This window comes from Celeribacter halophilus (assembly GCF_018860305.1).
In the GTDB taxonomy this organism is placed as follows: Bacteria; Pseudomonadota; Alphaproteobacteria; order Rhodobacterales; family Rhodobacteraceae; genus Celeribacter; species Celeribacter halophilus_A.
Genome location: NZ_JAHKPE010000031.1, coordinates 506,261 through 562,763, shown reverse-complemented (window position 1 = coordinate 562,763; position 56,503 = coordinate 506,261). Strand labels below are relative to the sequence as shown.

General features: G+C 60.4%; 54 protein-coding genes (2 of these 54 cut by a window edge). 22 read left to right on the top strand and 32 right to left on the bottom strand.

Annotated elements, in window-relative coordinates:
* The 3 genes from lipA to KO492_RS14585 all read left to right on the top strand — a co-directional run.
* Positions 1-628: the 3' portion of a lipoyl synthase gene (lipA, locus tag KO492_RS14595; RefSeq protein ID WP_216045618.1), read on the top strand. It extends 323 nt beyond the left edge of the window; only the last 628 of its 951 coding nucleotides appear in the window; its start codon lies off the left edge, out of view; its stop codon occupies positions 626-628.
* Positions 629-631: 3 nt separating this feature from the next.
* Positions 632-1,741 (top strand): THUMP domain-containing class I SAM-dependent RNA methyltransferase, encoded by a 1,110-nt coding sequence (locus tag KO492_RS14590; protein WP_216045617.1) that lies wholly within the window; start codon positions 632-634, stop codon positions 1,739-1,741.
* Between the two features lie 122 nt (positions 1,742-1,863).
* A complete protein-coding gene (locus KO492_RS14585; protein ID WP_216045616.1) occupies positions 1,864-2,745 on the top strand; it encodes a LysR family transcriptional regulator in 882 nt (293 codons plus the stop codon).
* Positions 2,746-2,760: 15 nt separating this feature from the next.
* Here KO492_RS14585 and KO492_RS14580 read toward each other — a convergent pair whose 3' ends face one another.
* Both KO492_RS14580 and hpt read right to left on the bottom strand, forming a co-directional pair.
* Positions 2,761-2,946, bottom strand: coding sequence for a hypothetical protein (locus KO492_RS14580; protein WP_066603817.1), 186 nt, complete (start codon positions 2,944-2,946; stop codon positions 2,761-2,763).
* Entirely contained in the window at positions 2,943-3,509 is a 567-nt protein-coding gene (gene hpt / locus KO492_RS14575) for a hypoxanthine phosphoribosyltransferase (protein ID WP_216045615.1), read from the bottom strand. Before hpt ends, KO492_RS14580 begins: the two co-directional genes overlap by 4 nt.
* Before the next feature lie 78 nt (positions 3,510-3,587).
* Between hpt and KO492_RS14570 the strand changes: the two genes are divergently transcribed.
* Positions 3,588-4,034: a type II toxin-antitoxin system RatA family toxin gene (locus KO492_RS14570; protein WP_216045614.1), complete on the top strand. Its 447-nt coding sequence runs from the start codon at positions 3,588-3,590 to the stop codon at positions 4,032-4,034.
* 12 nt (positions 4,035-4,046) lie between these two features.
* Here KO492_RS14570 and KO492_RS14565 read toward each other — a convergent pair whose 3' ends face one another.
* From KO492_RS14565 to KO492_RS14550, 4 genes are read right to left on the bottom strand one after another with little or no spacing between them, the layout of a single operon-like run.
* Positions 4,047-4,796 carry a sulfite exporter TauE/SafE family protein gene (locus tag KO492_RS14565; RefSeq protein ID WP_066603825.1) on the bottom strand — a complete coding sequence of 250 codons (750 nt, stop codon included), beginning with the start codon at positions 4,794-4,796 and terminating at the stop codon, positions 4,047-4,049.
* A 56-nt stretch (positions 4,797-4,852) separates the two neighbouring features.
* Entirely contained in the window at positions 4,853-5,347 is a 495-nt protein-coding gene (locus KO492_RS14560; RefSeq protein ID WP_303578318.1) for a CinA family protein, read from the bottom strand.
* Positions 5,344-5,841 carry a phosphatidylglycerophosphatase A family protein gene (locus KO492_RS14555; protein WP_216045613.1) on the bottom strand — a complete coding sequence of 166 codons (498 nt, stop codon included), beginning with the start codon at positions 5,839-5,841 and terminating at the stop codon, positions 5,344-5,346. Before KO492_RS14555 ends, KO492_RS14560 begins: the two co-directional genes overlap by 4 nt.
* An 11-nt stretch (positions 5,842-5,852) precedes the next feature.
* Positions 5,853-7,076: a bifunctional 2-C-methyl-D-erythritol 4-phosphate cytidylyltransferase/2-C-methyl-D-erythritol 2,4-cyclodiphosphate synthase gene (locus tag KO492_RS14550; protein WP_216045612.1), complete on the bottom strand. Its 1,224-nt coding sequence runs from the start codon at positions 7,074-7,076 to the stop codon at positions 5,853-5,855.
* 179 nt (positions 7,077-7,255) lie between these two features.
* Here KO492_RS14550 and dusB point away from each other — a divergent pair, with 179 nt between their 5' ends.
* The 10 genes from dusB to KO492_RS14500 all read left to right on the top strand — a co-directional run bounded on the left by dusB (position 7,256) and on the right by KO492_RS14500 (position 19,878).
* Positions 7,256-8,251, top strand: a complete 996-nt coding sequence (gene dusB, locus KO492_RS14545) for a tRNA dihydrouridine synthase DusB (RefSeq protein ID WP_436835702.1) — start codon at positions 7,256-7,258, stop codon at positions 8,249-8,251.
* Positions 8,252-8,256: 5 nt separating this feature from the next.
* Positions 8,257-9,345, top strand: a complete 1,089-nt coding sequence (locus tag KO492_RS14540) for a two-component system sensor histidine kinase NtrB (RefSeq protein ID WP_216045938.1) — start codon at positions 8,257-8,259, stop codon at positions 9,343-9,345.
* 98 nt (positions 9,346-9,443) lie between these two features.
* Positions 9,444-10,820: a response regulator gene (locus KO492_RS14535; protein WP_216045610.1), complete on the top strand. Its 1,377-nt coding sequence runs from the start codon at positions 9,444-9,446 to the stop codon at positions 10,818-10,820.
* Between the two features lie 195 nt (positions 10,821-11,015).
* Positions 11,016-13,238, top strand: a complete 2,223-nt coding sequence (locus KO492_RS14530) for a sensor histidine kinase NtrY-like (protein WP_216045937.1) — start codon at positions 11,016-11,018, stop codon at positions 13,236-13,238.
* A 21-nt stretch (positions 13,239-13,259) separates the two neighbouring features.
* Positions 13,260-14,663: a nitrogen assimilation response regulator NtrX gene (gene ntrX / locus KO492_RS14525; protein WP_216045609.1), complete on the top strand. Its 1,404-nt coding sequence runs from the start codon at positions 13,260-13,262 to the stop codon at positions 14,661-14,663.
* A gap of 94 nt (positions 14,664-14,757) precedes the next feature.
* Positions 14,758-16,134, top strand: a complete 1,377-nt coding sequence (trkA, locus tag KO492_RS14520; protein ID WP_216045608.1) for a Trk system potassium transporter TrkA — start codon at positions 14,758-14,760, stop codon at positions 16,132-16,134.
* Entirely contained in the window at positions 16,134-17,681 is a 1,548-nt protein-coding gene (locus KO492_RS14515; protein WP_216045607.1) for a TrkH family potassium uptake protein, read from the top strand. Before trkA ends, KO492_RS14515 begins: the two co-directional genes overlap by 1 nt.
* A 179-nt stretch (positions 17,682-17,860) precedes the next feature.
* Positions 17,861-18,097, top strand: a complete 237-nt coding sequence (gene hfq / locus KO492_RS14510) for an RNA chaperone Hfq (protein WP_066603845.1) — start codon at positions 17,861-17,863, stop codon at positions 18,095-18,097.
* A gap of 108 nt (positions 18,098-18,205) precedes the next feature.
* Entirely contained in the window at positions 18,206-19,504 is a 1,299-nt protein-coding gene (gene hflX / locus KO492_RS14505; protein ID WP_066603846.1) for a GTPase HflX, read from the top strand.
* A complete protein-coding gene (locus KO492_RS14500; RefSeq protein ID WP_216045606.1) occupies positions 19,501-19,878 on the top strand; it encodes a hypothetical protein in 378 nt (125 codons plus the stop codon). Before hflX ends, KO492_RS14500 begins: the two co-directional genes overlap by 4 nt.
* Positions 19,879-19,882: 4 nt before the next feature.
* Here KO492_RS14500 and KO492_RS14495 read toward each other — a convergent pair whose 3' ends face one another.
* Both KO492_RS14495 and KO492_RS14490 read right to left on the bottom strand, forming a co-directional pair.
* A complete protein-coding gene (locus KO492_RS14495) occupies positions 19,883-20,428 on the bottom strand; it encodes a sugar O-acetyltransferase (protein WP_216045605.1) in 546 nt (181 codons plus the stop codon).
* The gene (locus KO492_RS14490) at positions 20,425-22,881 is read right to left on the bottom strand and encodes a penicillin acylase family protein (RefSeq protein ID WP_216045604.1); all 2,457 of its coding nucleotides are present in this window, start codon (positions 22,879-22,881) and stop codon (positions 20,425-20,427) included. Before KO492_RS14490 ends, KO492_RS14495 begins: the two co-directional genes overlap by 4 nt.
* Positions 22,882-22,984: 103 nt before the next feature.
* On the opposite strand from KO492_RS14490, the gene KO492_RS14485 reads away from it, so the two are divergent.
* Complete coding sequence (locus KO492_RS14485; protein ID WP_216045603.1) at positions 22,985-23,857, top strand: NAD(P)-dependent oxidoreductase; 873 nt, start codon at positions 22,985-22,987, stop codon at positions 23,855-23,857.
* A gap of 98 nt (positions 23,858-23,955) precedes the next feature.
* Here the strand turns inward: KO492_RS14485 and KO492_RS14480 are convergent, their stop codons facing one another.
* Genes KO492_RS14480 through KO492_RS14445 form a run of 8 tightly spaced genes read right to left on the bottom strand, consistent with a single transcriptional unit; the run spans position 23,956 to position 32,802 of the window.
* On the bottom strand, positions 23,956-24,753 hold the full coding sequence (locus tag KO492_RS14480) for a hypothetical protein (RefSeq protein ID WP_216045602.1): 798 nt from the start codon (positions 24,751-24,753) through the stop codon (positions 23,956-23,958).
* Positions 24,750-26,102, bottom strand: a complete 1,353-nt coding sequence (locus KO492_RS14475; protein ID WP_216045601.1) for a DUF3131 domain-containing protein — start codon at positions 26,100-26,102, stop codon at positions 24,750-24,752. The genes KO492_RS14480 and KO492_RS14475 overlap by 4 nt, the downstream gene beginning before the upstream one ends.
* Complete coding sequence (locus KO492_RS14470) at positions 26,099-27,943, bottom strand: glycosyltransferase family 2 protein (protein WP_216045600.1); 1,845 nt, start codon at positions 27,941-27,943, stop codon at positions 26,099-26,101. Before KO492_RS14470 ends, KO492_RS14475 begins: the two co-directional genes overlap by 4 nt.
* Entirely contained in the window at positions 27,940-29,088 is a 1,149-nt protein-coding gene (locus KO492_RS14465; RefSeq protein ID WP_216045599.1) for an acyltransferase, read from the bottom strand. Before KO492_RS14465 ends, KO492_RS14470 begins: the two co-directional genes overlap by 4 nt.
* A 2-nt stretch (positions 29,089-29,090) precedes the next feature.
* Positions 29,091-30,812, bottom strand: coding sequence for a DUF3131 domain-containing protein (locus KO492_RS14460; protein WP_216045598.1), 1,722 nt, complete (start codon positions 30,810-30,812; stop codon positions 29,091-29,093).
* Positions 30,813-30,866: 54 nt separating this feature from the next.
* Positions 30,867-31,259 carry an ATP-binding protein gene (locus KO492_RS14455; RefSeq protein WP_216045597.1) on the bottom strand — a complete coding sequence of 131 codons (393 nt, stop codon included), beginning with the start codon at positions 31,257-31,259 and terminating at the stop codon, positions 30,867-30,869.
* A gap of 17 nt (positions 31,260-31,276) precedes the next feature.
* Complete coding sequence (locus KO492_RS14450) at positions 31,277-31,621, bottom strand: STAS domain-containing protein (protein ID WP_066603868.1); 345 nt, start codon at positions 31,619-31,621, stop codon at positions 31,277-31,279.
* The gene (locus KO492_RS14445; protein WP_216045596.1) at positions 31,618-32,802 is read right to left on the bottom strand and encodes a PP2C family protein-serine/threonine phosphatase; all 1,185 of its coding nucleotides are present in this window, start codon (positions 32,800-32,802) and stop codon (positions 31,618-31,620) included. Before KO492_RS14445 ends, KO492_RS14450 begins: the two co-directional genes overlap by 4 nt.
* A 436-nt stretch (positions 32,803-33,238) precedes the next feature.
* On the opposite strand from KO492_RS14445, the gene KO492_RS14440 reads away from it, so the two are divergent.
* Positions 33,239-33,781 carry a heme NO-binding domain-containing protein gene (locus KO492_RS14440; protein WP_216045595.1) on the top strand — a complete coding sequence of 181 codons (543 nt, stop codon included), beginning with the start codon at positions 33,239-33,241 and terminating at the stop codon, positions 33,779-33,781.
* A gap of 11 nt (positions 33,782-33,792) precedes the next feature.
* The gene (locus tag KO492_RS14435; protein ID WP_216045594.1) at positions 33,793-35,547 is read left to right on the top strand and encodes an ATP-binding protein; all 1,755 of its coding nucleotides are present in this window, start codon (positions 33,793-33,795) and stop codon (positions 35,545-35,547) included.
* A gap of 6 nt (positions 35,548-35,553) precedes the next feature.
* Here KO492_RS14435 and KO492_RS14430 read toward each other — a convergent pair whose 3' ends face one another.
* On the bottom strand, positions 35,554-37,071 hold the full coding sequence (locus KO492_RS14430; RefSeq protein ID WP_216045593.1) for a hypothetical protein: 1,518 nt from the start codon (positions 37,069-37,071) through the stop codon (positions 35,554-35,556).
* 406 nt (positions 37,072-37,477) lie between these two features.
* Here KO492_RS14430 and KO492_RS14425 point away from each other — a divergent pair, with 406 nt between their 5' ends.
* Both KO492_RS14425 and KO492_RS14420 read left to right on the top strand, forming a co-directional pair.
* Positions 37,478-38,512 (top strand): trans-3-hydroxy-L-proline dehydratase, encoded by a 1,035-nt coding sequence (locus tag KO492_RS14425; protein WP_216045592.1) that lies wholly within the window; start codon positions 37,478-37,480, stop codon positions 38,510-38,512.
* Positions 38,513-38,673: 161 nt separating this feature from the next.
* On the top strand, positions 38,674-39,018 hold the full coding sequence (locus tag KO492_RS14420) for a RidA family protein (protein ID WP_216045591.1): 345 nt from the start codon (positions 38,674-38,676) through the stop codon (positions 39,016-39,018).
* Positions 39,019-39,118: 100 nt separating this feature from the next.
* On the opposite strand, the gene KO492_RS14415 is transcribed toward KO492_RS14420, so the two are convergent.
* The 4 genes from KO492_RS14415 to lhpI all read right to left on the bottom strand — a co-directional run bounded on the left by KO492_RS14415 (position 39,119) and on the right by lhpI (position 44,020).
* A complete protein-coding gene (locus tag KO492_RS14415; protein WP_216045590.1) occupies positions 39,119-40,381 on the bottom strand; it encodes an NAD(P)/FAD-dependent oxidoreductase in 1,263 nt (420 codons plus the stop codon).
* Between the two features lie 79 nt (positions 40,382-40,460).
* Positions 40,461-41,375, bottom strand: a complete 915-nt coding sequence (locus KO492_RS14410) for a proline racemase family protein (protein WP_216045589.1) — start codon at positions 41,373-41,375, stop codon at positions 40,461-40,463.
* Positions 41,366-42,325 (bottom strand): dihydrodipicolinate synthase family protein, encoded by a 960-nt coding sequence (locus KO492_RS14405; RefSeq protein WP_066603898.1) that lies wholly within the window; start codon positions 42,323-42,325, stop codon positions 41,366-41,368. Before KO492_RS14405 ends, KO492_RS14410 begins: the two co-directional genes overlap by 10 nt.
* A 15-nt stretch (positions 42,326-42,340) precedes the next feature.
* A complete protein-coding gene (gene lhpI / locus KO492_RS14400; RefSeq protein WP_216045588.1) occupies positions 42,341-44,020 on the bottom strand; it encodes a cis-3-hydroxy-L-proline dehydratase in 1,680 nt (559 codons plus the stop codon).
* Between the two features lie 142 nt (positions 44,021-44,162).
* On the opposite strand from lhpI, the gene KO492_RS14395 reads away from it, so the two are divergent.
* Positions 44,163-44,798, top strand: a complete 636-nt coding sequence (locus tag KO492_RS14395) for a helix-turn-helix domain-containing protein (protein WP_216045587.1) — start codon at positions 44,163-44,165, stop codon at positions 44,796-44,798.
* Between the two features lie 39 nt (positions 44,799-44,837).
* Positions 44,838-45,863 (top strand): Ldh family oxidoreductase, encoded by a 1,026-nt coding sequence (locus KO492_RS14390; RefSeq protein WP_216045586.1) that lies wholly within the window; start codon positions 44,838-44,840, stop codon positions 45,861-45,863.
* A gap of 90 nt (positions 45,864-45,953) precedes the next feature.
* On the opposite strand, the gene KO492_RS14385 is transcribed toward KO492_RS14390, so the two are convergent.
* The 11 genes from KO492_RS14385 to bcp form a co-directional block, all read right to left on the bottom strand.
* Positions 45,954-46,676, bottom strand: coding sequence for an amino acid ABC transporter ATP-binding protein (locus KO492_RS14385; RefSeq protein ID WP_216045585.1), 723 nt, complete (start codon positions 46,674-46,676; stop codon positions 45,954-45,956).
* Positions 46,669-47,322, bottom strand: coding sequence for an amino acid ABC transporter permease (locus KO492_RS14380; RefSeq protein WP_216045584.1), 654 nt, complete (start codon positions 47,320-47,322; stop codon positions 46,669-46,671). The genes KO492_RS14385 and KO492_RS14380 overlap by 8 nt, the downstream gene beginning before the upstream one ends.
* A 12-nt stretch (positions 47,323-47,334) precedes the next feature.
* Complete coding sequence (locus KO492_RS14375) at positions 47,335-48,000, bottom strand: amino acid ABC transporter permease (RefSeq protein ID WP_066603915.1); 666 nt, start codon at positions 47,998-48,000, stop codon at positions 47,335-47,337.
* Positions 48,001-48,073: 73 nt separating this feature from the next.
* Complete coding sequence (locus KO492_RS14370) at positions 48,074-48,886, bottom strand: ABC transporter substrate-binding protein (protein ID WP_216045583.1); 813 nt, start codon at positions 48,884-48,886, stop codon at positions 48,074-48,076.
* A gap of 374 nt (positions 48,887-49,260) precedes the next feature.
* Entirely contained in the window at positions 49,261-49,986 is a 726-nt protein-coding gene (locus tag KO492_RS14365) for an SURF1 family protein (protein ID WP_216045582.1), read from the bottom strand.
* Positions 49,987-50,051: 65 nt separating this feature from the next.
* Positions 50,052-50,450, bottom strand: coding sequence for a cytochrome o ubiquinol oxidase subunit IV (gene cyoD / locus KO492_RS14360; protein ID WP_066603922.1), 399 nt, complete (start codon positions 50,448-50,450; stop codon positions 50,052-50,054).
* Positions 50,450-51,055 (bottom strand): cytochrome o ubiquinol oxidase subunit III, encoded by a 606-nt coding sequence (gene cyoC, locus KO492_RS14355; protein WP_216045581.1) that lies wholly within the window; start codon positions 51,053-51,055, stop codon positions 50,450-50,452. The genes cyoD and cyoC overlap by 1 nt, the downstream gene beginning before the upstream one ends.
* Positions 51,052-53,049, bottom strand: a complete 1,998-nt coding sequence (gene cyoB, locus KO492_RS14350; protein WP_216045580.1) for a cytochrome o ubiquinol oxidase subunit I — start codon at positions 53,047-53,049, stop codon at positions 51,052-51,054. Before cyoB ends, cyoC begins: the two co-directional genes overlap by 4 nt.
* Entirely contained in the window at positions 53,042-54,175 is a 1,134-nt protein-coding gene (gene cyoA, locus KO492_RS14345) for a ubiquinol oxidase subunit II (RefSeq protein WP_303578321.1), read from the bottom strand. The genes cyoB and cyoA overlap by 8 nt, the downstream gene beginning before the upstream one ends.
* A 267-nt stretch (positions 54,176-54,442) precedes the next feature.
* A complete protein-coding gene (locus tag KO492_RS14340) occupies positions 54,443-55,270 on the bottom strand; it encodes a ferritin-like domain-containing protein (RefSeq protein ID WP_216045578.1) in 828 nt (275 codons plus the stop codon).
* Positions 55,267-55,725, bottom strand: coding sequence for a thioredoxin-dependent thiol peroxidase (bcp, locus tag KO492_RS14335; protein ID WP_216045577.1), 459 nt, complete (start codon positions 55,723-55,725; stop codon positions 55,267-55,269). Before bcp ends, KO492_RS14340 begins: the two co-directional genes overlap by 4 nt.
* Positions 55,726-55,975: 250 nt before the next feature.
* Between bcp and KO492_RS14330 the strand changes: the two genes are divergently transcribed.
* Positions 55,976-56,503 carry the beginning of a DUF3971 domain-containing protein gene (locus KO492_RS14330; RefSeq protein ID WP_216045576.1) on the top strand. Its footprint extends 2,799 nt past the window's final position, so only the first 528 of its 3,327 coding nucleotides appear in the window; its start codon is at positions 55,976-55,978; its stop codon lies off the right edge, out of view.

The following is a 56,503-nucleotide window of genomic DNA, read 5'->3' as shown; positions in this document are numbered from 1 at the left end:
TGCGGTGAAAAAGCTGGGTCTCAAACACGTCGTGATCACTTCGGTGGATCGTGACGATCTCGAAGATGGCGGGGCGGAGCATTTCGCCATGACCATTCGGGCCGTGCGCAAGCGCAGCCCCGAGACCACCATCGAGATTTTGACACCGGATTTCCTGAAATGTGCGCCTTCCGCGCTGGAAACCGTGGTCGAGGCCAAGCCCGATGTGTTCAACCACAACCTTGAAACCGTGCCCGGCCTCTATCACGAGGTGCGCCCCGGTGCGCGCTATTTCCACTCCCTGCGTCTTTTGCAGCGGGTCAAGGAACTGGACCCGACGATGTTCACCAAATCCGGCATCATGGTGGGTCTGGGCGAGAAACGTGCGGAGGTTTTGCAGGTCATGGACGACATGCGCGCCGCCGACATCGATTTCATGACCATCGGGCAGTATTTGCAGCCGACTCCGAAACACCACGCGGTTGCGGAATTCGTGACGCCGGAGCAGTTCAAAAGCTATGAGAAAGCCGCGATCAACAAGGGCTTTCTGATGGTGTCTGCCACGCCGCTGACGCGGTCCTCCTATCATGCGGGCGATGACTTTGCCCGTCTGCGCGAGAACCGGCTGAAGAAACTCGGTCAGGCGTAAGATTTGAAAACCTTCGAGATTTTCCTTGGCACCCAGCCGGGGCTGGAGCCCTATCTTCTGGCCGAGGCTGTGGAGGCGGGCTTTCCCGCGCCGCAGGCCGTGGGCGGGGGTGTGACCTTTGAGGGCACATGGGAAGACGTGTGGCGCGCCAATATCTGTTTGCGCGGTGCCGCACGGGTTCTGGCCCGCATCGGCAATTTCCGTGCGCTGCATCTGGCCCAGCTCGACAAACGCTCGCGGAAGTTTCCGTGGGGCGAGGTGCTGCGCCCTGATGTGCCGTTTCGGGTCGAAGTGGCCACGGGCAAGCGCAACAAGATCTACCATGCGGGCGCGGCCCAAGAGCGGATCGAGCGTGCCATCACCGAAGAACTCGGCGCCCCTGTCGCAGCCGATGCGCCTGTGGTGCTCAAGGTGCGGATCGAGGATGACATGGTGATCCTCTCCGTCGATACCTCCGGCGAGGCGCTGCACAAGCGCGGGTTCAAGGCGGGTGTGGGCAAGGCCCCGATGCGCGAGACCATGGCGGCGTCTTTTCTGCGTGCCTGTGGTTATGAGGGCACCGAACCGGTGCTGGACCCGATGTGCGGTTCCGGCACCTTTGTGATCGAAGCTGCCGAAATGGCGCGCGGGTTGATGCCCGGTCGCGGGCGCAGCTTTGCCTTTGAGCATCTGGTGGGCTTTGACGCGGGTGCTGTGCAAAAAATCAAGGCGCTGGGCCGGTTGCGGAACACGGAGTTGCAGTTCTACGGATCGGACCGCAATGTGAATGTGATCGGCATGGCGGGCGACAATGCCACGCGGGCCGGTGTCGCGGATCTGTGCCACTTTACCCCCACGCCGATTTCGGCCCTTGAGCGCCCCGAGGGGCCAGCGGGTCTGGTGATCGTCAACCCGCCCTATGGGGCGCGGATCGGGAAAAAGCGTGATCTTTTCGCGCTTTACGGCTCATTCGGTGAGGTGATGAAGACGCGGTTTTCCGGCTGGCGTGTGGGCATGATCACCTCTGACCGGCAGTTGGCGCAGGCCACGGGGTTGCCGTGGTTGCCTGTGGCGGCTCCGGTGGCTCATGGCGGGCTGAAGGTTACGCTGTTCCAGACCGCGCCTTTGGGCTGAGCCGGAGCGGCGTTTCGCCATTTGAGGCAAACTGTGCAAAAATACGCGGCCATGTGATCTCCCTCAAAGTCGGGGCACGACCCTCATGTTATATTTGGAATATAGCAATTGAAGGGGGTCAAATGCAGCAGAAACCGAATTGGGATGACTACCGATTTGTGCTGGCCGTTGCGCGGTCGGGGTCCGTGTCAGGAGCTGCACGCGAGTTGGGTGTGAACCATGCCACAGTGCTGCGCCGTGTCGCGGCCATCGAGAAATATCTGAATGTGGAACTGTTCGAGAAATCCGTGCGTGGCTACGAGATTTCCCCCGAAAAGCTGCGCCTGATCGAAGCCGCCCGCGAGGTGGAGGCCGCCGTCGGTGCGGTGGAGCGCATGGCGCAGGCGGGAGAGGCCCCTCTGGCGGGGATCATCCGCGTGACCTCGACGCATACGTTTTGCCATTCGGTCCTGCCCGCCATTCTGTCGCGGCTCACCGCACAGGAGGAGGGGCTGTCCTTCGAGCTTTTGTCGGCCAACGGGTTGATGGACGCCTCGCGGCTTCATGCCGATGTGACCGTGCGCCCGACCTACAAGCTGCCTGATGATCTCCACGGCGATATGGCCGCGCAGATGGGGTTTGACTTCTATGCGCGCGGGGCGGATGTGCCGGAAGATCGCTGGCTCGGTCTGTCAGGGCCGATCGGACGGTCGCATCCGGGGCAGAAACTGCGCGAGGAGCTTGAGCGGCGGCATGTGCGTTTTATGGCGGCCTCGGACAGTTTTCTCACCCTGCGGGCCTTGGCCGAAGAGGGGATGGGGCGGGTGATGCTGCCGAAATTTCTGGGCAATGCCTCTGACAAGCTGGTGAGGGTGACGCCGGTGCTCGATGTGCCGCCCGTGCCGATCTATGTGGCCTCGCATGTCGATCTGGCCGATGCGCCAAGGCTCAGACAGGCCCGCGCGCGGATCGCGATGGCGTTGGAGGCCGAGGAGGCGATGCTCTTGGGTGGTGTGCTGTCGTAATTGGCGCGGGGGGCGTCAGTGCTGGATGCGGATTTTCGTCTGGCGCTCCACCTGCATCCAGTCGGGCAGGCCGATGGTCTTTTCCACCACGACCAAGGCAATGCAGGCGGCGATGATGGCAAAGACGAATTTCACCCGCTTGGCCGAAGGCGGGTTCTGCGCCCAGCGTTTGGCGCGTAGCAGCCAGCGCAACTGGTTCACGCCGCACCCTTTCCTGTCGCGTCTTCGTCGTCAAAGACCACAGAGCCGATGAAGGGCAGATTGCGGTTGGCCTGTGCAAAGTCGATACCGTAACCCACGACAAAGGCATCGGGGATTTCAAAACCGGTCCATGTTGCCTTGAGATCGACCTCGCGGCGCACCGGTTTGTCGAGAAGCGCGATGGTTTCGATCTTGCGCGGGTTGCGAGATTTGAGCAGCTTCATCACGGCGGACAGCGTGTGGCCCGTGTCCACGATATCCTCGACCACCAGAACATCGCGCCCTTCGATGGGGCCGCGCAGGTCCTTGAGGATTTTCACCTCGCGCGAGGATTCGGTGGAGTTGCCGTAGGAGGAGGCTTCCAGAAAATCGACCTCCACATTCATGTCCAGTTCGCGCACCAGATCGGCGATAAAGACGAAAGAGCCGCGCAACAGGCCGACAACCACGAGCTTGTCCGTGTCCTTGTAGGCGTGCCGGATGTCTTTGGCGAGGTCCTCGATCCGGGCGGCAATCGTCTTGGCCGAGATCATGACATCGATATGATAAGGTCTCTGCGTCATGCTGTCCCCTCTTTGCACCCTTGCATTTTCCGTCCTTGCCGTAGATGTATCAGCCCAAGCAAAGACAGACCAGAGATCATGCCGACGCATCAGGAAACAAAACACCTCCCGTTCAGTGCCGATCAAATGTACGCGTTGGTGGCGGATGTCGAGAATTATCCGAAATTCCTTCCGTGGAATGCCGCGGCACGGATTCGGTCGCGCACGGATATGGGCGATCACGAGTTGATGCTCGCCGATCTGGTGATCTCGTTTAAGGTCTTCCGCGAGAAATTCGGCTCAAGGGTCAAGCTCTATCCCGAAGAGCGGCGCATCGACACGGAATATCTCGACGGGCCGTTTCGCTATATGAAAAGCTGGTGGAAATTCACGCCGGCGGAGGATGGCGGCTGTGACATCGAGTTCTTTGTCGATTTCGAATTCAAGAACGCGATCCTGCAAGGTGTGATCGGCATGGTGTTCAACGACGCCATGCAACGCATCGTGCGCGCGTTCGAGCGCCGCGCGCAGGAGCTTTACGGGTAAGGGCGTGATCCCTCACAACAGGCGGATCACGAAAATCACCGTCATCACTACGCCCACGGCGACGATGAATAGTTTGAGCCTCTCGGTGTTTTTGATGCGGCGGGCGAAATGCGCGCCGAAAAGCCCGCCCGCGATCATGGCGAGGGCCAGCACGGCGGCAAAGCGCCAGTCGATGACGCCCGCGACGATATAGGTCACGGCGGAGACCAGAGACAGCAGCACGGAGAGCGCGTTTTTCAACCCGTTCATGGCGTGCAGGTCGGTGAACCCGATCAGCCCCAGAACCGCCAGCAGCATGATCCCCAGCCCGCCGTTGAAATATCCGCCATAGATCGAGACCAGAAGCAGCGCGAGTGCCGCCCCCATCGGACCGAGCATGGCGCGGGAGAACAGGCGTTTGATCAGGCGCGGCCCGCCCGCAAAGAGCAGCGTGGCCAGCGCCATGAGGGCCGGAACAGCGATCAGGAAGGTGTCGTTGGGCGTCACCAGAAGCAACAGTGCGCCCAGCACGCCGCCCAGAGCCGAGAGTGCGATCATCCGGCCTGCGGGCATGTTCTGCGTGGTGTGCAGGTCATGGCGATAGGCCCAGACACTGCCCAGATAGCCGGGCAGGGCGCTCAGTGTGGCGGTGGCATTGGCGGAGACCGCAGGCACGCCCACAAAAATCAGCGCAGGCAGGGTCAGAAACGTCCCGCCGCCTGCCACGGCATTGAGCGCGCCGCCCAGAAGTCCGGCGACGATCACAACGATCAAATCAAACATGGCTCTCCCCCCAGTTTGTGCGGCCTGCTCTCCTGGCGGCCTATGGTGTGTCCGGTTTACAGACCGGCAATTGCGTCCTGTATCATCTCCAGCGCGGTGGTGATGGTGACGCTGCGCACCTTGTCGCGGCCCAAGGCACCGAAGTCACAGGTTTTTACCGTGGTCTCCCGCCCCGTCAGCGCCAGCCCGAAACAGACGCGGCCCTCGGGCTTGTGCTCCGATCCTCCCGGACCTGCGATGCCTGTGACGGACACGGCCACGCCCGCCGCAGAGCGGGCCAGTGCACCCTCGGCCATTTCGCGGGCCACCTGTTCGGAGACCGCGCCGAATTCCGTGAGCGTGGCGGGCGAGACGCCCAGCATCTCGTGTTTGGCGGCGTTGGAATAGGTGATGAAGCCGCGATCCACCACATCGGAGGAACCGGCGACTTCGGTGAGGCTGCCGATGATCATGCCGCCGGTGCAGCTTTCGGCGGTGGCGATCAGGATGCCCTTGGCGCGTGCGGCGGCGAGGGTGGCTTCGGCCAGATCATAGGGGATGGCGGTGCTCACCGGATCACCCCGTGATACAGCCCCGCCATGACCACCACGACGAGCGCGGCAAAGACGCCTGCGATCACGTCGTCGAGCATCACGCCCAAAGCATCCCCGCGCCGGTCGGCCCAGCCGACAGGGCCGGGTTTCCAGATGTCGAAGAGGCGGAAGGCGAGAAAGGCGGTGGGCCATGCAGGCCACAAGGCGGTGGAGGGGGCCCCTGCCATCGCCGAGCCGATGGAGACCGGAATAAGCGCGATCCACATGCCGACCAGTTCGTCGATGACGATTTCGGACGGGTCGTGATTGTCGGAGCCGCGGGTCATTTCACCGGTGGCCCAAAGCCCCGCGATAAAGGCCACAACCGTGCCGACCAGCACACCGGCCACTCCGAGCGTTTCATGCAGAATCCAGAACAGAGGCACGGCGGCGGCAGAGCCCCATGTCCCCGGTCCGGGTTTCATATATCCGGTCCGCGCCATCGTCGCGATAATTTCGGCAAAGGGATTCATCTCTTCTCTCCTTATGGACGGATCAGGGCCGCCGTGGCCAGCGCGGCGATGCCCTCTTCGCGGCCTGTAAAGCCCAGACGTTCGGAGGTTGTGGCCTTGACCGACACTTTCTCTACATCAACGCCCATGATCTCCGCCAGTGCCGCGCGCATCGAGGTGGCATGTGGTCCCACCTTGGGCTGTTCGCAGACCAGAGTCACATCGCAATTCATCAGCGCGTAGCCCATTTCGCGGGCCAGAGTGATGGCGTGGCGCAAAAAGATATGGCTTTCGGCGCCTTTCCATTGCGGGTCGGAGGGGGGGAAATGCTGGCCGATGTCGCCACGCGCCAGAGCGCCGTAAATCGCATCGGTCAGAGCGTGCATCCCCACATCGGCGTCGGAATGGCCCTGAAGGCTGCGCCCGTGGGGGATTTTGACGCCGCAGAGCCAGACATGGTCGCCGGTGCCGAAACGGTGCACGTCGTAGCCGTTGCCCAAGCGTATATCCATCAATGTGTTCTCCTGTCCTTGAGGCGCTGCCGCCTCCGCCTGCCGGAGCCGCAAAAGCGTTTCTGCGCGGGCGAAATCCTCGGGGTGGGTGATTTTGAAATTCTCTTCGGACCCTTTGGTGATGCAGACCTTGAGACCTGCGGCGCGGGCCACTTCGACATCATCTGCCGCGTCCCCGTCAAAGCCACGGTGCGCGGTCAGTATCGCATCAAAGGCAAAGCCCTGCGGCGTCTGTGCGCGATAGAGACCGCTGCGGTCCTGTGTGCCGTGGACATAGGCGGGGGAGGCGGTGTCTTGCGTGGAGCCATTCTGCGCCGGACCACCACGCCAGAGCGCATCCGTGACGGGCAGGGCGGGGGCGGCGGCCTTGTGGCTGTCCAGCGCGTCCTGAACCGAGCGGATCACAGAGGCGGGCACCAGTGCACGCGCCGCGTCATGGATCAGAACCCTGTCGATCCCGCGCCCGTCGAGCGCCTCAAGCCCCGCACGGACCGAATCCGCCCGTGTCAGCCCGCCGGAGACAAGCGTCACATCTTCCAGCGTTTGCGCCAGCGCGAGGTCATCGGGGTGATGCACCACAACGATCTGCGCCACATGCGGGCGAAATGCCGCAATCGCATGGTCGATCACACGCAGGTGCCCCCCCGAAGCGCGTGCTCCGAGCGGGTGCCATTGCTTCGGCACAGGCCCGCCTGCGCGGGTGCCGCGACCTGCGGCGACGATGACGGCTGCAATCTGTGTCATGTCACTTGGGATAATCGGTGGGGCGCAGGCTTGCAATGCGCTGTTTTTCACCGGTCAAATGATGAAATTTTGTGCACAGGGTAGGTTTCGCCGCATTTTTGAACGAGAACATGGCTCCGCCCTTTGCGACTCGTTGCCATGAGGGCTACCTCTATTCGAAATGCTCAAGGATTAATCGCTTGCCCGTTCGTTTGGCGAAACTCGCACTGGACCCCCCCGTGTTTCTGGCCCCTATGGCGGGGATCACGGATTTACCCTTTCGTAATCTTGTGGCCTCTTTCGGGGCCGGTCTGGTTGTATCCGAGATGGTCGCCTCCCATGACATGCTCAACGCCCGCCCCGGATCGCGGGAGAAGGCGGAGCTGGGTTTCGGGGTGGAGAACACCGCCGTGCAACTGGCCGGACGCGAGGCGGAGCCGATGGCGCTGGCCGCGAAAATGGCCGAGGACAATGGCGCACAGATCATTGACATCAACATGGGCTGCCCCGCGAAAAAGGTGGTCTCCGGCTATTCCGGCTCGGCGCTGATGCGTGATCTGGACCATGCCCTGACGCTGATCGAGGCGGTGGTGGGCGCGGTCTCTGTGCCGGTGACGCTGAAAACGCGGCTGGGCTGGGATGATGCGCTTTTGAACGCGCCGGAGCTGGCCCGACGTGCCGAAGCGGCGGGCATCCGGATGATCACCATTCATGGCCGCACCCGTTGCCAGTTCTACAAGGGCAGCGCCGATTGGGCGGCGATCCGTGCGGTGAAAGACAGCGTGACGATCCCCGTGATTGCCAATGGCGACATCACCTCTGCGGATGCGGCGCGTCTGGCGCTGGCGCAGTCCGGCGCGGACGGGGTGATGATCGGACGCGGTGCGCAGGGCCGGCCGTGGATTTTGGCGGAAGTGGCGGCGAACCTGACCGGACAGCCCAAACCCGACCGTCCCGAAGGGCGCGCTTTTGCCGATATGGTCGGCGGGCATTACGAGGCGGGGCTGGGCTTTTACGGCAGCGATCTTGGCGGGCGCGTGATGCGCAAGCACCTCGGATGGTACATGGATGAAATCGGCACACCCGCAGAGTTGCGCCGTCGGGTTCTGACAGAGAAAACACCGCAAAAGGTGCTGTCCTTGCTGCCGGATGCCATGTCGGGAAATTTCACGGATACAGAGGGATATGCCGCATGACGGAGATGACGGATTCGCGTTTTGATATGCTTTGGCCCTCCTTGCCGATGCCCGCGATCATGGTGGACGCGGAGAATCTGATCAATGAGGTGAACTCTTCGGCAGAGCTGTTTCTCAACGCCTCCGCGCGCTCCCTTGCCGGCGCGCCCGTGTTTGACCGGCTGGCCATTGATGCCCCGCTGGAAGAGGCCTTCGGGCGGGTGCGGCGGGACAGTTCGCCGATGTTCATCAACAATGTCGATGTCTCCGGCGGTAATGCAGCCCCTGTGCAATGCAATATCCAGATCGCACCGCTGCAAGGCATGGAGGACTGGCTCATCCTGATGATGGAGCCGCGCCAGATTGCCGACCGGCTCGGGCGTTCACATCAGGTGAAGACCTCAGCGCGCTCGGCCATCGGCATGGCGGAAATGCTGGCCCACGAAATCAAGAACCCGCTGGCGGGGATCACGGGGGCGGCACAGCTTTTGTCGATGAACCTGTCGCCGGAAGATCTGGAACTGACCGATCTGATCGTGGCCGAAAGCCGCCGGATCGTGGCGTTGCTGGAGCAGGTCGAGCAATTCGGCAATCTGCGCCCGCCTGCGAAACGGGCGATCAACATTCACGACCTTCTGGACCGTGCCCGCAAATCCGCCGAACTGTCTTACGGCGCGAATATGAAATTCATCGAGGAATTCGACCCCTCGCTGCCACCGACCTTTGTCGATGGCGACCAGATTTTGCAGGTGTTTCTGAACCTGATCAAGAATGCCTCCGAAGCGGCGGGCAAAGAAGGCGGGGTGATCCGTCTGCGCACCTTCTACGACCTGTCGCTGCGGCTGCGGCGCAAGGACGGAACAGGTGCTGCGCTGCCCTTGCAGGTGGAGATTGTCGATGATGGTCCCGGCCTTCCGGCAGAGATTGCCGCGGATGTGTTCGAACCCTTCGTTTCGGGACGCGAGAACGGCACCGGACTGGGGCTGGCGCTGGTGTCCAAGATCATTTCGGATCACGAGGGCTGGATTTCGGTCGACTCGACGCCGGGTAAAACCGTGTTCCGCCTGTCGCTTCCGGTCGCACCTCGGGACGTTGTGGCGGCGGACGAGGGCTGATGCGTTATAAAACTGTAAAGAACCCCGAAGAAAAGGGGATGCGTGACAGGTTCGGGATGTTCCCTGATCCGGCGCGCAACTGACAAGGAGAGAAAGACATGGATGGCACGATCCTCGTCGCTGATGACGACCGCACGATCCGCACCGTTTTGACACAGGCGCTCACCCGCGCCGGATGTAAGGTGCACGCGACCTCGTCTCTGGTCACGCTGATGCGTTGGGTCGAAGAGGGGAAGGGCGATCTGGTCATTTCCGATGTGATGATGCCCGATGGGAACGGGTTGGAGGCTTTGCCGAAAATCGCGGAACTGCGTCCCGGCCTGCCGGTGATCGTGATCTCGGCGCAAAACACCATCATGACCGCCATTCAGGCCGCCGAAGCCGAGGCGTTCGACTATCTGCCGAAACCTTTCGATCTGCCCGATCTGATGAAACGCGCTGCCAAGGCTTTGGAGGTCAAGCGTCGCGCCAATCCGGCGCCGTCCAATGCCAAGGCCCCCTCGGAAGGCCCGAAAGAAGACCTGCCGCTGGTGGGGCGCACGCCCGCCATGCAGACGCTCTACCGTCTGGTCGCGCGTGTGATGAACACCGATCTTCCGGTGCTGATCACAGGCGAGAGCGGCACGGGCAAATCGCTGATCGCGCGGGCGATCCACGACTTTTCCGACCGGCGCAACCTGCCGTTCGTGGTGGTTTCGGCCTCCGATCTGGCGACGATGGAGGGGCCGGCTGCGGTGATTTCCAAGGCCAAGAACGGCTCGATCCTGTTTGACGAGGTGGGTGATCTCGACGAAGAGGCACAAGCACGGATCGTGCGGATGCTCGACAGTTTCACCGACAACGGCCCGCGCATCATGGCCAGTTCGCAGGCCAATCTGGCGGCGAAGATGGAGAGCGGGGCTTTCCGTCAGGATCTGTTCTACCGTCTGGGCGGGGTGACGATCTCTGTGCCGTCCCTGCGCGAACGTGTCGATGACATTCCGCTTCTGGCGGAGTTCTTTTTGTCGAAAGCCGAGCGCGACGGCCTGTCTGCACGCCGCTTTTCCAACGAGGCGATGGAGCTTGTGCGGGCTTACAGCTGGCCGGGCAATGTGCGGCAGCTGGAAAACACCATCCGCCGCCTGATCGTGACCTCTCCCGAAGAGGAAATCACCCGCGCCGAGGTGGAAATCGTCTTGGGCAACCAGCCCGCAATGGAGCCGCTGCAAGGCGGGTCGGAAGGCGAGAAGCTCTCCTCCTCCGTGGCCAAGCACCTGCGCCGGTATTTCGATCTGCACGGGGGTGTTTTGCCGCCGCCGGGTCTGTATCAGCGGATTTTGAAGGAGGTTGAGCAACCTCTGATTGAAATCGCGCTGGATGCGGTTGGCGGAAATCAGGCAAAATGTGCCGATTTGTTGGGGATCAACCGCAATACCTTGCGTAAAAAAATCAATGACCTCGATATTCAGGTGACACGCCGTCGTAAATTGATGTAAAAAAGCCACATCCGTGGTGATTTGGGCGCAGTGACGTGGAAAACACGCGCTTGCGACCTCTTTGCAACGGATGCCCCTGCGTCCCGGTTCACGAGCCCGCGCATGGGCTTGGGTGTGATCGAAACTGAGACGAGGCCCTTCGTGGCAGAAAAAGCCTTGGCACAACGGATTGGCAGGCAGAGCTGGAACCGGCTCATGCGTCTGCGGCGGCAGCGTCGCTTGCAGAATGCTGCGACCTTGGCCGTGTTCATTCTCGGGCCGCTTCTGGCTGTGCTCACCTTCCTTGTGTTCGGCCTGCTCGATCACGGCCCCGAATCGCGCATGTTGCGTTCGGTGCTTCTGGCCGATGTGGTCTATGTGCTTCTGGTCGCCGGTCTCGTTGCCCAGCGGATCGCGCGGGTGATTGCCGCGCGGCGTGCCCATTCCGAAGGCTCGCGTCTGCACCTGCGCCTTTCCGGCGCCTTTGTGATGCTGGCGCTGATCCCGACCGTGATGGTGGCGATCTTTGCCGTGGTGACGGTGAATTTCGGGCTTGAGGGCTGGTTCTCCGACCGCGTGCGCAATGTGGTGGGGTCTTCGCTGGAAGCGGCGAAAGCCTATGAGGACGAACACCATGACGGGCTGTCGGAAGACACCCGTGCGCTGGCCAGTTTCATCATCGACCGCCGCCGGCAGGTGACGATCCTGCCCGACGGGGCGCTTCGGCAGGTGCTCAACCAAGGGCAGGGGTTGATCCAGCGCGGCTTGCGCGAGGCCTATGTCATCAACCGTGCGGGCGAGATCAAGGCGCGCGGCGAACGCTCTTATCTGTTCGACTATGAAAAGCCCTCCGAAGCGGAACTGGCCCGCGCCGAGAGCGGGGAGCTGGTCCTGATCGACGACTGGGACCGCAACGAATCCCGCGCCTTGCAGCGTCTGGCGGGGTTCTCGGACCGTTATCTCTATGTCACCCGCGATGTGGATGGCAAAATTCTCAACCTTCTGGACGAGACGCAGGACAGTATCGCGCTTTACAACCAGTTGGAGAGTGACCGTGGGCGGCTCCTGTTCGAATTCGGCCTGCTCTATATCGGCTTTGCACTGATCCTCATTCTGGCGGCGACATGGCTTGGCCTGTGGTTCGCGGAACGTCTGGCGCGGCCCATCGGGCGGCTGGCAGGGGCGGCGCAGAAGGTGGGTGAGGGCGATCTGTCGGTGCGGGTGCCCGAAGAAGAAGGTCAGGACGAGATCGCCACGCTGGGGCGGGTTTTCAACCAGATGACCGGACAGGTGAAGCTGCAACATGACGAATTGATGGAGCGCAACGCCCAGATCGAAATGCGCCGCCGCCTGTTTGATTCTGTTTTGTCCTCTGTGACGGCAGGGGTGATGGGGCTGGATTCTGAGGGGCGCGTGACCCTGTCCAACCGTTCGGCGCAGGCGCTTTTGAGCCTTGGCGAGCGCGATGTGACGGGCGAACCGCTGGGCGTTGTCGTGCCGGAATTCTCCCCGTTGTTCGATCTGTTGCGCAAGCAACGCCGTGAAGTGGTGCAGGAAGAGTTGCGGCTCATCCGTTCCGGTGCGCAGGAGAGCCTCTTGGTGCGGATCGCGACGCGGCGGGATGTGAATGGCGCGCTGGAGGGCTATGTGGTTGTCTTCGACGATGTGACCGATCTGGTGAGTGCGCAGCGTCTGGCTGCATGGGGCGATGTGGCGCGCCGGATTGCCCATGAGATCAAGAACCCGCTGACCCCGATCCAGCTGTCCGCCGAGCGCATCCTGCGCAAATTCGGGCGCGGGCTGGATGAGGAAGCGCGGGAGGATTTGGAGCAATACACCTCCGTGATCGTGCGCCAGACCGGTGATCTGCGGCGCATTGTGGACGAGTTCTCGAAATTCGCCCGTATGCCAAGCCCCGAACGGCGCGAGCATGATCTGGCGGAACTGGTGAAGGGCGCGGTGTTGTTGCAGCAGAATGCCCTGCCGGATGTGAAAATCCGCACGCAGATCGAACTGGACACCGCATGGGCGGAGGTTGATGCCACGATGATGGGGCAGGCCTTTACCAATCTGATCAAGAACGCCGGAGAGGCCATCGAGTCGCTTATGGAGACCGGCCTGCCGGAGGGCTATGAGCCGAGTGTGCTTGTGACCATGACCCGCATGGGCAACGAGGCGGTGATCGGGATTACAGACAACGGGATCGGCCTGCCGGAGGATCGCTCGCGCCTGTTCGAACCCTATGTGACCACACGCGAAAAGGGCACGGGTCTGGGCCTGCCGATTGTGAAGAAAATTATCGAGGAACACGGTGGGACGCTGACGCTCACCGATGGGGAGCCGATTGATCCGTCCGGACGGATCGGCGCCTGTGCGACCATTCGCATAGCCTTGATCGAAGAGGTGAATGTCAATGAAAAGCAAGTGCTTGCAGTGTAATGATGAAGTCGGGAGTAAACCATGTCTGATATTCTGATCGTCGATGATGAACGCGATATACGCGAGTTGATCGGGGATATCTTGCAAGACGAGGGGTTCGACACCCGTCTGGCGGCAAATTCCGACGAATGTCTCAAGGAAATTGATGCGGCTGTGCCGGCGTTGATGATCCTCGACATCTGGCTCAAGGACAGCGAGATGGACGGGATCGACATTCTCAAACATGTCAAACGCGAGCATCCCGAAGTGCCGATCATCATCATTTCCGGTCACGGGAATATCGAGATCGCCGTGGCGGCCATCAAGCAGGGGGCTTATGATTTCATCGAGAAGCCCTTCAACATCGACCAGCTTATGGTGGTGATCGGGCGGGCGATGGAAACCTCGCGCCTGCGCCGCGAGAACGCCACGCTCAAACGCTCCGGCTCGGGCGAGGTGGAGATGATCGGCCTGTCCACCGCGTTCAAACAGCTCAAGATCAATCTGGAAAAAGTGACCAAGTCCAACGGTCGGGTGATGCTGACCGGTCCTGCCGGTGTGGGCAAGGAAATGGCCGCGCGGTTTATCCATGCCGGTTCCGACCGCAAGGACGGCCCCTTCATCACCGTGTCTTCCGCCACGATCGAACCGGACCGGATGGAGGAGGTGCTTTTCGGGCGCGAAGGGTCCGAGCGCGGGATCGAGAAAGGGCTTTTGGAAGAGGCCAACGGCGGGGTGATCTATTTCGACGAGGTGGCGGATATGCCGCCGGGCACCCAGTCGAAAATCCTGCGGGTTCTGGTGGACCAACGGTTCAACCGCGTGGGCGGATCGACCACTGTGTCGGTCGATCTGCGGGTGATTTCTTCTACCTCGCGCGACCTTGTGGCGGAAATTGCCGCGGGGAATTTCCGTGAGGAACTGTATCACCGGCTGAACGTGGTGCCGATCGAGGTGCCCGCGCTGGAGAAACGCCGCGAGGATATTCCCGAACTGGCGCAGTATTTCATCGAGAAGTTGAACCGCGAACAGGGGCTGCCGCTGCGCCCGCTGTCGGGTGATGCGGCGGCGATGTTGCAGACGATGAACTGGCCCGGCAATGTGCGCCAGCTCAAGAACGTGATCGAGCGGGTGTTGATCCTTGGCGATAGCACGGGGGAGATCGAGGTCTCCGAACTGCCCGCAGAAGACGGGGTGGACAGCGACGAAGGGCGTGCAGTGCTGTCTCCGGCGATTGCCACTCTGCCGTTGCGCGAGGCCCGCGAGATGTTCGAGCGCGAATATCTTCTGACGCAGATCAACCGCTTTGGCGGCAATATCTCGCGCACGGCGACCTTCGTGGGGATGGAACGCTCCGCGCTGCACCGCAAGTTGAAATCTCTGGGCGTGGTCACAGGCAACAAACAGGGCGGGCGCGTGGCCTATGTGGCCGGTGAGGCGGAGTGATCCGGCACTCTCCGGCAGGCGGTCGGCGCGAGAGCCGCGTTGACGCCTCCGCCGTTAAGTGCGAAGGCTGGTGCGAAGCAACGAAGGTGATGGGATGAAAGTCATCATTTGCGGCGCGGGCCAGGTCGGCTGGCAGATCGCCAAACAACTCTCCTCTGAAAAGAATGACGTGACGGTCGTGGACAACAACCCCGCGCTCGTCCGGCGTGCGACCGACACTTTGGACGTGCAAGGGATCGAGGGCTTTGCCTCCTATCCCGATGTGCTGGACAAGGCGGGTGCGCGGGATGCGGATATGATTATCGCCGCGACCTATTCCGACGAGGTGAACATGGTCACCTGTCAGGTGGCACATTCCGTGTTCAACGTGCGCCGCAAGATCGCGCGTCTGCGGTCGCAAAGCTATCTCACGGCGATCTATTCCGATCTCTACCGCCGCGACCACCTACCGATTGATGTGGTGATCTCGCCGGAAAAGGAAGTGGCCGAGGCGGCGCTGCGGCGTCTTGCGGCCCCTGCGGCCTTTGACACGCAGGCATTTCTGGACGGCAGGGTGCAGCTTTTGGGGATGCTTCTCGAAGAAGACTGTCCCGTTCTCAACACCTCCTTGCGGCAATTGTCCGATCTGTTCTCGACGCTGCGTGCGATTGTCGTGGGTGTGCGGCGCGAGGGGCGGCTTTTCGCCCCTGAGGCCGGAGACCAGTTGTTTGCGCGCGACGAGATTTACGTCTTTGCCCATTCCGACGACATCAGCCGCACGCTGGAGATTTTCGGCAAGACCAATGCGAAACAGGATCGTGTCGTGATTCTGGGCGGCGGCAATGTCGGGCTGGCGGTCGCACAGGCGCTGGAGACCCGCACGGAGCGGGTGCGTGCCAAGGTGATCGAAAAGAACCGCAAGGTGGCCGAGAAAGCCGCAGATGCGCTGGAACGGACCATTGTGCTCAATGGTGATGCGCTCGATCAGGAGCTTCTGGCCGAGGCGGGGATCACGCGGGCGGATGCGGTGCTTTGCGTCACCGATGATGACAAGGTCAATATGCTCGCCGCCGTGCGCGCCAAACAGCGCGGCGCGAAAATGGCGATCTGTCTGGTGAACGACCCGACGCTCGTGCCGATCCTCAATGCGCTCGACATCGACGCCTATATCAACCCGCGTGCCACCACCGTCTCCTCCATCCTGCGCCACATCCGTCATGGCCGTGTGCGCAATGTCTATTCGGTGGGCGATGGCGAGGCCGAGGTGATCGAGGCGCAGGTGCTCTCCACCTCACCGATCTCCGGCAAAAGCATCCGTGATATCGACTTCCCCGAGGGCGTGCTTGTCGGTGCGATCATGAAGGGCGGGCGCTATGTCAAACCGAACGGGGACACGCGCATTGACGAGGGCGACGTGGTCACCATCTTCTCGCTGGCCGATGATGTTCCAGAGGTCGAGCGCCTGTTGCAAGTGTCGATCGATTATTTCTGATGAACCGCTTTTCGCGCATGCCATTCTTTGTCCAGCTGATGCTGGTGAGCGGGGGTACGATGCTGATCCCCGCGCTCTATGCCTTGGTGCTGCGCGACTGGAATGATGCGCGGGCGTTTTTCTATGCGGCAACGCTGTTCACCTCGCTGGCGGGGTTCATCGCCATCGCGCGTTTCCGTCCCGAGGCCACCGAGGACCGCGACAGCCGCTTTGATCGTGATCGGGAGGGGCGAAACCAGCTTTTGACCCTTTTGGGGGCCTATACGGCCTTGCCGCTGATCCTTGCGGTGCCCTTTTCCGAGGCCACGCGCGACACCACCTTTTTCAATGCCTATTTCGAGATGGTCTCAGCGCTGACCACCACGGGGGCAACGCTGTTTGACGATCCGGCGCGGCTTTCAAAACCTGTGCATCTGTGGACGGCACTTGTCGGCTGGATGGGCGGGTTCTTTGCGTGGATCACCGCGGTGGCGGTGCTGGCCCCGATGAACCTTGGCGGGTTTGAGGTGATTTCCTCGCGTCAGGCAGGACAAAGCGATATCCGCGTCTCCCAGATTGCGCGTGTCGCAGCCGCGCCCGAGCGGATGGCACGGTTCACCGCCAAGCTCTTTCCGGTCTATTTCGGCCTGACACTGGCGCTGTGGTTCGCGCTCGCGATGGTCGGCTCACCGGCCTATGTGGCGTTGTGCCATGCCATGTCGGTCATGGCGACCTCCGGCATCTCTCCCGTGGGTGGTCTGACCAATGCGGGGACCGGATTTGTGGGGGAGCTTCTGGTCTTTGCCTTTCTGTTCCTTGCCCTGTCGCGCAAAACCTTCACTGCCGACCAGCCGCGACTGGATGCGCCGCCGCTGTGGCGTGATCCGGAAATGAAGATCGGCCTCTCGCTGATTGTCGTGATCCCGATCCTGCTGTTCCTGCGGCACTGGGTGGGCGTGCTGGAAGTCTCCGGTGACTGGACCTTCACCCGTGCGCTTTCGTCGCTCTGGGGCAGCACGTTTATGGTTTTGTCCTTCCTGACCACCGCAGGGTTCGAGAGCATGGGCTGGGAAGAAGCGCGGCTCTGGTCCGGGCTACAGGCGCCCGGTGTGTTGCTGATGGGGTTGACGATCTTCGGCGGTGGTGTGGCCACCACGGCAGGGGGGGTGAAACTGATCCGGCTCTATGCCCTTGTGCGCCACGGCGAACGCGAGATCGAAAAGCTGATCTCGCCCCATTCGGTTGGCGGTGCGGGGGCAAATGCGCGGCGTATCCGGCGCGAAGGGGCCTATGTGGCATGGGTCTATTTCATGGTCTTCGCTTTCACCATTGCCGCTGTGATGATGATCCTGTCGCTCTTTGGCCTGCATTTCGAGGCGGCGGCGGTCTTTACCATTTCCGCGCTGACCACCACCGGACCTCTGGTCAATGTGGTGGGGGATGTGCCTTTGAGCTATGCGCAGCTCGGGGATCCAGAAAAGCTGATTTTAGCGGCGACGATGGTGCTTGGGCGGCTGGAAATGCTTGCGATTATTGCGCTTTTGAATCCCGAATTCTGGCGGCGTTAGAGGGTGCGACAAAAAGCGTTAGCGCTGAACTGACGCAAATATGCGTCGGGCGTCCTTTAAGCCACGGAAAACTCTGTTGCTTATCTTGACATTCGGTTGAATCTGCGGCGAGGTGGCATCCAAGTGCTGTCGCCCGAGGGACAGCTCGCATCAAAAAGCGCAAAAAAAAGGCAAAGATTATGGCCGCCGATAAACAGAACCTTCAGGACGCCTTCCTTAACCACGTCCGCAAGACCAAAGTTCCTGTAACGATTTTTCTGATCAACGGGGTAAAACTTCAGGGTGTGATTACCTGGTTTGACAATTTCTGTGTTCTCCTGCGCCGCGACGGTCAATCGCAACTCGTGTATAAACACGCGATTTCGACCATCATGCCGGCACAACCGATCAATCTCTACGACGGGGAAGAGGCCTGATCCCAGCGCCCCTTGCATTCCGCACGCTAAGAGTTAAGTGACGAACACCTGCCGTAGTTAACGGCGGGTGTTTTCGTGCGTTGATCCGAAGCATTGAAGGAGCGGCATTTGGCCGAACTTTACGAACATGAGGTGAAGAAAACCCGCGCTTGGGTGCTTCATCCCGACATTACCTCCGACCGCGACCGCCGCGACCCGCAGGCGGGGCTGGAAGAGGCCGTGGCTCTGGCCGCTGCTTTGCCTGATCTCGAAGTGGTCGGTTCCGAGATCGTGCGCCTGCCGAAAATCCAGCCGGGCCATCTGTTCGGCTCCGGCAAGATCGAGGAACTGGCGCAGCGTCTGGAAGCCGAAGAGATCGAACTGGTTCTGGTGGACGGGCCGGTGACGCCGGTGCAGCAGCGCAATCTGGAGAAGGACTGGAAGGTGAAACTTCTGGACCGCACGGGCCTAATTCTCGAAATTTTCTCCGACCGTGCACGCACCCGCGAAGGTGTGTTGCAGGTGGAGATGGCCGCGCTGAGTTATCAGCGCACGCGGCTGGTGCGGGCGTGGACCCACCTTGAGCGCCAACGTGGCGGGCTTGGCTTTGTCGGCGGTCCCGGCGAGACCCAGATCGAGGCCGACCGTCGCGCCATTGACGAACATCTGACCCGTCTGCGGCGTCAGTTGGAGAAGGTCGTCAAGACCCGCGAATTGCACCGCGCCTCGCGCGCCAAGGTGCCGTTCCCGATTGTCGCGCTTGTGGGCTATACCAACGCGGGCAAATCCACATTCTTCAACACGGTGACCGGCGCAGAGGTCTTTGCCAAGGACATGCTCTTTGCCACGCTGGACCCGACCATGCGGCAGCTCAAGCTCAAGGATGCCCACGGGGGCGACCGCGAGATCATCCTGTCGGACACGGTGGGGTTCATCTCCAACCTGCCGACACAGCTTGTTGCGGCCTTCCGTGCAACGCTGGAAGAGGTGCTGGACGCCGATCTGATCCTTCATGTGCGTGACATCGCCAGCGAGGAGAGCGAGACGCAAAAAGAGGATGTTCTGAAAATCCTCAATGATCTGGGCATCAAGGATGACGCGCCCATGTTCGAGGTCTGGAACAAGATCGATCTTCTGGACCCCGAGGCCCATGCCGCGCGCATGGAACGCGCCGAGGCCGAAGAGGATGTCTTTGCCATCTCTGCGGTGACGGGCGAAGGGGTCGAGGCGCTTCTGGCCGCGATTTCCGCCTATTTCGAAGAGGACAAGATTGAACGCGATCTGCTTCTGCCCTATGCGCAAGGCAAGAAACGCGCGTGGCTCTTTGAAGAGGGTGTGGTTCTGAACGAAGAAATGGTCGAGGACGGCTATGCGCTCAAAGTGCTCTGGACGCCGCGACAGGAAAAGAAATTTCGGGAGATGACATGAGCGCCGAGAAAACCAAAACCCCCGCAAAGAAACCGCAGGCCAAGGCTGCGCCGACCAAGGGTGAGAAGGCGCCGCAAAAGCGTCTGTTCATGATGTTGTTCGAAGCCACAGCTGGCGCCAAGACCGGCCTGCGCATGGGCGCACGCCATGCCATTATGGTCTTTATGGTGGCCTCCGAGAAGAAATTCGCCATCGGCAAGGCGTTCAAAGGGCTGGAAGTCACCGGCTGGTCAGGCATGCAGCTCAAGAAGGGTGCGGATATCACCGGACAGAAGCGTTTCGAGGATAAGGCTTTGGATGCCTCCGCGCGCAAAGCCATGCAAAAAGGCGCGGCGTTTCTGGTCTATAAAGACGAGGTCAAAGGGCAGGCGTGAGGCGTTAGATCGCCCGCGCAGGATTGCCTGCGACCCGCGCTCCGGCGGCCACGTCTTTCGTGACAACCGCCCCTGCGCCGACAATCGCGCCATCGCCCACGGTCACGCCGGGCAAGAGGATTGCCCCGCCGCCGATCCAGACATCCGCCCCGATGGTGACGGGCAGGGCGCGTTCGATCAACTGGCCGCGCAGCTTGGGATCACGGTGGTGGTCGGCGCAGTAGATCTGTGTGCGCGGACCGATCATGCTACGCGCTCCGATCTCCACCCGTGCGCTGTCCAGCACCACACAGCCGACATTGAGAAACGCCTCCTCGCCCAGATGGAGGTTTTCGCCGTAGAGCAGGTGAAACTGCCCCTCTATCCGTGCGCTGTCCGGTGCGTTGCCCAGAAGCGCTCCGAGGGCCGGATGAATATTGCCGCGCTCTGTGGGCAGGGCGCTATTGTGCAGATGCACGGCGTCGAAGACCTTCATCCGCTGCGCGTCAATTTCGGGGTCGATGGAACAATACCAGTCTCCCGCACGCATTTTGTCCCGTTCCGATCTCATTGCGGCACCAGATGCGTGATGCCCACGCCCGCCGCACGCGCCAGTTCCGGATCAAGGCTCATCGGCACATATTCTCCGCGCCGCCACAGCTCTCCCAGATCGTCGTAATGGCGCGAAAGCGGGTGGCCGGACTGGCCTGTGGCGATGATAAAGACCGAACTGTCAGGGTCCGCGAAATCATAGACCCCGCGATAGGCGGCGCCGTGGACATTGACGAAAGGATCGTCGGGATCGCCGGAGGTCACGCCGCGCATCAGCGTGTTGTCGCCGCCGGAGGTGGACTGGTGGATGTTCACCACCCACTTGAGGAAGGGCACATTGCCCAGAACCGGATGGTCGTGATGGGCCATATGCGCATCCCCCCAGCGCAGCGATTCAAGGTTGCTCGAATAGTGCTCATCGATCCACAACAGCGCATCGTCGAGAGACAGACGTGCGATGTCGGTGCAGGTCTCTACCGGAGCGGACTGGATCACGTCACACCATGCGGAGGCGCCGTCGATGTCGCGGTAGACACGCTCGATGAACAGCGGATCGACATGGGTAAAGGCATGGGCCAGAGGGCCGATCTCGTCGCGGATGAGCCGGTCCTGAAGCGCGCGCATCCATGCGTAATAGATCAGAGGTTCCGGCAGGTGTTCGTTCATCTCGCCATTCCACTCGGCCAGAAGTTCCAGCGCGCGCTGGCGCTGGCGTTCGGGGGTGCCTTCGGGGGCGGCCTCACCGGTGAACCACAGATCGGCCCCGACCAGCGGCAAAAGCGTGCGGGCCGAGGGGGAGACCACATCGTTTTGCACTTCGATGAAACTGTCTCGGGTGTGGACCTCGCGCATTTGCATCAGACGTTGCCAGCGCTGCACCCGCTGCGTGTCCCCCCAATGGTAGGAGAGGTGGTCGGGGAAGGGGGCGTCCACCGTCTTGTTGTTGGTGTTGCCGATGATCCCGTCGCGCCCTGCGGTGAACAGGGGCAGATCGTTGAAATCGCGCCAGCCCTGCCAGCGGTTTGTCTCCAGCCATCCGGGGGAGGGAATACGACCCTTGGACTGGTGGCGTGCATCGCGCAGCGGCGCGCGGCCGATCACTTTCATCTGCACTCGGTCGGGATCGGCCATAGCAAGGTTGAGCGCAGGGGCAGCAAAGTCGCGGGCCGCCGCCATGGCTTCGCTCAGGGTGCGGGCATGGTTGAGCGCCACGGCAGAGGACATGGAGCGGTCATCGGACACTAAAGCGGTCCACGCCACGGAGACCAGATGGCCGGACGGTGTGATCGTGTCGACATCAAAGGCGGTGGCCGGCAGGATCGGCCCGTTCTCGGACCATTGCAGGGTCAGGGTCTGCGGCGGTGCGCCCTTGATCTGCACAATCGAGGGGCGGGTCTGAAGCGGTTTGTATCCTTCCGGTGTGAGCACCTCGTTTGGCGCGTCGGGATTCTGCTTTTCGATATAGAGATCGGCGTCATCGAGATAGGCCGCCGTGATGCCCCAGCCAAAGCGTTCGTGCCGTCCCGAGATGATGGCGGGAATGCCCGGCACAGAGGCCCCGATCACACCGCCGGTCGAAAGCTCCAACCGCGCCAGATACCATGCGCCGGGGGCGGAGAAATTCAGATGCGGGTCATTGGCCAGAAGCGTCGCGCCTGTGGCCGAGCGTTCGGGACCGGCGGCCCAGACATTCGACGCGCCTGCCAGCCCCGCTTCGGGAAAGGGCGACATGGCATATTGCGTGCCGGATGCGGGCTTGCCCGGCTGTGCTTCGGGAAACAGTTCGGCATAGGAGGGTAGAACGCCCAGACCTGTGCCCGGCGCGTCCGGCATGAGATCCTTGAGCCGGTCCTGCGGCAGGAGCAGGGAAGCCTGCGCGCGCAGCACCTCGTTGGGGATCTGGTCGGAAAGCTGCACCGCCACCAGTTTCAGGATCGCGATGGAATCGGCGGGCTGCCAATAGGCGATTTCGGAGGGGAAGAGAAAGAATTCCGGCGCGCCACGCCCTAATGCGCCTTCGTTCACCTCGGCAATCCATGCGTTGACGCCGCGGGCATAGGCCTCCAGCGCGGCGGTGGCCTCGGGGGTCTGGACCCGTGCGGAGGCTTTCGCCGCCTCGTAAAGCCCCAGCCTGCGCATCAGCTCGTCGGTCTTGAGCGTGCGCTCGCCGAATATCTCGGAGAGCCGCCCCTGTGCCGTCCGGCGCAGAAGCATCATCTGGAAGAGCCGGTCCTGCGCATGGGCAAAGCCCAGCCCGTAATAGACATCCTCGTCGCTCTCGCCGAAGATATGCGGCACATTGGCGTTGTCGCGGGCGATTTCCACCGGCGCGGCAATGCCATCGACCTCGTAATCGGCGTTGTAATCGGGCAGCGAGCGGGCGGCGAGCCAATAGGTCAGCCAGATCGCGAGGACGGTGAGCAGAACGAGACCTGAGACGATCTTGAGCAGCAACGAAAAGATGCGGGCCATATGGGGCGACCTGTAAGGCTTGTGCGTGAATAGCGGTTGACGGTGCAGCGCGAGCAGCTACCGTTTGCGTCGTTAAACCACATCGACGCGCGAGGGAAAAGCCATGGCGAAAACTGCATTCTTGGGTCTGGGGGTCATGGGCTATCCGATGGCCGGACATCTGGTGGCACAGGGACATGAGGTGACGGTCTATAACCGCACCATTGCCAAGGCGGAGAAATGGGCCGCGGAACATGACGGAGCCTTTGCTCCAACGCCGAAAGAGGCCGCAGAGGGCTGTGATTTCGTGATGTCCTGTGTCGGCAATGACGACGATTTGCGCTCGGTCTGTCTCGGGCCGGAGGGCGCTTTTGCCGGTATGAAGCCCGGCGCGGTGTTTGTCGATCACACAACTGTGTCCGCAAAAGTCACCCGCGAACTGGCCGCGATCGCCGCAGAGGTCGGAATCGGCTATGTCGATGCGCCCGTGTCAGGCGGTCAGGCGGGGGCCGAAAACGGCGTGCTGTCGGTGATGTGCGGCGGATCGGAGGCGGATTTCGCCAAGGCGGAGCCGGTGATGGCGGCCTATGGCAAGATCGTCAAACGTCTGGGCGAGGTCGGCATGGGCCAGACCGCCAAGATGTGCAACCAGATCTGCATCGCGGGACTGGTTCAAGGGCTGTCCGAGGCGCTTTTGCTGGCGGAGAACTCCGGCCTTGATGGCGAGGCGCTCGTCGATGTGATCTCCGGCGGTGCGGCGGGCAGCTGGCAGATGGTCAACCGCCACAAGACCATGCTGGCGGGCGAGTATGAACACGGGTTCGCCGTGGACTGGATGCGCAAGGATCTGGCGATCTGTCTGGAAGCGGGTGAGGAAACCGGCACGCCTTTGCCGGTCACGGCTCTGGTCGATCAGTTCTACAAGGATGTGCAGACCATGGGCGGCGGGCGTTGGGATACGTCGAGCCTGATGGCGCGGTTGAAAGCCTTTATGTGAGTATTTCCGGCACAAAGGAGCAGGCACGCCGCGTGGCGTGTCTGTGTTCTGTCTGCTGATCTGACGTGATCCCGTGGCTGACGGTTATTGTCAGGCGGTTATTGGCAGAGCAGGTTGTCGAGGGCGGTGATGGCCTCTGCCGTATCCATGTTGACGCTTTGCGCCCCGAAGAGGTTTTGCAGGGCTGTGCGGGTTCTGCGTCCGGGGATGCCGTCCAGCGGGCCGGGGTTTTCTCCGGCTTCAACGAGCAGCCGTTGCAGGGTGATGCCGGGAGGGCCTTCTGGGATCGCGGCGAGACCGCAGGGGGCGGTGTCCTTCGCGGGCACTGGCGCAACAGGCGTGGTTTCCTCGATGATTTGAGGGGTTGGTTCTGGCGCGACGGTGTCCGGAGTGGTGGAGTCTTCCGAGAGCGGGGCTTGCGGCGCAGGTGTCGGGCTTTCCGGCGGGTTGTCCTGCACCAAGGCGGGCACGGTGCCATCCGGTGGCGGGGCTGTGCCGTCCGGCTCTGCCGCCAGAAGCTGTTGAGCGGCATCGCCACCGAGGAGGCAGGCCTCCAGCAAGTCTGCCGTATCGAGCGCGGCCTGAGGCGCGGTGCCGGTGACGGATTTCTGGCATGTGCCCGCGTCACACAGGACAGTGATCTCCCAGTCGGAATTGGACGCACTCGGGCTGAGCGCGGCTTCGCCATTGGCATAGATGCGATAGAAGAAATTCCGCACCGTGCCTTCCTGCCATATGCCGGGGTAGGTCGGGCTGGGAATGTCTACATGGCGGGTTTCCACCGCTGTGGCACCGGGAAGCGGAATGTCGAACCCCGCGCCCACGCAGGTCTGTGCAAAGGCAGGTAGCACAGGCAGGGCGCAGGCGAGCAGGGAGGTGGTGAGCGCCTTTTTCATTGTGCGGCCCTGATCAGCGGCCCATGGGCGCGGAAGGCCAGAGCGGCGAGGACCACGGCATTGGTGTTGGTGGTCACGGAGCCGTTGGTGGAGCCGTCGGCCTCATAGAGACCTTCGGGCCAGCCGTGCTCCGGATCGCCAAGAGGCGCGAGTTCGGCCACAAGCTCTTTTGCGTAATCCGTGCCAAAGAGCGCATACCATGCGAAGGCGGTTTTGACGGTGACGGTGCGCTTGCTGTCGAGGCGTTCGCCGCGAAATGTCATTACAGCCCAAGGTGCGCCGCCGCCCCAGACGGAGGAATAGACGAAATAGGGGGCTTCATCGAGGTGGGATTCGCTCACTGCGGTCCAGACACCGGTCTCGCGGTAGCGGGCTTCCTGCGCCTTGTAGATGGCGGTGGCGAAACGGTGCGAACGGGCGTCGAAGCCGAATTCCAGCCCGTCGAACACATAGGGTTCGCTGACGGTGAAAGCGGGGGTGACATTGCGGTGCAGACGGTCATCGACGGGAATGGGCTGTCCCATAACCTCCTTGACCATCAGATGTGCCTCCGCGTCATAGGCGCGATACATGTCGAACCCCATGAGCATCATGGCTTTGGCCCCGTATTGACCATAGCCCACGCGGCCCTCCTGATCGCGGCGCAATTCGCCGTCGGCCATGTTGCCGCCGATCAACTGGCCGTCTTCGACCATTTGCGACAGGTCCCAATGCGCCAGCAACGCGCTGACCTGCGGGGCAAGATCGGGGTAGTGCAGGGTGATCTGGTCCAGTGTGCCAACCAGCCGTGCGATGTCCAGCGCCGACCAGCCCAAGCCGCGTTCGACGGGTTTGTTCGTGTAATCCACCAATTCGCCGGTTTCGACATTATAGGCCTTGTTCGGCAGGATGTCGTCAAACAGGCGCATGGCGGTGAGCGTGTCCAGTGCCAGAGAAATCCGTGCTTTCGCCTCGTCTTCGGAGATGATGTCCAGCAGATCGGCGGAGATCACGGCTACGAAATAGGATCCTGTTTCCCACATGGTGGTCGAGGGGTATTTGTCCGCTGAATTGACCAGACCTGTCTCGGGGTGGGTGTTATTCTCGAAATAGCGCCACGCGATTTGCGCATAGGCCAGATCCTCGTCGGAGCTTTCGCCCGCAACGGCCAGCGGCAGCGGCGTGACTTCGTCGAAGGCGGCCATGGGAGAGACGGCGGGGACTGTTTCGGCAGAAGTGTCGGCTTGGGCCACGTCTTGTTTCTCCGGCATAAGGTTTTCGAGACCTATGACGATTAGGAGGCCGCAGGCAAGGGCCACCAGAAAGATGATATGGCTGCGGGCCTTGATCAGGTTTTCACGGAAACTCATGCTGTTTTCGCCTCCTCAGATGCGCCGGAGCTTTCGGCGGGACGCCAGATCGCGGCGGCAATGATGCCCCACATGGCAATGCAATTGTTCAATCCCCATAGGATATTGGCCACCACGCCGCTCGGGGAGTGATCGGTGCCGCCAATGACGAGTGCGCCGATGGCCCAGATCGCGCCTGCAGCTGTGAGCACAAGCACGGAGATTTGCGGGCGGACAAGCGCGAGGAAATTGCCGGACTGGCGGGTTTTGGGGGTGACTTTGAAGGTGACTTTCTCGCCGCGCATGATGGTCCAGATTGCCTTGAGCCCCAGCGGGAAAAAGGCGAGGTAGCTGGCCTTGGCCGGATAGCCGTCGATGCCCCATGCCCCCACCATCATCGCCAGTTCCAGAGTCACCAGAAACGGGATCAGGTGCAGGAAGAATTCCGATGAATAGGACGAGACGGGCGAGATGCCGGTCAGAAGATAGAGGACCGGCGCGAACAGGAAGATGACGTTCCACAGCGGGGCGAGATAGGAATAGAAGGTCGTCGCATACATCAGCCGCTGCGGCAGGGTCAGACCTTTGCGGAACAGCGGGTTGTCATGCACGAGGATGTCGAGACTGCCGCCAGCATATTTGAAGCGCTGCACCGTCCATGTCAGAAGATCCTGCGGCGAGAGCATCTTGCTTTCGACAATCGGGTGCATCTTGGATTTCCAGCCACGCTCGCGGTCCGAATGGAGCACGATGGAGGTGTAGATGTCTTCGGAGACGTGGAATTTGTAAGGGGTAAGCACTTCAGTGGCGGCTGCTTCGGTCTTGATGGCCTGCATCAATTCGGGAGAGACCTCGCGCTCTTTACTCGATACGGTGACGGTTTCTTCCACCGCCCATGTCCGTTTCTCGACATTGGCCCCGAAACTGCGCAGCGCGGCTTCCATTACGGCCTCGCGGCGGTGGATCGAGCCCGCGCCACAGCAAAAGGACGCATTGGCCCAGTTCCGGCGACGCTGAATGATATCGTAGAACATCTTTGGATCGTTCACGAAGGGATCATGTCCGACCATCACCGGCCCGATCACTTTCTCTACGCGTTGACCGATTTTCTCGCCCTTTTCGCCGAACTTCTGTGCGAGCTTGTCGGGGAGAGGTTCGCCCTCTGGCAGGTCGTAGAACCATTGCGGGGTTTGCACCCATGCCATTTTGGGGTCTCGGAAATAGCCCAGCGTATGTTCCAGAAGCGTCGGGAATGGGCGTGTGTCCGCATCACAGATGACAAGAAAATCGCCGTGGGTTTCCTCCATCGCGTGACGCAGGTTGCCCGCTTTGAAGCCCTCGTTGGTGGTGCGGGAGATGTAGTTCGCGCCTTCCTCCTCGGTGACGCGCCGCATTTCGGGGCGGCGCCCGTCGTCGAGAATATGGATGCGTATGTCGATGGGATGCGGATAGGTCATGCGCTTGGCGTCCTGAATGCCGAGACGGACCAGTTCGGGGTCTTCGTCATAGGTGGCAAACATCACATCAACAGAAATAGGACGGTCATGTTCGGGATGATCCGGCGCGACATCTCTGAAAACGGCGGGCGGGGTCTCGATCCGGATCGGATCGTCTTTCCACAGGTTGAAGACGAAGAGCAGCATCCCGATATAGGCGCAGGTCTCCGCGATGGCCAAGGGCACGGCAAACCACATGGCGTCAGGGTTGAGTGAACCGGTCCAGCGCCACCAGATATACCAGCCGCCAATGACCAGCGCGAGAATAGCGAGGAATTGCCAGAGGCTCTCGCGTCTGGCGCTATAGGGCAGCGGCGGCGGCGGTGTCCGGTCCTCGAATTTCAGGAAATAGTCGTCCTTGATCATGCGCCGGCCCCTTTCGCCTTGCGAGCTTCCCACGGGGTCGGACCCAATCCGATGGTCCATGCCAGTGCGCCGACTTTCGACAGGCCCAGCGAGACGAGGAACGCGCCGGGCAGGGCAAGGGCAAAGCGGCACAGCACCAGCACCGTCGGGGACATGTGGCCGGAGATGCCGGTTTTGAACAGGGCAATGTCAATCAGGTCGATGACTGCCGGATGGACGAGATAGATGCCGAAGGAAAACTTCGCGAGTTTGGACCAGACCGGAGACCAGTCAAGGAATTGCCCGCCCATGAAGACAAGAAAGACGCAGATCGGCATGAGGAAGTGGCCGTAGAAATCCCATCCTGCGCGCACGCCCCACGCGCCGTTTTGCACCGCATAGGCAAAGAACGGGATGGTGGCGACATAGGCGAGGATGGCGAAATAAAAGCCGCCACGGCGCAACAGGCGGGATTCTCCGCGCGGGACGCCGTCTTTCCAGATGCCATAGAGCGCGAAGGCGGCCAGCCCGTAGCCGACATAGCCGAGGATTTTCAGGGCACGGATAAAATAGTCACGCAGCGCCGGATCGAGGTCGAGCCCCCAGACGAAGGCTTGGGTGTTGTTCATGATCCCCAAGGTGATGACCAGAGACAGCCCCAAGAGCGGATAGCGGGTTGCCCCGCGCATGAACGGATAGAACAGGAAAAGCGCAAAGAGCGTGGGCAGGAAGTGCATGTGATATTGCACCTTGCCCAAAAGGAAATATCCGGCCCAGTTTTTCACATCGGTGATCTGGTCCCACATATAGGGCGCATAGTTGAAGGCATCGGCCTTGATCAGCCGGAAAAAGGCGTAGAACACCACCCAGAAGACAAAGGGGATCAGCAGGCGCTTGGCCTGCATCCCGATGGCGCTGGAATAGCTGGGCAGTTTGCGGTCCACCCGCATTGCCATGAGAAACAGCGAGAACAGAAAGAACATCTCCGAGCCGGAAAACTCCCCCAGAGAGCGCAGAAGGACGGGAACGAGCCGTTCGGAGGGTTCAACACCGGCAAAGGGCTGGCCCGAAAAGTCGGTGGTGGAATGGATCAGCACAACACCGATCGCGGCAAAGACGCGATTGGCATCGAACCAGACAAGTCTCGGCTTCCCGCTGGCCGCCATTGTTATTCACTCCCCGGCTTGGGGCAGACATTGCCCAAAACCTTGCGCGGGGTCGGGGCGGGCAGGTTGTGTTCCTCGGGGCGGCAATCCGTGGCGGCGGTCTCGCCATTGGTCGGCACAGGGCGGCAATAGAGGAACTCGTCGAGCGGGATCACGGGATCAAGCTGCGTCGGGTTCTCGCAGGCACAACAGGGCACAACCTCTTCCATCATGCGCGGATGACATTTGTTGTCCCGCAGATCGGTGCCGGAATAGGCCGTTTCCCAGTATTGCGTGGCCTCGTTGACCTGTTGCAGGATCGGTCCCTCGACCTTGTAGAGCAGCGCGGCGAGGATGATGCCGTTGTTGTTGGAGGATTGCAGCGGAATAAAGCCGTTGCCGTTTTCATAGAGACCTTCGTAGAAACCGGCATCAGGATCGTAGAGATCGGCAACGCTTTCAAACAGGATGTCTGTGTAATCCGTCTCCCAAAGTGCCCAGAGCCCGATAGCGGCCTTGGCGGCGATGGCGGCACGGTCGGGCTGGTATTCCCCTGTCGGGTCCAGTGTGTTCCACGGGTAGCCGTCTGCGAAGATGCTGTCATAGACAAAATAGGGCTTGCCGTTGACCTGATGCTCGGAGCGCGCGGTGATGATTCCGGTTTGCTCGTAGCGGCGCTGTTGCACGAGGTAGATCCGGTTGGCAAACTCCGCCCGCCAGCCGTGGCTCGCCGTCATCCCGTCATGGGATTTGTCTGTTGGCAGGTCCCAGCCCATCTCAAGCCCGTCGAGGATATACCCCTCGGTCAGCACATAGTTCTGGTTCTTGAAAATCCGCGGGTCGCGCCCGTCATAGGGCACTTTTACGTCGTAAATCGTGGTGTATTTCAGCGGTTCGGGGGACATGGAGCGGTCCACGTCAAAGCCCCAGAGCGCAAAGCCCTTGGCGGCGTATTCCTCATAGCCGAGGCGGCCTTCCTGCACATATTGGGTGGAGCCGTCGCCGCGTTTGAACGCGCCGAACATCCGCCCGTCATCGCTGACGAGGTTACAGAAGTTCCAGCGCATCGGCACGTTGTCCACGCTGTTGGCCAGATAGGGGTAACGCTCCTTGAGGATACGCAGCCACACCAGCATCCGCCCGATATCAAGCGCGGACATGCCGACCTCGCCGGCCTCGTTGGCGTAGTTCACCTTTTCACCGGTTTCCGTGTTGTAAACCTTGTTGGGGGCCTCGCCCTGATACAGGTTCAGATTGCGCAGGGTGTTGAGAAGCTTGGTGGCGCGGGTGTCGAATGTGCGCTTGTCGATGAGGCACAATTCCCGCGCGGCGACCAGAGCGCTGATATAGGAGGCCGTGTCCCACAGGGTGGTCGAGGGGTAGGACCCCACGGCGTTTACTAGCCCCGTTTCCGGCTGGAAGCGTTTCTCGAAATAGGACCATGCGATCCGTGCCATCTTGTATTCGCGCTCGGACAACTCGCCGTTGCGCCCGAAATGGGGTTTGGACATGGTGTCGCTGTCATGTTCGCAACGCGCAGTGCTCATATCGTCAAATTCGATATGCAGCGGCGCCTCCGAGCGGATTGTCACGCTGTTATATTCGGTGCCATTGATGGAAATATTGTCGATGGTCATGCTACGGGGCAGGGTGCTGCCCTCTTCCTGCGCCAAGGCGGCCACTGGTGTGATTGCCACGAGACCCGAGACGATGCCCGCCCGTGCGGAATTCATAAAATTGCTCATGGTGCTTACTCGTTCAGGTGTTGGGACGCGAGGTCCGGTATCGTTTTGCATGGCCTATCCCCGCGCTTTAAAAGTCAGTTTCAAACGGTTTCCTTCCGGCGCAGGCCCGTAGTCGACCTGATCGGCACATTCGAGGATCAACCCGAGGCCGCGCCCGTTTTCCGCCAGCGCGTCGATCTCGTCGAGCGCGCGTGCCTTGTCCCGAATGTCAAAGGCCACAGCCCCTTTCGGGTCGAAAATCTCCGTGCTCAAGCTCTCGGCCTCGTGCCGGATTTTCACCGTGATCGGCGCGGATTTGTCTGTCGTTTCCGCATGTATTACCAGATTGGCCAGTGCCTCGCTCAGGCAGATGTCGAAACGGAACAGAGCCTCGCCGCTCAATGCGCCGTCGACATGCGACTTTAACGTCAAGACCATCGGATCAATGGCCTCGATCTGGTTTGGCATATGAAACGACATCTCCGTCACGAGGCTTCGTTCATCGCCTGCACGGCGGCTGCGGAGTCACTGTAACTTTTGAACACGCGGTCCATGCGGCAGATTTTAAACATTTGTTGCACGTCGTCATTCAGCCCGCAGACCACCAGATCCCCCCTGTGGCCGATCTTCTTCAAAAGGCCGGTCAGCGCGCCCAGACCCGAGGAGTCGAGAAAGGAGACATCCTTGAAGTCGATCACAAGCTGGCTTGCGCCTTCGGTGATCAGGGTGATGACCTCGTCCTTGAACGCCTTGGCATTGACGGCGGTTAGCCGTTCGACGCCGGGGCGGACAATAAGGATGTCTGTGTCTGTTGTGTCGGTGAATATCATTGGGTCTGTTTCCTTCTCAAAGCCAGCACTGTCAGATCGTCCTCAAGTGCATGGCCTTCGCGCCATGTGTGGAGCTGTTCCGCGATGATTTCGGGAATCTTGCAAATATCGGTGAGGTGGTTTTCGCCGACCAAGGCGTTCAGACGGTCCTTGCCAAAGGGCTCTCCCTGCGGGGTTTCCGCCTCGGTCGCGGCATCGGAACACAAGACGAGCAAATCGCCTTCGTCAAAGGTCATCGCGTCGTTGTCATAGGTGAAATGGTCAAACATCCCGACCGGAAACCCGCCTTCGCCAACAAGGCGCGCGGTTCCGTCCGAGGCGACATAGGTCGGGGACGGATAGCCCGCCTGACAATATTCCATATGGCCTGTGTCTGTATCGATCACGGCACAGAACATGGTGAAATAGTCGTCATTGTCGGCGGCGCTGAACCGTGTGTTGAGATTGGCGACAAGGGCTGCGGGATCGGGCGCACCGCTGGCGTCAAACGCCGTATTGGTGAAAAACTCCGGCGTGATGAGATGGCCGATGGCGACCGAGAGCAAAGAGGCATGGATGCCATGCCCCGACACATCGACCGCATAGACACCGAGCTTGTTCTCCGTCAGGGATAGGCAGCCGAACATGTCGCCGGACACGACCGCAGAGGGTTCGAACACCGATGCGATGGAGATGCCTTGCATGCTGCGGCGAATGTCGGGGAGAAGCTGGCGCTGGGCGTCTGCGGCGGCTTTCATATCCTTCTGGATGCGGTCATTGGCCTCTTTGAGGATGCGGTGCTGTTCGGCCTGATCCCATGCGTGGCGCGCCAGACGGGAAGCCACACGGATGCGGGCCTTCAGGCGGGTCGGGTCGTCGCCCTTTGTCATGAAATCGTCGACACCGGCCTCCAGCGCATCTTCGCTGGCTTTCTTGTGGCTGCCGCCGGTGAGCATGATGATATGAACATAGTGACCCAGTTCGGCCTCGCGCACGGCGCGGGTCAGTTCGATGCCGTTCATTTCCGGCATTTGCAAATCGGTGATGAGAATCTGGGCCTTGCTGGACTTGAGCAAATCCAGAGCGCCCTTTCCGTCTTCTGCGGGCAGGACGTTGTAGCCCAGATGCTTGAGCACTTGGGTCAAATAGGATCTCTGGATGAAATCGTCTTCGGCGATGACAATGTCCAACGGATCAATCATCCGGCCTCCCCCTCCTGTTCCACGGTCGACGAGAGGAACCCGTCCGGCTCGATATTGAGCGGGTGTGCAGTATGTCCGGACAGTCGGGCCAAGATCATATAGCGTCCTCTTTCCGTGTGTGGTATTAAACCATAGGTTGAGTATAAACGTGATTGTTCGCCAAAACCACTTATTCATGCCATCGCGGCAACAATAAGGCGGAGTGATGCTTTCTGAGCACGACGCGGAAACGCTGTGATTGTGATGTGAAAAGGGGGCGATTTCGGGAGGGCGAATGCCACCTTACCCCTGCGTAAAATGTCCCGAAACGCAGATTGTCCTTGTCTGTGCACATGAATTGGGCATGACTTACAGGCAGGGAATGTATGGTTTGACCCTGTGTTGACGCGCTGTGACCCCTTGAGCGTATAGCCGGTAGTATGGAGCGAGTAGCGCGATGAAAGGCACGATTTTTGTAGAACTGGTCAAGATGGCCGAAGGCGCCTTTGGCGAGGATGTCGTCGATGATGTGCTGGACAAGGCCGATCTAGACAATGGCGGGGCGTTCACCACGGTGGGCAATTATCCCTGTTCCGAACTGGTCAAGATTGTCGTCGCCTTTAGCGAACACTCCGGTCTGAGTCCCGATGTGCTGCAAAAGATGTTCGGGCACTGGATGCTTACGCATTTCGTCGAGAACTACCCCGAGTTTTTCAGCAGCAAGGCGGACGCTTTCTCCCTGCTCGAGTCAATCGAGGGCGAGATTCATGTGGAAGTCCGCAAGCTCTACCCCGAGGCGGAGCTTCCCACGTTCGAGACCGAGCGCAAGGACACCACGCATCTGAACATGACCTATGAATCGCCCCGACCTCTAAGTGCGTTTTGCCACGGTATGATCGAAGCGGCGCTTGAGCATTTCGACCAGACGGGCGAGATCACCAGTCAGGCCGATCCAGCCAATGCACAGGTCACAAATTTTGCAATCACCTTGGCTGAATAGGGGGTCGTAACATGACCACGCCCCCTGACGACCGCGTTTCCCGCCGCCGCTATGAGCGTGAACAGATTGCACGCGCCGAAGCGGAAAAGCTGCTCGAAGACAAAAGTCGCGAGCTTTTCGATGCCAATACGGCGCTGAGTGCCCAGTCGGCCAATCTTGAACGCGCCGTCAAGGAACGCACGGAAGAGCTTGAGCAGGCCCTGAAACGCGCCGAAGCGGCGTCTACCGCGCGCAGCCGTTTCATCGCCACCATGAGCCACGAAATCCGCACCCCTCTGGGCGGGCTTTTGGGGATGATCGACCTTCTGTCGATGGATGAAAAAGACGCGAGCAAGCTCGAACTGCTGAACTACGCCAAAGCGGCGGGCGAAGGCTTGAGCCGGATCGTCAATGACGTTCTCGATTTCTCCAAGATGGAGGCGGGCGTCTTTGTCTTCGAAGAAGAGGACGTGGATATTCGCGCGCTGGTCGAAAGCATCCGCATCCTCTACACCTCGCATGGCAAGGGCACAGGCCGGACGATTGTCACCAAGATCGACCGTTCCGTGCCAAAGCTCTTTCGCAGCGACGCCACGCGAATCCGCCAGATCATTTCCAACCTCATCAACAATGCGCTGCGCTATTCTGCCGACGGGCCGATCATTTTCCGCGCCAAGGCAGAAGCGCATGAAAAGGGCGTTTTGCTGCGCTGTGAGGTTGAGGATTTTGGTGTAGGTATTCCGCCGGAAAAATTCAAAGACCTGTTCAAGGATTTCGCACAGGTTGCCAATCCTCTGACTGTCGCGGCGCAAGGCACCGGTTTGGGGCTGGCCATTTGCAAACGTATCCTTGACGGGCTGGGCGGCAAGGTGGGTGTGGAAAGCAGCCTTGGCGAAGGCTCGACCTTCTGGTTCGAAGTGCCGGTCGAAGTGGTTTCCCGTCCGCAATCCACGCAAGATGACGATGCCGAGATGGCTTCAGGGGAACTGTCCCCTGCGCGCAGCATCGAGGGGCTGCGTGTGCTGATTGCCGAAGACAATATCATCAATCAGAAGATGCTTCTGGCCTATACCGACCGCATGAATCTCAAGGCCGATCTGGCGGAAAACGGACGCATCGCGGTCGAGAAGTTCGCCCCCGGAAAATACGACCTGATCCTGATGGATATTGCCATGCCGGAGATGGACGGGATCGAGGCCACGCGGCAGATCAAAACCAAATGGCCCGCCAAGGATGTCCCGCCGATCTTCGCTTTGACCGCCCATGTGGCCGATGCGATCGAGGAAGAGGCCAATATCGTCGGGATTGATCGGATTTTGTCCAAGCCGATCCCGTTCAACACGTTGAAAGCCCTCATCGAATCCTCTCTGAAGCTCTCGAAGGCAAAAGCCGGAGCCGGACCGAAGGTTGCGGAGACTTCGGTTGTGACCGCGTCGCAGAATGCCCCCGCCATTGTCGCGGAGTTGAAAGGCCGGATGGTGCCGGAGGTGGTCAACCATCTGCTTGAAATCTTTGACATGGACGGGCTGATTGATCTGGTGCAAAAATTTGTGGTGGATGCCTCCTTGCGGCTGGAGCAACTGATTGCCGCCGAGCGCAGTGGAGACAAGGACGCCGCGTCCAAACAGGCCCATTCGCTCAAGGGGGCCAGCCTTGCTCTGGGGTTCAAGGATATGTCTGACATGGCGCGGCATATGGAATTGCGCGACAGTGATGTGGATGTCGAGGGGCTCGCGGCAGAATTTATGTCGAAGATCAACGAGATACGGTCAATCTTATCCCTGTGATCCGGTTCAGAAACTGAACTTGTAGGTCAGGGACAGGTTGCCGCCGAGGATGCCCGGCCCTGGCGCATCGCCCTTGTTCCACGGCCATCTGTTGTTGCTGTAATTGCTATAGGACACCAGCACCTTGTCATTGACCTTATAACTCGCGGAATAACTGTAATCGGGGTCATATGTGTCTTGGGCATCGGGCGCATAGAGATAGGCCGTGCCTCCGACGCGGAGTTTGTCCGTGACCGCATAGCCGCAGGAAAGGTTGAAACTTTTCGCCACCGGATCGGGCAGGGCGACACTTGCCGAGCAGGGCAGGGATTTGTCGTTGGGCAAATGAATGGTCGGCAGTTTGTAGCTGGCCCGCAGCGTGCCGTCGAGCAGACCGTCCAGAAAATTCCCGTTCTCGCCACCGAATTGAGCCGAATAATTGCTATAGCCGAGATTGATCTTGTCGCTGACCTTGTAGTTGAACGCATAGGTGTAGTCCGGATCGGACGAAGCGCGGTCTTCGGGAAAGAGATAGCCGACCAGTGCGAAGCGGAAAGACAACCGGCGGGTCAGGTTGGTGCTACAGCCCAGACTGGCGCGCGGTTTCTCGAAACTCAGGGTCGGGTTGTCTGAACCGTCCTGAAGGCTGGTTGTCGCGGTCAGGGCGCAAGACAGTTTGATGCGTTCAAAGAAACTCTGGTCCGCCTCCGGCGCAGGCGCGGTGGGCGCTGCGCGAGTCTGTGCCGAGGTCTGTGAGGAAGACGGGGTGGCGGCCTGTGCGGCGGACTGTGCCGCGGGCTGTGTGCGCGGTGTGGCAATCAGTGGCGGGACCGTCACCGGTGCGAGGGTCTGGTGACATTCGTCCGGCAGGAAACCGGCCACTTCGGGACAGGCCTCGTCGAGATCACTCGGCGGCGGCATGGCCTCGCTTTGCTGTGCGGCGGCGGCAAGTTCGGCGTCGCTTTCGTTTTCAACGGCTTCTGCCTCTGCCGCTTCGGCAAGTGCGATCTGCTCCTCGTCCGTGAGAACGGGAGGCGCAGGTGTGCTGACCACGATGACCGGTTCCGGCTCTGGTTCCGGCACAGGCTCCGGTCCTGTGCCCGCCAGAATCCAGCGTGCGATATAGGTCGCCGCCGCTTTGGCATCCGGTGCCACGGGCGGGGCGGGGCGCGGCTCTCGGGTTGCGGGCACCGAGAATGCCTCTCCATCGCGCCCTGTGATTTCGCAGGACACAGCCAGCGTGCAGGTGAGAAAATACATGCGCTGTGCGACCGCGCCGCCGGACAGGATTTTCGCCGTGCCATCGGGATAGATCACATAGACCCATTCCCCGAGATACCCCCTCTGAAACCGCGTTGTGTGAAAGGCGCTGGGCAGATCAATGATGACCTCTTCGGCCTCCGGCGCAGCGGGGTCCGTGGTGTTCAGCACATCGCGGCTCTCATAGGGCGCTTGCGCCAGTCTCAAGACCTCATCCGCCGGCTGCGCGCACATAGGCGCGGCGAGCAGAAGGCCGGGGAGGACATGATGAAAGCGGCGGCTCATGGCGTGATATGCGTCCTCGGCAGGGGGCGGGCCCGTTCCACTCGGGCGATGCGGGGTCGGTCATTCGGCGTGATGGCAAGCGAGGCGCTTACTCTGCTGTTTCGATTATGAGCGGGATATTTGGTGACGCAAGAGACAGTTTTCTTTTGTTTCCGGATGTTGCCTCTTCTCCAAAGGGGCGAACTATCCGGCGTGTTTTCCGCTCTGTGCGGAGTGGCGATAACCTGCTGTGGGGGCGCGGGTTTCCATCTGTCGGACGGGGTGTTTCGTTGCCGGATGTCACTGATGGAACGGTGCCTTTCCAACCTTATGGAAAAACATAAATTATCATTTGAAAACAGAAAATAAGATGGATTACCTCATGCGGATATGGCAGGCTTCGTCAGGATAAAACGAGGGCCGGAATATGCGCAGCACGAAAGTCATTCATGTGGTCTCCTGTCACGCCGAAGGCGAGGTCGGGGATGTCATCGTGGGCGGTGTCACCCCGCCGCCGGGGGAGACGATCTGGGAGCAGCGCAAATGGATTGCCGAGGACGAGACCCTGCGCAACTTTATGCTGAACGAACCGCGCGGGGGTGTGTTCCGACATGTCAATCTTCTGGTGCCGCCCAAACATCCGAAGGCACAGGCAGCGTGGATTATCATGGAACCCGAAGACACGCCGCCCATGTCGGGGTCGAATTCGATCTGCGTCTCTACGGTCCTGCTCGACAGCGGGATTATCCCGATGCAGGAACCTGTCACGGAGATGGTGCTTGAGGCCCCTGGCGGCTTGGTCCATGTGCGCGCCGAATGTGCCAATGGCAAGGCGGAGCGGATTTTTGTGGAAAACCTGCCCTCTTTTGCCAGCCGTCTGGACGTGCCGCTCACGGTGCCCGGATTGGGCGAGATCACCGTGGACACGGCTTTTGGCGGCGACAGTTTTGTTGTGGTCGATCCGGTCGCTCTTGGCGTTGACCTGACACAAGAGAATGCCCGCGAGATTGCCGAACTTGGCATCCGCATCACCAATGCGGCCAATGCGCAATACCGGTTCGAGCATCCCGACAAGCCGGATTGGGCGCATCACTCCTTTTGCCTCTTTGCCGGTCCGATCACCCGCGAGGGCCACGAATTGCGCGCGCAATCTGTTGTCGCGATCCAGCCGGGGAAACTTGATCGCTCCCCGACGGGCACGGCGGTGTCGGCCCGTATGGCGATCTTGCATGCCCGTGGCGAGATGGGGCCGGATGACCGTTTCACCGGCGTGTCCATCATCGGTTCTGAGTTTCATGGCCGCATTCTCGGCACTGTGCCGCTTGGGGATCACACGGCGATCCGGCCGGAGATCAACGGGCGGGCGTGGATCACCGGCACGCATCAACATATGCTGGACCCGTCGGATCCGTGGCCGGGGGGCTATCGCCTCTCCGATACATGGCCGCGTATCACAGGATAGGTCTCATCCCTGCGCGGGCCTGAATCTTTTGCGTTTCGCGCCAAACCGGGCCGCAGGTTTTCGGGGATATCTGTGCAAATCATGAATGGAAACGGCCTTTCGTATCCGATGTATGAGACATACGCGGTGTGAGAGGCTTTAGAGAAAAGGAAAACATGACAATGACCATCAAACGTATCGAACCCGGCGCGCGGATGAGCCAAGCCGCGGTGCATAACGGAACCGTCTATCTGGCCGGTCAGGTCGGTCACGGTGCCGATGTGACAGAGCAGTCCAAGGATGCTTTGGCATCTGTGGAGCGTCTTCTGGCCGAGGTCGGGTCGGACAAGTCGAAAATCCTGTCCACCACGATCTGGCTGGCCACGATGGATGATTTCGCTGACATGAATGCGGTGTGGGATGCTTGGGTTGACCCGAAAGCGCCGCCGGCGCGGGCCTGTGGCGAAGCGCGTCTGGCGACTTCGGAGTATCTGGTGGAGTTCATGGTGGTGGCAGCGGTCGATTGATCGGAACCGGTTGATCGTGACTTGTTGAACACCGCTGACTGAGCGCGATCCTGCGCCGGAATAAAGCGCCCGCCGGAGATTTCTCTGGCGGGCGTTTGGCTTAGAACGGTGCGGCGAACCGTGCGGCGTCGAAAGGCGAGAGCGAAATCTCGGGTGTCTGGCCGCTGGCCAGAGCGCAGACAAGTTCCGCCGTTCCGGCCGATTGTGTCAGCCCGAGGTGGCCGTGGCCGAAGGCATAGATCACCCGTTCGGTTTTCGCGGAATGTTCGATCACCGGCAGGCTGTCGGGCATCGAGGGGCGAAAGCCCATCCATTCCGTGCCACCTTGCGGGTCGAACCCTTCCAGAAAGTTCTTGGCCTTTTCCACAAGGATTTTCGCGCGTTTGTAATTCGGCGGAAGGTCCAGACCGCCCAGTTCCACCGCCCCGCCAACGCGTAGCCCTTCTCCGATTTTGGAGATGACAAAGCCGTGGTCGGCAAAGGTGAGATGGGTTTTCAGATCGAAACCGGCCTGTGGAAAGGTGGTGTTATAGCCGCGCTCGGTCTCAAGCGGAATCCGTTCGCCCAAACTGCGCGCCAGATGATGCGACCATGCACCGGCGGCGACGACCACCTGTGCGGCGGTGATGGGGCCTGAGGCGGTCAGGATTTCCACCCCGTCTTCGAGAGGGGAGAGGGATTTGATTTCCGCGGTTTCGATCACCCCGCCCGCGTCGATAAAGCACTGTGCAAGATATTCGGTCCAGCGTGCCGGATCGACCGTGTTCATCCAGTCGGGCGTGTAGCCGGCATGGGTGAAGCGCGGGTGCAGTCCGGGTTGGATCTCCGCGATTTCATCGGGGCTTTTCAGAAGGTCGAAGGCAATCCCGTGCTGGCGGCGCAAGTCCCATGACGGGAGCGTGGCACGGAACTGTGCTTCGCCTTCATAGACCTGCAATTGCCCTTCGCGGCGCATCATGTCTTCGCCCTTTGTCTCGACAATCAGCCGCTCCAGTGCGGCGCGGGACAGGTGCATGAGGCTGGACTGGGCTGTGACGGCGGCCTCATAGCGGGATTTGGAGGTGGCGCGCCAGAAGTGATACATCCACGGCGCGATCTTGAGCGCATAGGCCGGACGCAGCGACAGCGGTCCTAGAGGATCAAGCAGCCATTTGGGGGCCTTGCGCATGATGCCGGGGGTCGCGAGCGGTTCGACATCGGTATAGGCAAAGGCGCCTTGATTGCCGCGCGAGGTTTCTGCGGCCACGCCTTTGCGGTCCAGCAGACGCACCTGTCGCCCTTGGCGTTGCAGGGCCAGAGCAGAGGTGACGCCGATAATGCCAGCGCCGATAACGATGATGTCGGAGGAACCGGTTGGGGACATGGTGCGCCTCGCAGTGCATATGAATGAAAATCCGTCCGGCACACAGGGGTCATGCGCCGGACGGGGGCGGGAAGACAGGCTAGCCTGTGATCCCGTGTCGGAAAGGGTCGGTCGGTTCGAAAATCAATGTGCTGTTGGCCATGATCCACGCCTGTCCGGTGATGGACGGGATCACCCCGCCATCCTTGCCCGCGCGCCAGGACAGGCGGTAGGAACTGCCGATCACGCTTTCTTGCAGGATTTCGTCGCCTTCCGCGAGTTGCCCGTCTGTGGCGAGACAGGCCAGACGCGCCGAACAGCCCGTGCCGCAAGGGGAGCGGTCATAGGCATCATCGGGGCAAAAGACGAAATTGCGGCTGTGCCCGTCTTCGGTGAGCGCAGGGCCGTAAAAGATCACATGATCGATATTCTCCCCAGCCGCCTGTAGCGCGCTGCGCACATCGGTGGCGGCGCGGGTCAGTTCGGGTATATGCGCCGGTGTGACCGGAACCGGAGAGGGATCGACGATATAGAACCAGTTGCCGCCATAGGCGATGTCGCCGGTCACAGTGCCCAGACCGTCCACCTCGACGGAGACCGCCGTTTGCGTGCGCCGGCTTTCGATATTGGTCACGGTCACCGTATTGGCGTCATGGACCTCGACATTGACCACGCCCACAGGGGTTTCGATCTTGTGATGGCCTTCGCCGATCAGCCCCAGATGCACAAGGGTGACGGCCAGTCCGATGGTTCCGTGCCCGCACATGCCAAGCACGGCTTCGGCGTCGAAATAGATGACGCCCGTCACACAGTCGGGATCGACCGGCTCGACCAGTAGCGCACAGACCATGGCGGTCTGGCCACGCGGTTCGAGAATGACGGACTGGTAGAAGGTTTTGTGCTCGGTCGCGAGACGTTCGGCGCGCTCGGCCAGAGGACCGGACCCAAGGTCCGGACCTCCGTTGAGGATCACCCGCGTCGGCTCTCCGCCCGTGTGACTGTCGATCACATGCATTCAGCGATCACTCCGCCTTGTTTCGACCAGTTGGCGAACCATGTGTTGAACTGGTGGAACTGCTTTTCGCAGAAGGTCGCTTGCGACGGGGACAGAGCGTCGGTCTCATAGATGTTCAAACGGTATTCGTCATGGCCTTTGAGCACCATGAGATGTTTGAAATAGAGCACCAGATCGACACCTTCATCGAATTTCGCCAGCACCGAGAAGGCCTCGGTCAATTCGCGGGCGCGCTGGTCGGCTTCGGGATCGCCTTGGGCGGCCTTTTTCGACAGGGCGGTGAGCAAAAGTGTCTCTTTCGGGTAGATCGTGCCGATGCCGGTGATCGTGCCCACAGCGCCGCATTTGACGATGCCGTGATAGACCTCTGTGTCGACGCCGACCATCAGGAGCACATCGTCATCCTGATTGGTGATGTGTTCTGCGGCATAGCTCAGATCGGACTTGCCGCCGAATTCCTTGAACCCGACGAGGTTCTTGTGCTCCGCGCGCAGGGCAAAGAACAGGTCGGCCTTGGTCGTGTAGCCGTAATAGGGGCTGTTGTAGATGATCGCAGGCACATCGGGGGCCGCGTCGAGAATGGCTTTGAAGTGGTTCTTTTGCGCCGCAACCGAGAGGCCGCGGGACAGAACGCGCGGGATCACCATGAGACCGGCCGCGCCGACTTTCTGGGCGTGGGCGGCATGGTCTACGGCGGATTTGGAGTTGATCGCACCGGTGCCGACAACGACGGGCACACCGGCTTTGGTCAGGCGCTCGACGCCTTCCATACGCTGCTCGTCGGTGAGCAGGGGCCAATCGCCGCAGGAGCCGCAATAGACGACGCCGGACATGCCCGCATCCATCATCTCGGTGCCTTTGCGCACAAGCGCGTCGAAATCGGGCTGGCGGTCTTCGGTGCAGGGCGTCAACAGGGCAGGGATCGTGCCAAAAAACACATCTTTGTTCATTTCATATCTCCGTAATTATTCAGGTGTGATCCAGTGCGGCGGCTGGGCTGGTGCCAGACCGCTACAGGCGGAGCGGGCACATTGTGACAGCGAACCGAAACGCACCGCACGTTTCGAAAGGCCGGGTGCGTAATGGGCATATTTGCCCGAATTGGTCATGAGCGTGCGGGCCTCGGGCGGAAACACCGGCTCGGAGATGGAACACCAGCACAGATCGGGGACGATCTTGACACCCGCCGCCTCCAGCCGCGCCTTGACGCCGCTTTCGGTGATCTGGGCAAGGCTCTGGCGTCCAAGGGTGATGATCGTTGTGACCTCGGGGCTGACATGTTGCCCGTCCATGAGATCGGCAAAGGCATTGCATTCATTGGTGGAGAAATGCGGGCTGCCAAGGGCCACCAGTTCGACCTTTTCGGCGCCTTGGTTGAAGCCTTCCCAGAGTTGGGCAAAGTCTTCGGGGCCGATGTCCATGTGATCTGCATGGGGCAGGGGCGCAAGATCCGCCTCCGGCGTGATCCCCGCGATATGCAGCATCGGTGCGGCGGAAGTGGTACCATAGGCCGCGCAAAGCGCCTTGAGGTCGTCTTCGCTGGGCTGCGTGTCTTCCAGCCCGCGGATCAGCGGGATGCGGTCCGGTGCGGCCTGACCGACGAGCCAGCCGAGCATGGGCCAGAACGCATCGTCGATGCCCTCGGGCACGGTGACATCCAGAATTCGTTCCGGTGCGCGGTTGCCGTCGAGATAGACGCCGGACTGGGCGGCGCGGCCCGTCAGGGCGATGCTCAGATCCATGAAATCCGCGTGTTTGACCGTGCGCGCGCCCAGCACGCTGTTGGCATAGACCACGGCGTTGCTTTCCGCCCATGCGATCTCTTCGCCTTGCTTGGGCTTGTCTTCCAGAAGGTAGGGCGCGCAGGTAAAGCTCGGCTTGGCCCCCATTTCGACATAGGCATCGGCCAGTTGGCTGGCGGGGAGGCCGAATTCTTCGGCCACACCCTGCGCGCGCCAGTTGGCGTGATCGACGGAGATGGCATTCATTGTGGTTGGCACACGCACGCGCCCGCCCTTGTCGGCCATGGTGCGGGCAAAGGTGAGAAAGGCGGGGCTTGCATAGATGCAGCCGTCGATATGCACGCGGCTGACATCGGTGAGGCGGGTGGCGCCTTGTGCCACGGCCATGGTGGTAATGATCTCCATCGCCACTTGCGCCGCCTCGCCAAAGGCACCGGCAAGGAACTGGCGGTCCTGATCGGTGAGTTCAAGCGTGTCGGATTTCGGCGAGAGCGGTATATCAAGCGCACCGGCGGTCAGATGTGTCTGAGTGATCTCGGCAGAGGTTTCCTGTGCCAGCGCGTCGTAATCCTCGGCCGACAGGCGCAGGACAGCAATCGGATGGTCGAACAGTTTTGTCGCCACCAGAGCGCCAAGCGTCAGAATATCCTCGTTCTCACGGAAGATCAGTGCCTTGGGCGCGTGTTCGGCAAAGGCCAGCCCCAAAAGCACGCCGCTGCCGGTGCAGGAGCCGCGGCTGGTGGGCATCATGACAATATGGCCGGCCAGAGACTTCCCGTGCTGCGGGTGATGGGCGTCGATGATCTGCCCCGTGGCCGGATCAACCCCGCCCCAGACACTCAGCCCCTCGTCACAGACAAGAAGCGGACCTGAAACCCTGGCGCTGATGATCACGTCTGACATTCTGTTTCCCTGTTCGCTAAACCGACACCCCAGCGTTGAAATTTGCGTCATCGCTATTCCGCTGGCAGGCTTTCGATTGCTATTGTTGTAATTGATGCAAATATATGCTTAAACAATCATGATTGGTAAGAAAAGAAAAATTATGTCGAAAACGGAAAATATTCCCGCGCCTTCTGACAAGGAAAGCTGGGAGACAGAGCGCCATCATTTGCGGGCCGAGCTTGGCAGCCGCATGAAGGCGGTGCGTCAGGCGGCGGGTCTGACGCTGGAAGCTGCGGCCCAGAAATCCGGCGTGGCGCTTTCGACGATCCACAAGATCGAAAACGGGCGTGTTTCGCCAAGCTACGAGAATCTTGTGAGAATCGCGCGTGCCTATGACATCGGCATGGAACGGCTCTTTTCCGAAGACCACGACGCCCACCAGACCACGCGCATGACCGTCACCAAGGCGGGGCAGGGACGTGTGGTCCGTGCCAAGCATTTCGAATACGAGGTGCTGTGCAATGCTCTGGCCGAGAAAAAGATCATCCCGCTGGTTACCACGGTCGAAAAACGCGATGCCTTGCGCTCGGAAGATCTCGAATCCCATACTGGCGAGGAAACGCTCTATGTGTTGTCCGGCCGGATCGAACTTGTGGTCGAACATTACAAACCGGTGATTCTGGAGCCGGGAGATTGCGCCTATTTCGACAGCACGATCAAACACGGTATGCGCGCACTTGATGACACAGAGACCAAAGTGTTCTGGGCCTGCACCTATACCGACTTCGCCAAATAACCCCCCCTATAACATCCCCATAGAAAGAGGACTTCGCATATGGCAAAGCCCATTTCCGTCGAGACGCTGCACACTCGTGTCCGGTCAATTTTTGAAAAATGCGGAATGTCCGAGGCCAATGCCGAAGCGGTCGCGGCAGTGATCGTGGCCGGTGAGCGCGATGCCTGCAAGTCCCACGGGATTTACCGGATCGAAGGCTGTATGCGTGTGCTGGCGGCGGGCAAGGTCGAGCCGAAGGCCGTGCCGGAACTGGTGGATACGGGCAAGGCCGTGATCGAAGTGGATGCCAATGGCGGCTTTTCCAATCCGGCCTTTGATGCCGCCAAGGACGCCCTTGTGGCGCGGGCCAAAGAGACGGGGCTGGCGGCGCTGGTGATCCGTGATTGCCTGCATTTCTCGGCGCTCTGGCATGATGTGGAGGCGCTGGCCAAGGACGGGCTGGCCTCTTTGTCCATGTGTCCGAGCTATGCCTCTGTCGCCCCGACTGGCGGCAAGGAGCCGTTGCTGGGCACGAACCCTATCGCGTTTGGCTGGCCGCGCCCTGCCGAGCATCCTTATGTGTTCGACTTTGCCACATCGGTCGCGGCACGCGGCGAGATCGAATTGCACCGCCGTGCGGGAACCGAAATTCCCGACGGCTGGGCCGTGGATCAAGAGGGCAACCCGACCAACGATCCCGACGCCGCACTGGCGGGGGCGATGCTGCCCTTTGGCGGGCACAAGGGTTCGGCCATCTCGACCATGGTGGAACTGCTCGCAGGGGCCATGCTGGGCGAATTCATGAGCAAGGAATCGCTCGACTTCATGGGCGGAACACATTTGCTGCCGCGTCACGGGGCGCTTGTTCTGGCGCTTGATCCGGCGACCTTCTCGGCGCGCAGCGGGCGCGATCCTCTGGCCGAGGGCGAACGCCTTCTCACCGCCATCGGGGCGCAAGGGGCACGGCTTCCCTCGCAACGCCGGTTCAAGGCGCGCGACGTGTCTTTGCGGGAGGGGATTGTGTTGAGTGATGCGGAACTGGCGCAGCTTGATCTGTTTGAAACACAGGGGCTCGCCGCGCTCTGAGCGCGGCTTCATGCCTTTCGCGAAAGGTATCCAAACATGCAAAAGGCGCGGGGAATGTCCCGCGCCTTTTTCTGTTGTCGTTGATCCGCTTCAGCGCACACTGGCCAGAAAGCTTTGGGTTTCCGGGTGCTGCGGGTTTTCGAACAGCTCTGCGGGCGTGCCGATCTCTGCCATGATCCCTTTGTGGAAAAAGGCCACACGGTCCGAGACATCCCGCGCAAAGCTCATCTCGTGGGTGACGAGGATCATCGTCATCCCCTCTTCGGCCAGCATCTTGAGCGTTTCGAGCACCTCGCCCACAAGCTGCGGATCAAGGGCGGAGGTCACCTCGTCAAAGAGCATGTAATCGGGCGACATCGCCAGAGCGCGGGCGATGGCCATACGTTGCTGCTGACCGCCGGACAACCGTGTCGGATAGGTGCCCAGCTTGTCGCCAAGCCCGACGTGGTTGAGGTGCTTTTCCGCGATGGCTTCGGCTTCGGCCTTGCCCATGCCCAAAACCTTGCGCGGTGCCAGCGTGACATTCTCCATCACGGTGAGATGCGGGAAGGCGTTGAACTGTTGGAACACGATCCCGATTTTCTGGCGCAGCTTGTTGAGGTCGGTGGATTTGGCGTGAACTTCGGTGCCATCCACCAGAATCTTGCCGGAGTCGATCGGCTCCAATCCGTTGATACAGGTCAGAAGTGTCGATTTCCCTGACCCCGAGCCGCCGATGACGGTGACGACTTCGCCCTTTTCGACATTCAGGTCGATGCCTTTGAGAACCTCAAGCTGGCCAAAGGATTTACGGACATTTTGGATCTCAATCATTGGACCACCTTTTTTCGAGATATCCGCCGAAACGCGCAAGCGGGAAGCTGATGATAAAGTAGAACGCACCACAGATGAGCAGCAGGAACAGCGGTTCTTGCAGACGTGTGATGAGGATTTGTGTGGACTTCAGAAGCTCTGTGACCTGAACCACATAGACGAGTGCGGAGTCCTTCATGACGCCAAGCGCCAGACCGATCCACGAGGGCAGGGCCACCCGCGTTGCCAGAGGCATCACGATATAGCGCATGTCCTGACCCCATGACATGCCAAGCGAGCGGGCCGCGCGGCGTGTGACGGTCGGCACCGCGTCAATGCCGCCGCGCACGATTTCGGCACAATAGGCCGAGGTGTAGAGCGACAGAACCAGACAGGCGACGAAAAAGCCGGAAAGCTGAAGCTGGAGTACCATGCCGACAAAGGCATTGGCCAAAACCAGCTGGATCAGCAGCGGCACGGAGCGGAAGATGTCCAGAAAAAACGTGAGCGGTGCGGTGAGCACGGCCCCCAACTGGACACGGATCACGCCGAAGATGATGCCGAGGATCGTGCCGATCACGACCGAGATGGCTGTCACCACAATCGTGATGCCCGCGCCCTTGGCGAGAAACACCAGATCGTTGGCGGAGAGAGCAGTATCAAACATTTTGTGTCTCCCTCAATACCGGAACAGGCGTGCGGCGATCAGCCGTGCGCTCAGGGTGATGACTTTGGTGATGATGTAGAAGATCACACCGGCGATGGCGAAAAGCTCGAAGGTTCTGAAGGTCAGCGCATTCAAATCCTGCGTGACGCCGTAAAGGTCGGAATTCATGCCCACGGTGACGCCCAGAGAGGTCATGAGGATGGCCCACACCATTTGGTTGGTCATCGGCAGGAAGGAAATCCGCAACATTTGCGGCAGAACGATATAGCGGAAGGATTGCACCGGAGACATGCCCAGCGATTGCCCCGCACGCGCCTGCGTGTCCGGAATGGCCTTGAGCGCGCCGCGGAAATTCTCGGCGAGGTAGCCTGCGTTGTTGAAGGTGATGCCGATCAGAAGCGAGGTAAAGGGAGAGAAGTGGATGCCGAAACTCGCGACCCCGAAATGCGCCATGTAGATCTGGAACAGTGCGGGGGTATTTCGGGCGATCTCGATCCATGTGGTCGCGATGGCATTGAGGGGGCGGGACTTGGTCTGGCGAAACATCGTCAGGAGGATGGCGAATAGGATGCCCAAGAGCATCGATATAATCGCGACCTCCATCGTGATCACCGCACCGTCCAGCATCTTGGGAAGACGGGCCAAGGCCTGTTTCCATTGGAAGGTATAATCAAACATTTCTGTTGTGTGCCCTGCTGAAGAGAAGAAAACGGCGCGGGAAACCCGCGCCGCAATTTAGATCATCTCTGGCTCAGCGATATGCGCCCGGCACTGTGAGGGACGGCACTTCGCCACCAACCCATTTTTCATAGAGTTCGGCATAGCGGCCTGTGCGGATCTGCTGGTTCACGAAGAGGTCCAGATAGTTGAGGAACCCGTATTCGTCACGCTTGGCGAACAGACCGACATAGTCGATGTCGAACGGCGCGCTGCCGACCACTTCGATGCCGCCGAAATTGCCGGATTTCACATTGGCCTGTGCCACGGTGGAGGTGGACACGGTGGCGTCAAGCTGGCCTTGGGCCAGTGCGAGGAAGACATCGGCCTGTGTCTGGTAGGGACGGAACTCGGAGCCGTCGCCCCATTCGTTCACATATTCTTCCAGAGCAATCGCCTCGTAAGTCCCGGCAACGGCGCCGACAGTGTGGCCTTTCATCGTCTCAAAGGAGGTGATGTCTGTGCCTTCGGCAGCGGTCACAACCATTTCAAACGCGAAATAGGGGATGGAGAAACCCACGGTCTTGGCGCGTTCCAGCGTGTCGGAGGTGGAGGCAACACCAACGTCAACACGGTTGGACATCAGGGCCGGAATACGCTCGGGGAAGGGGGTCTCGACGATTTCGGCTTCAACGCCCAGTGCGGCGGCCAGATCGTTGCAGTAATCCACATCGAACCCGATCGGTTCGTTGTTTTCGTCACGCATCCCCATCGGCGGGAAGTCGAGAACAACCGCGCAGCGCAGCTTGCCCGAAGAGATAATGTCGTCCAGTTTGTCCGCTTGCGCAGCCGTGCCGGCAAAACCAGCGGCGGCAAGCAGAAGGGCCGTCAAAGTATATTTCTTCATAGTTATGTATCCTCGTCTGTTGGTTATTCACGGGTTATTTTGATTCCCTGCCCCCACCATAGTGGGAGTTTGCTCTTTTTAGCAATTATTTTCCTATAAGAAAAATATAGGCATGCAAGGAAAAATTTCAGGCGCGCAGAAAAGCAGCATGATGAGTGTGCCGCGCGCCTGTTCGAGATCGTGCAGGACTCACACTAGGGCCGTTAGCTCATATGGCAAGGGTGCGAGGCAAAACTGAAAGGCACGGAAGGCCCGACAGGCCACAGCCCCGCTGGCGGAGGAGGAGGGCGCATGGTGCGGGGGATTTGTTGTGTTGTGCGGGGGAGCCGTGATGTGCGGACCGTTGATGTCGGCCCGCAAACCGGCGGAGCGGCCTACTGGCGGTGCTTGATCTCTTGGCGCAGCACGAGCGCGTAGCCCGCCACCATCACCAAGGCCAGCGCAAACCATGTCAGCGCATAGCTCAGGTGGGAGTTGCGGAAGCTCACCACGGTCTTGCCGCCACGCGGCCAGCCGGTCGGGTCGATTGCATCCTGATCGATAAAATAGGGCGCGGCCTCAGCAAAGCCCTTGGCTCGGGTGATGGAGACAATGTCGCGGCGATACCAGTTGCCGTTCTTTGGATCGTTCTTGCGCGAGAACAGCCAGCCTTCGCTCTCCGACATGCGCAGAAGTCCGGTGACGGTGGTCTCGCCCGTGATGCGGGTGAAGTCTCCGGCCAAGGCCTGCTCTTGGGGAACAACGCCACGGTTCACCATGACAATCGTGCCGTCATCGCGCTTGAGCGGTGTGAGCACCCAGTAGCCGGGACCGAAATCCGAAGGCGTGTAGATCAGCACCTCGTCGTCGTTGAGAAATTCTCCCGTGAGGCGCACGCGGGTGTATTCGTCTTTTTCGCTGGTGATGCCGGACCAGAGCGCGGTGGAGGGGGCCGCGACAGGGTCGGCATGGATGCGCGTGTCCACCCGTTCGATCAGGTCGAGTTTCCAGTGCAGGCGCTTGACCTGCCAGATGCCGAGGCTGGTAAAGCCTACAACGCCGATCACGGCGATCAGTGTGGCAAGGATCAGTTTGACGGAGAGGAAACGGGCAGAGGGCATGTTGCGGTCCTTCATGGCAAACCGGGGCCACATGGGCCCCGGCTGTTCTTGTGGTGGAAGCGGCTTCAGCCCTGTTGGGACTGGAGGCTTCTCATCTGTTCGAGCTGCTGCTCCATGTCATGCATGGGCATCATGTTCTCGTTCATGTTGTGCATGACCCAAAGCGAACCGGCCAGAACGATGACAAGGATGATCACCGCCAGAATGGCCGCCATAAAGGTGCTGCCACCTTCGGACTTGGTGTTCAGGTGCAGGAAGAACACCAGATGCACGATGATCTGAACCGCGCCCAGCCCCATGATGATGGCGACCAGTGTTTGGCGGCTCATCTCCACTTCGGCCATGACAAGGTAGAAGGGGATGAGGGTCAGGAGCGCGGCAAGCGCGAAGCCGACCATCAGTTGACCCATGGTGCCGTGACCGCCGGAGTGGCTGTCGTGGGAGTTATGCGTATCAGCTGACATCAGACCAACCTCACCAGATAGACAAAGGAAAACACTCCGATCCAGATCAGATCGAGGAAGTGCCAGAACATCGACAGCGCACCGAGGCGACGCATGTTCGCGCCGGTCAGCCCGTGGATCTTGATTTGCGACAGGAGCGTCACAAGCCAGATGATCCCGCCCGTCACGTGCAGCCCGTGGGTGCCCACGAGCGCAAAGAAGGACGACAGGAAGGCCGAACGGTCCGGCCCTGCGCCGATGTGTATGAGGTGATGGAACTCATAGATTTCCATCGCGATAAAGCCCGCACCGAGGATGCCGGTGATCACGAGCCACATCATTGTGCCGTCGCGTTTGCCCTTGTCGGCCTGGAGCATGGCGAGGCCGAAGGTGATCGAGGAGAACAGCAGCAAAGCCGTCTCAATGGCGACGAACCCAGGCTCGAACAGATCCTTCGGCCCCGGCCCGCCCGCGAACCCGCCGCCAAGGACGGCATAGGTCGCGAAAAGCGCACCGAAGATGATGCAGTCGCTCATCAGGTAAATCCAGAACCCGATGGGCGTGGGGCTTTCGTGATGCACCTCGTGTTGGGCGATGCTCACGCTTGCGGTTTGGGAGTGGCTCATACGGCGGCTCCTTTCGCCTCGGTTGCCGCGACCTCATCCACAGGGATGTAGTAGTCGCGTTTGTAGTTGAAGGTATGGGCAATCCCGAGACCGATCATGCCGATGAAGGTGATGATCGCCAGCCACCAGATATACCAGACCATGGCAAAGCCGAAGCCCAGAGACAGCGCCGAGATCAACACGCCAGTGGCAGTGCCCTTCGGCATGTGGATCGGTTTGAAGTTGTCCTTGGGCCATGTGAACCCCTGTTGCTTCATCGTCCAGAAGGCTTCGCGGCCAGAGACCTGAAGATCGAACGGGAAGTTGTAGGGGGCCGGCGGAGATTGCGTGGCCCATTCGAGCGTGCGCGCATCCCACGGGTCGTTGCCGACACGGTTCTCGTTGCGATCACGGATCGAGACGTAGAAGTTCATGAAGGTGCACAGAATGCCCATCAGGATCAACAACGCGCCGAAGCCTGCGACGATGAAATAGGGCTGCCAGCCGGCATCCGGATAGGAGTTCATCCGGCGAGTGACACCCATGAGACCCAGCGCATAGAGCGGCATGAAGGCAACGTAGAAGCCCGTCAGCCAGAACCAGAAGCTGCGTTTGCCCCATTTGTCGGACATTTTGAAACCGAAGGCTTTCGGCCACCAGTAGCTCACCGCCGCATAGACGGCGAAGACCACGCCGCCGATGATCACGTTATGGAAGTGCGCGATCAGGAAGAGCGTGTTGTGCAACTGGAAGTCCACAGGCGGCACAGCCAGAAGCACACCGGTCATGCCCCCGATGGTGAAGGTGACAAGGAAGCCGATGGTCCAGAGCATCGGAACTTCGAGACGCACACGGCCTTTATACATGGTGAACAGCCAGTTGAAGATCTTCACCCCTGTAGGAATGGAGATGATCATCGTCGTGATCCCGAAGAAGGTGTTCACGCTGGCACCCGAGCCCATGGTAAAGAAGTGGTGCAGCCAGACGACGAAGGACAGGACCATGATACAGGCGGTGGCCCAGACCATCGTTTTATATCCGAAGATCGGCTTGCCGGAGAAGGTCGAGACGATCTCCGAGAAAATCCCGAAGCAGGGGATGATCAGGATGTAGACTTCAGGGTGACCCCAGATCCAGATCAGGTTGATATACATCATCGCGTTCCCACCAAAGTCATTGGTGAAGAAGTGGAAGTCTGCATAACGGTCCAGTGTCAGAAGCGCGAGAGTTGCGGTCAGCACGGGGAAGGCGACAACGATCAGGACGTTGGTGATCAGCGCGGTCCATGTGAAGATCGGCATCTCCATGAGCTTCATGCCCGGAGCGCGCATCTTGAGCACCGTGGCGATCAGGTTGATGCCCGACAGCGTGGTGCCGACCCCTGCGATCTGCAAGGCCCAGAGGTAGTAATCCATCCCCGGTCCGGTCGAATAACTCGACCCTGACAAGGGCGGGAAGGCCAGCCAGCCAACGCGGGCAAATTCCCCGACGAAAAGCGAGATATTGACCAGCAACGCCCCGGATACGGTCATCCAGAAGGAGAAGTTGTTCAGGAAGGGGAAGGCCACGTCGCGTGCGCCGATCTGCATCGGCATGACGTAGTTCATCACGCCGGTGACGAAAGGCATGGCCACAAAGAAGATCATGATCACACCGTGGGCGGTGAAGACCTGATCATAGTGGTGCGGCGGAAGCCAGCCTTCGGCCCCACCTGCGGCCATGGCCTGTTGGGCGCGCATCATAAGCGCATCGGCAAAGCCGCGCACCAGCATGACAAAGCCGAGCACCATATACATGATGCCGATTTTCTTGTGGTCGACCGACACAACCCAGTCGCGCCACAAGGGCCCCCAGAGTTTGAAGTAGGTCATCAGGATCAGAACCGCGAGCCCGCCCAAGGCGACACCCGCGAATGTCGCGACCAGAATGGGTTCGTGATAGGGAATCCAGTCGAGCGTCAGACGCCCGAAGATCGGCGAGAAAGTCTCCGCCGGTTGAACATGTGCGTTAGCCATTGTTTTTCTTCTCCGCGAAGACGAAATCCGGGCTACAGATTGCGTCAGGGTCATTCCAGAAGGCTTCGTGGAAGGCCTTCACTTCAACATCGGGAAGTTCGATCAAGTTGCCGAAACCGTCGATGGTGCGGGCGCGGTCATAGCTGTAGGCGCTTGCATTCGGGATGCCCGCGATGCCGCCGCCGCCCAGTTCGTCCTGCATCATCATGTGACCCATGCAGACCTTGCCGTCTTCGACACACAGTTCGACGATGCGCCGGAACAGAGCGTCTTCAACAGAGCCGTAGTATCTCACCGGCTCGTCAATGGTCGGCTTTTCAAGTTCCAGATAGCTGGTCCGGTCAAGTGTCGCGCCCTTGGCTTTCGCTTCTGCAATCCATGCGTTGAAATCCTCGTCGGACATCGACAGCGTGTCGAAGGTCATATGCGAGAACCCCGGACCGGAATAATGTGCCGAACGGCCCGGGAAGGTGCCGGTCTCGTCCGCGATCAGGTGGAGTTTCGTCTCCATGCCCGCCATCGAATAGACCATGCCGCCGAGCGCGGGGATCGACAGCGTGTTCATCACGGTCGAAGAGGTCAGGGAGAAATTCACCGGACGGCCTTCGGGGATCGCGAGCTCGTTGACCGAGGCCACGCCGAATTCGGGATAGATGAACAGCCATTTCCAATCCAGCGACACCGCCTGAACTTCGACCTGAGCGCCGGCTTCGAGGTGATCGAGCGGTGCGTAGGGGTCGAGCCGGTGGGTATAGACATAGGTGAAATACCCGAGCGCGATGATGATCAGGATCGGGACGCCCCAGACGACGACTTCGATCTTGTTGGAATGTTCGAAGGTCGGATCGTAATCCGACGTATCGTCCCGGTCGGCGCGGTATTTCAGCGGGAAATACACGGCCATAATCAACACCGGAATGATGACGATGAGCATAAGAAGAGTCGAGATGATCAACAGGTTACGTTGTTGATCCCCGACCCAGCCCTGCGGTGAAAGTACATGGTACTGACACCCGGACAGCGCAAATGCGCTGGCAAGTGCCAGCAGGAGGGTCCTGAGTCTAAGCAATGTGCGTGCCTTTATTTTTTCCGGTCGTGCCGACGCCTCTTTTGAGGTCGCCGACACGCCGACCACGAGTTTGTGAGGTGGGGCTACGCCTGTCCGCGCCGAGTCTCACCGCGACGCATTGACGCACTGCAGCAATTTCTTAAGATTTTTGTCAGCGCTCACAGTGATTTGATCGAAAACTATGCAACTGCGCGCGGTGCTGTGCATAAATAATAGCCCCCTCGAAAACCTGTGGGCGAGGGGGCTATCTCAATGCGGCGGAGAAAAATAAGTGGGCGGAAGTCTTCTTAGGGAATCGCCCCGTATCCCGCCCCTGAGCGGGCCTTAGCTCCACGCAGGCGGCAGCTCATCCGCAAGCGGCCAGTAGAAATCCGGCGGCATACCGGCCTCGGCGCGTTTTTCCTCGTTGAAGGGTGGTTTGGTGCCACCGGGAAAGTAACGCCGCACAAGGGCGTGAAACTCGTCCTTCGGATCAATGCCGTCGCGCCCGCAGAGGAAATTGAACCATTTCGCGCCATAGGCCACATGGCCGACCTCTTCGGCGTAGATCACTTCAAGCGCGCTTACCGTCTCGGGGTCTTTGGCGTTCTGGAAAATCCGGATCATGCCCGGCGTCACATCAAGCCCGCGCGCCTCCAGCACCATCGGCACAACCGCCAGCCGTCCCATGATGTCCTCCGCCGTGTCTTCGGCCGCGCGCCACATGCCCGCGTGCGCCGGTAGATCACCGTAGAAAGAGCCGAGGGCTTCGAGCCGGTCACAGACCAGATTGAAATGCTTGCTTTCCTCGTCTGCCGATTTGACCCAGTCGTCGTAGAATCCCAGCGGCATGTCGATATGTGTAAAGCGGGCGACCAGATCCCAGTGTAAATCCACCGCATTAAGTTCGATATGTGCAATTGCGTGCAGGATCGCCTTGCGTCCTTCAGGGGAACCGGGCTTGCGACGCGGCACATCGCGCGGGCTCAAAAGCTCCGGTTGTGCGGGCCGTGCTGGCTGCATCGGCGGGGTGGCTGTGCCAATCGCAATCGGTGTGCCCGCATCACGGCTCTCGCGCCACATGGCGGCGTATTTATGCGACAGCGCGGTTTTTTCGCGTCCGTCCGCCGTGCGCAACACCCCATCGGCCATTTCTGCAAGCGTCAGGCTCATGACGTTGCGGCCTCAAGCACCTCTGCGGCATGTCCCGCAACTTTCACCTTGGGCCAGACTTTTGCGACCTTGCCCTCTTCATCAATGAGATAGGTGCTGCGGACGATGCCCCAGAATGTCTTGCCATACATTTTTTTCTCGGCCCAAACCCCGTAGGCCTCGCAAACACCGCCGTTTTCATCAGACAACAGCGGGATGGACAGATCGTGTTTGGCGCAGAAATTCTCGTGTTTCTTCACGGAATCTTTGGAAATCCCGAAGACAGTGATGCCAGCGGCCTCGAATTGCGGTTTCAATGCGGTGAAATCCAGCGCCTCGGTGGTGCAGCCGGGGGTGTTATCCTTCGGGTAGAAATACAGGACCACTTTCCGACCGCGTAGATCGGAAAGGGTGACATCGGACCCACCATCGCGGGGCAGGGTGAAATCGGGGGCGGGGGTGCCAAGCTCAAGCATGTGTGTTTCCCTCATCTGCTCATGAAGCGTTTCGCGAAAGACCAGAAACCGGATTTTCGGGAAACGCTGTCTAACCTATGGACGCCTTAATCATTTCGCAATCACCTTGTGGTCAAGTTCCGGTGCGACAGGCTTTTATCCGCTGCTCGCGCAGTTTACGCGTTGCAGAGGCTTTCGGTTTCGTTTTAGGCCGCTTTACGACAAGATGAAACCGATCCGACCCGAGATCGTGACGAACAGAGCAGCCGAGATGACGGAGCCCCGTGCCCAAGACAATGCGAAAGAGGATGTGCCGCCGCAGGAGGCGGACATGCCCCCCGCACGCAAACGCCGCCCGACGCATCATGTGATCGGCTTCTGGACGCTTGGCTTCATCGTGGTGCTGACGGTGTTCACGGGGCTAGCGGTGCTGGCCTTCACGGGGCGCGAGATCACCTTTCCCGACGCGCTCACCGATCGGATCGAGGGCAAGCTGAATAGCGACCTGAACGGGCCGCAGGTCTCCATCGGCCAGATCGTCGCCATCGTGGATCGCCATTTCGTGCCCCGCGTCACCGCGCGCAATGTCGTGCTGATCGACGCCACGGGCGCCGAGATCGCCAGCCTGAACGAATTGCGGGCGGTCCTGTCGAAAGAGGCGCTCAAGGCCCGCCGCCTTCGCCCCGACACGCTGCGGCTGTCCGGCGCGCAAATCACTGTGCGGCGCAGCAAGGACGGGTCTTTCGCGCTCGATTTCGGCGGTGCGCAACGGGTCTTTGGCTCGGGCGCGGAGGTGCTC

What these genes read in the sequence shown, in the direction of transcription:
- trkA (WP_216045608.1), top strand. Translation starts at nt 14,758, where the DNA reads ATGAAAGTCATCATTTGCGGCGCGGGCCAGGTCGGCTGGCAGATCGCC.
- KO492_RS14535 (WP_216045610.1), top strand. Translation starts at nt 9,444, where the DNA reads ATGGATGGCACGATCCTCGTCGCTGATGACGACCGCACGATCCGCACC.
- KO492_RS14565 (WP_066603825.1), bottom strand. Translation starts at nt 4,796, where the DNA reads ATGTTTGATTTGATCGTTGTGATCGTCGCCGGACTTCTGGGCGGCGCG.
- KO492_RS14515 (WP_216045607.1), top strand. Translation starts at nt 16,134, where the DNA reads ATGAACCGCTTTTCGCGCATGCCATTCTTTGTCCAGCTGATGCTGGTG.
- KO492_RS14435 (WP_216045594.1), top strand. Translation starts at nt 33,793, where the DNA reads ATGACCACGCCCCCTGACGACCGCGTTTCCCGCCGCCGCTATGAGCGT.
- cyoB (WP_216045580.1), bottom strand. Translation starts at nt 53,049, where the DNA reads ATGGCTAACGCACATGTTCAACCGGCGGAGACTTTCTCGCCGATCTTC.
- KO492_RS14495 (WP_216045605.1), bottom strand. Translation starts at nt 20,428, where the DNA reads ATGAGATCGGAACGGGACAAAATGCGTGCGGGAGACTGGTATTGTTCC.
- KO492_RS14395 (WP_216045587.1), top strand. Translation starts at nt 44,163, where the DNA reads ATGTCGAAAACGGAAAATATTCCCGCGCCTTCTGACAAGGAAAGCTGG.
- KO492_RS14500 (WP_216045606.1), top strand. Translation starts at nt 19,501, where the DNA reads ATGAGCGCCGAGAAAACCAAAACCCCCGCAAAGAAACCGCAGGCCAAG.
- ntrX (WP_216045609.1), top strand. Translation starts at nt 13,260, where the DNA reads ATGTCTGATATTCTGATCGTCGATGATGAACGCGATATACGCGAGTTG.
- KO492_RS14470 (WP_216045600.1), bottom strand. Translation starts at nt 27,943, where the DNA reads ATGATCAAGGACGACTATTTCCTGAAATTCGAGGACCGGACACCGCCG.
- KO492_RS14460 (WP_216045598.1), bottom strand. Translation starts at nt 30,812, where the DNA reads ATGAGCAATTTTATGAATTCCGCACGGGCGGGCATCGTCTCGGGTCTC.
- KO492_RS14540 (WP_216045938.1), top strand. Translation starts at nt 8,257, where the DNA reads ATGACGGATTCGCGTTTTGATATGCTTTGGCCCTCCTTGCCGATGCCC.
- KO492_RS14365 (WP_216045582.1), bottom strand. Translation starts at nt 49,986, where the DNA reads ATGCCCTCTGCCCGTTTCCTCTCCGTCAAACTGATCCTTGCCACACTG.
- KO492_RS14380 (WP_216045584.1), bottom strand. Translation starts at nt 47,322, where the DNA reads ATGTTTGATACTGCTCTCTCCGCCAACGATCTGGTGTTTCTCGCCAAG.
- KO492_RS14570 (WP_216045614.1), top strand. Translation starts at nt 3,588, where the DNA reads ATGCCGACGCATCAGGAAACAAAACACCTCCCGTTCAGTGCCGATCAA.
- KO492_RS14390 (WP_216045586.1), top strand. Translation starts at nt 44,838, where the DNA reads ATGGCAAAGCCCATTTCCGTCGAGACGCTGCACACTCGTGTCCGGTCA.
- KO492_RS14585 (WP_216045616.1), top strand. Translation starts at nt 1,864, where the DNA reads ATGCAGCAGAAACCGAATTGGGATGACTACCGATTTGTGCTGGCCGTT.
- KO492_RS14450 (WP_066603868.1), bottom strand. Translation starts at nt 31,621, where the DNA reads ATGATATTCACCGACACAACAGACACAGACATCCTTATTGTCCGCCCC.
- KO492_RS14465 (WP_216045599.1), bottom strand. Translation starts at nt 29,088, where the DNA reads ATGGCGGCCAGCGGGAAGCCGAGACTTGTCTGGTTCGATGCCAATCGC.
- KO492_RS14445 (WP_216045596.1), bottom strand. Translation starts at nt 32,802, where the DNA reads ATGATTGATCCGTTGGACATTGTCATCGCCGAAGACGATTTCATCCAG.
- KO492_RS14385 (WP_216045585.1), bottom strand. Translation starts at nt 46,676, where the DNA reads ATGATTGAGATCCAAAATGTCCGTAAATCCTTTGGCCAGCTTGAGGTT.
- KO492_RS14375 (WP_066603915.1), bottom strand. Translation starts at nt 48,000, where the DNA reads ATGTTTGATTATACCTTCCAATGGAAACAGGCCTTGGCCCGTCTTCCC.
- KO492_RS14425 (WP_216045592.1), top strand. Translation starts at nt 37,478, where the DNA reads ATGCGCAGCACGAAAGTCATTCATGTGGTCTCCTGTCACGCCGAAGGC.
- KO492_RS14480 (WP_216045602.1), bottom strand. Translation starts at nt 24,753, where the DNA reads ATGAAAAAGGCGCTCACCACCTCCCTGCTCGCCTGCGCCCTGCCTGTG.
- KO492_RS14485 (WP_216045603.1), top strand. Translation starts at nt 22,985, where the DNA reads ATGGCGAAAACTGCATTCTTGGGTCTGGGGGTCATGGGCTATCCGATG.
- KO492_RS14370 (WP_216045583.1), bottom strand. Translation starts at nt 48,886, where the DNA reads ATGAAGAAATATACTTTGACGGCCCTTCTGCTTGCCGCCGCTGGTTTT.
- KO492_RS14415 (WP_216045590.1), bottom strand. Translation starts at nt 40,381, where the DNA reads ATGTCCCCAACCGGTTCCTCCGACATCATCGTTATCGGCGCTGGCATT.
- KO492_RS14405 (WP_066603898.1), bottom strand. Translation starts at nt 42,325, where the DNA reads ATGAACAAAGATGTGTTTTTTGGCACGATCCCTGCCCTGTTGACGCCC.
- KO492_RS14410 (WP_216045589.1), bottom strand. Translation starts at nt 41,375, where the DNA reads ATGCATGTGATCGACAGTCACACGGGCGGAGAGCCGACGCGGGTGATC.
- KO492_RS14430 (WP_216045593.1), bottom strand. Translation starts at nt 37,071, where the DNA reads ATGAGCCGCCGCTTTCATCATGTCCTCCCCGGCCTTCTGCTCGCCGCG.
- KO492_RS14440 (WP_216045595.1), top strand. Translation starts at nt 33,239, where the DNA reads ATGAAAGGCACGATTTTTGTAGAACTGGTCAAGATGGCCGAAGGCGCC.
- KO492_RS14490 (WP_216045604.1), bottom strand. Translation starts at nt 22,881, where the DNA reads ATGGCCCGCATCTTTTCGTTGCTGCTCAAGATCGTCTCAGGTCTCGTT.
- lhpI (WP_216045588.1), bottom strand. Translation starts at nt 44,020, where the DNA reads ATGTCAGACGTGATCATCAGCGCCAGGGTTTCAGGTCCGCTTCTTGTC.
- cyoC (WP_216045581.1), bottom strand. Translation starts at nt 51,055, where the DNA reads ATGAGCCACTCCCAAACCGCAAGCGTGAGCATCGCCCAACACGAGGTG.
- hpt (WP_216045615.1), bottom strand. Translation starts at nt 3,509, where the DNA reads ATGACGCAGAGACCTTATCATATCGATGTCATGATCTCGGCCAAGACG.
- cyoD (WP_066603922.1), bottom strand. Translation starts at nt 50,450, where the DNA reads ATGTCAGCTGATACGCATAACTCCCACGACAGCCACTCCGGCGGTCAC.
- bcp (WP_216045577.1), bottom strand. Translation starts at nt 55,725, where the DNA reads ATGCTTGAGCTTGGCACCCCCGCCCCCGATTTCACCCTGCCCCGCGAT.
- KO492_RS14475 (WP_216045601.1), bottom strand. Translation starts at nt 26,102, where the DNA reads ATGAGTTTCCGTGAAAACCTGATCAAGGCCCGCAGCCATATCATCTTT.
- KO492_RS14455 (WP_216045597.1), bottom strand. Translation starts at nt 31,259, where the DNA reads ATGCCAAACCAGATCGAGGCCATTGATCCGATGGTCTTGACGTTAAAG.
- KO492_RS14530 (WP_216045937.1), top strand. Translation starts at nt 11,016, where the DNA reads ATGCGTCTGCGGCGGCAGCGTCGCTTGCAGAATGCTGCGACCTTGGCC.
- KO492_RS14340 (WP_216045578.1), bottom strand. Translation starts at nt 55,270, where the DNA reads ATGAGCCTGACGCTTGCAGAAATGGCCGATGGGGTGTTGCGCACGGCG.
- KO492_RS14555 (WP_216045613.1), bottom strand. Translation starts at nt 5,841, where the DNA reads ATGAATCCCTTTGCCGAAATTATCGCGACGATGGCGCGGACCGGATAT.
- KO492_RS14420 (WP_216045591.1), top strand. Translation starts at nt 38,674, where the DNA reads ATGACCATCAAACGTATCGAACCCGGCGCGCGGATGAGCCAAGCCGCG.
- KO492_RS14550 (WP_216045612.1), bottom strand. Translation starts at nt 7,076, where the DNA reads ATGACACAGATTGCAGCCGTCATCGTCGCCGCAGGTCGCGGCACCCGC.
- hfq (WP_066603845.1), top strand. Translation starts at nt 17,861, where the DNA reads ATGGCCGCCGATAAACAGAACCTTCAGGACGCCTTCCTTAACCACGTC.